At 64.7% G+C, this 55,681-nt stretch carries 51 protein-coding genes (1 of these 51 running past the window's edge); 17 read left to right on the top strand and 34 right to left on the bottom strand.

Annotated elements, in window-relative coordinates:
* From RAD16_RS19985 to RAD16_RS20005, 5 genes are all read left to right on the top strand, one after another.
* Positions 1–1,228 carry the 3' portion of an HlyD family secretion protein gene (locus RAD16_RS19985; RefSeq protein WP_458159610.1) on the top strand. 131 nt of this gene lie to the left of the window's left edge, so 1,228 of the gene's 1,359 nt are visible here — the last part of the coding sequence; its start codon lies off the left edge, out of view; the stop codon is at positions 1,226–1,228.
* Positions 1,225–3,165, top strand: a complete 1,941-nt coding sequence (locus RAD16_RS19990) for a glycosyltransferase (protein WP_458159611.1) — start codon at positions 1,225–1,227, stop codon at positions 3,163–3,165. Before RAD16_RS19985 ends, RAD16_RS19990 begins: the two co-directional genes overlap by 4 nt.
* A gap of 106 nt (positions 3,166–3,271) precedes the next feature.
* Positions 3,272–4,573 (top strand): lytic murein transglycosylase, encoded by a 1,302-nt coding sequence (locus RAD16_RS19995; RefSeq protein WP_458159612.1) that lies wholly within the window; start codon positions 3,272–3,274, stop codon positions 4,571–4,573.
* A 109-nt stretch (positions 4,574–4,682) separates the two neighbouring features.
* Complete coding sequence (locus RAD16_RS20000) at positions 4,683–5,186, top strand: DUF1993 domain-containing protein (RefSeq protein WP_458159613.1); 504 nt, start codon at positions 4,683–4,685, stop codon at positions 5,184–5,186.
* A gap of 193 nt (positions 5,187–5,379) precedes the next feature.
* The gene (locus tag RAD16_RS20005) at positions 5,380–6,480 is read left to right on the top strand and encodes an alkene reductase (RefSeq protein ID WP_458159614.1); all 1,101 of its coding nucleotides are present in this window, start codon (positions 5,380–5,382) and stop codon (positions 6,478–6,480) included.
* Positions 6,481–6,688: 208 nt separating this feature from the next.
* Here RAD16_RS20005 and RAD16_RS20010 read toward each other — a convergent pair whose 3' ends face one another.
* The 7 genes from RAD16_RS20010 to glpD all read right to left on the bottom strand — a co-directional run bounded on the left by RAD16_RS20010 (position 6,689) and on the right by glpD (position 14,460).
* Positions 6,689–8,431: an ABC transporter substrate-binding protein gene (locus RAD16_RS20010; RefSeq protein WP_458159661.1), complete on the bottom strand. Its 1,743-nt coding sequence runs from the start codon at positions 8,429–8,431 to the stop codon at positions 6,689–6,691.
* 129 nt (positions 8,432–8,560) lie between these two features.
* On the bottom strand, positions 8,561–8,890 hold the full coding sequence (locus tag RAD16_RS20015; protein WP_458159615.1) for a DUF2160 domain-containing protein: 330 nt from the start codon (positions 8,888–8,890) through the stop codon (positions 8,561–8,563).
* Positions 8,891–8,957: 67 nt separating this feature from the next.
* Positions 8,958–9,764, bottom strand: a complete 807-nt coding sequence (locus tag RAD16_RS20020; RefSeq protein ID WP_247325747.1) for a carbohydrate ABC transporter permease — start codon at positions 9,762–9,764, stop codon at positions 8,958–8,960.
* A complete protein-coding gene (locus tag RAD16_RS20025) occupies positions 9,764–10,738 on the bottom strand; it encodes a carbohydrate ABC transporter permease (RefSeq protein WP_458159616.1) in 975 nt (324 codons plus the stop codon). The genes RAD16_RS20020 and RAD16_RS20025 overlap by 1 nt, the downstream gene beginning before the upstream one ends.
* Positions 10,738–11,823, bottom strand: a complete 1,086-nt coding sequence (locus RAD16_RS20030; protein ID WP_458159617.1) for an ABC transporter ATP-binding protein — start codon at positions 11,821–11,823, stop codon at positions 10,738–10,740. Before RAD16_RS20030 ends, RAD16_RS20025 begins: the two co-directional genes overlap by 1 nt.
* Before the next feature lie 13 nt (positions 11,824–11,836).
* Positions 11,837–12,913 (bottom strand): ABC transporter ATP-binding protein, encoded by a 1,077-nt coding sequence (locus RAD16_RS20035; protein WP_458159618.1) that lies wholly within the window; start codon positions 12,911–12,913, stop codon positions 11,837–11,839.
* On the bottom strand, positions 12,910–14,460 hold the full coding sequence (gene glpD, locus RAD16_RS20040; RefSeq protein WP_458159619.1) for a glycerol-3-phosphate dehydrogenase: 1,551 nt from the start codon (positions 14,458–14,460) through the stop codon (positions 12,910–12,912). The genes RAD16_RS20035 and glpD overlap by 4 nt, the downstream gene beginning before the upstream one ends.
* 280 nt (positions 14,461–14,740) lie before the next feature.
* On the opposite strand from glpD, the gene RAD16_RS20045 reads away from it, so the two are divergent.
* Both RAD16_RS20045 and RAD16_RS20050 read left to right on the top strand, forming a co-directional pair.
* The gene (locus tag RAD16_RS20045; RefSeq protein ID WP_458159620.1) at positions 14,741–14,992 is read left to right on the top strand and encodes a type II toxin-antitoxin system Phd/YefM family antitoxin; all 252 of its coding nucleotides are present in this window, start codon (positions 14,741–14,743) and stop codon (positions 14,990–14,992) included.
* Positions 14,992–15,408: a PIN domain-containing protein gene (locus tag RAD16_RS20050; RefSeq protein ID WP_458159621.1), complete on the top strand. Its 417-nt coding sequence runs from the start codon at positions 14,992–14,994 to the stop codon at positions 15,406–15,408. Before RAD16_RS20045 ends, RAD16_RS20050 begins: the two co-directional genes overlap by 1 nt.
* Positions 15,409–15,413: 5 nt before the next feature.
* On the opposite strand, the gene RAD16_RS20055 is transcribed toward RAD16_RS20050, so the two are convergent.
* Together RAD16_RS20055 and RAD16_RS20060 are read right to left on the bottom strand one after the other, a co-directional pair.
* Positions 15,414–16,262: a DeoR/GlpR family DNA-binding transcription regulator gene (locus RAD16_RS20055; RefSeq protein WP_458159622.1), complete on the bottom strand. Its 849-nt coding sequence runs from the start codon at positions 16,260–16,262 to the stop codon at positions 15,414–15,416.
* 91 nt (positions 16,263–16,353) lie between these two features.
* Entirely contained in the window at positions 16,354–17,028 is a 675-nt protein-coding gene (locus RAD16_RS20060) for an HAD family hydrolase (RefSeq protein WP_458159623.1), read from the bottom strand.
* 154 nt (positions 17,029–17,182) lie between these two features.
* Here RAD16_RS20060 and RAD16_RS20065 point away from each other — a divergent pair, with 154 nt between their 5' ends.
* Complete coding sequence (locus RAD16_RS20065; RefSeq protein WP_458159624.1) at positions 17,183–17,635, top strand: nuclear transport factor 2 family protein; 453 nt, start codon at positions 17,183–17,185, stop codon at positions 17,633–17,635.
* A gap of 129 nt (positions 17,636–17,764) precedes the next feature.
* On the opposite strand, the gene RAD16_RS20070 is transcribed toward RAD16_RS20065, so the two are convergent.
* From RAD16_RS20070 to RAD16_RS20115, 10 genes are all read right to left on the bottom strand, one after another.
* Complete coding sequence (locus tag RAD16_RS20070; RefSeq protein ID WP_458159662.1) at positions 17,765–17,956, bottom strand: hypothetical protein; 192 nt, start codon at positions 17,954–17,956, stop codon at positions 17,765–17,767.
* A gap of 219 nt (positions 17,957–18,175) precedes the next feature.
* Positions 18,176–18,586 carry an acyl-CoA thioesterase gene (locus RAD16_RS20075; RefSeq protein WP_326899210.1) on the bottom strand — a complete coding sequence of 137 codons (411 nt, stop codon included), beginning with the start codon at positions 18,584–18,586 and terminating at the stop codon, positions 18,176–18,178.
* 7 nt (positions 18,587–18,593) lie between these two features.
* Positions 18,594–20,690, bottom strand: a complete 2,097-nt coding sequence (locus RAD16_RS20080) for a 3-hydroxyacyl-CoA dehydrogenase NAD-binding domain-containing protein (RefSeq protein WP_458159625.1) — start codon at positions 20,688–20,690, stop codon at positions 18,594–18,596.
* A gap of 2 nt (positions 20,691–20,692) precedes the next feature.
* Positions 20,693–21,976 carry an acetyl-CoA C-acetyltransferase gene (locus RAD16_RS20085; RefSeq protein WP_458159626.1) on the bottom strand — a complete coding sequence of 428 codons (1,284 nt, stop codon included), beginning with the start codon at positions 21,974–21,976 and terminating at the stop codon, positions 20,693–20,695.
* A complete protein-coding gene (locus tag RAD16_RS20090; RefSeq protein WP_458159627.1) occupies positions 21,976–24,243 on the bottom strand; it encodes an acyl-CoA dehydrogenase in 2,268 nt (755 codons plus the stop codon). The genes RAD16_RS20085 and RAD16_RS20090 overlap by 1 nt, the downstream gene beginning before the upstream one ends.
* A gap of 293 nt (positions 24,244–24,536) precedes the next feature.
* On the bottom strand, positions 24,537–25,160 hold the full coding sequence (locus RAD16_RS20095; RefSeq protein WP_458159628.1) for a flavin reductase family protein: 624 nt from the start codon (positions 25,158–25,160) through the stop codon (positions 24,537–24,539).
* Between the two features lie 70 nt (positions 25,161–25,230).
* Positions 25,231–25,830 (bottom strand): TetR/AcrR family transcriptional regulator, encoded by a 600-nt coding sequence (locus RAD16_RS20100; protein ID WP_458159629.1) that lies wholly within the window; start codon positions 25,828–25,830, stop codon positions 25,231–25,233.
* Positions 25,831–25,863: 33 nt separating this feature from the next.
* On the bottom strand, positions 25,864–29,001 hold the full coding sequence (locus RAD16_RS20105) for an efflux RND transporter permease subunit (protein ID WP_458159630.1): 3,138 nt from the start codon (positions 28,999–29,001) through the stop codon (positions 25,864–25,866).
* Between the two features lie 176 nt (positions 29,002–29,177).
* Complete coding sequence (locus RAD16_RS20110; protein ID WP_458159631.1) at positions 29,178–30,284, bottom strand: efflux RND transporter periplasmic adaptor subunit; 1,107 nt, start codon at positions 30,282–30,284, stop codon at positions 29,178–29,180.
* Positions 30,285–30,589: 305 nt separating this feature from the next.
* Complete coding sequence (locus RAD16_RS20115; RefSeq protein WP_458159632.1) at positions 30,590–31,921, bottom strand: MFS transporter; 1,332 nt, start codon at positions 31,919–31,921, stop codon at positions 30,590–30,592.
* A gap of 179 nt (positions 31,922–32,100) precedes the next feature.
* Here RAD16_RS20115 and RAD16_RS20120 point away from each other — a divergent pair, with 179 nt between their 5' ends.
* On the top strand, positions 32,101–32,541 hold the full coding sequence (locus RAD16_RS20120) for a ribosomal maturation YjgA family protein (RefSeq protein ID WP_458159663.1): 441 nt from the start codon (positions 32,101–32,103) through the stop codon (positions 32,539–32,541).
* Position 32,542: 1 nt separating this feature from the next.
* On the opposite strand, the gene RAD16_RS20125 is transcribed toward RAD16_RS20120, so the two are convergent.
* Positions 32,543–33,577 carry a LacI family DNA-binding transcriptional regulator gene (locus RAD16_RS20125; RefSeq protein WP_458159633.1) on the bottom strand — a complete coding sequence of 345 codons (1,035 nt, stop codon included), beginning with the start codon at positions 33,575–33,577 and terminating at the stop codon, positions 32,543–32,545.
* 211 nt (positions 33,578–33,788) lie between these two features.
* Here RAD16_RS20125 and RAD16_RS20130 point away from each other — a divergent pair, with 211 nt between their 5' ends.
* Positions 33,789–34,685: a DUF1932 domain-containing protein gene (locus RAD16_RS20130; protein WP_458159634.1), complete on the top strand. Its 897-nt coding sequence runs from the start codon at positions 33,789–33,791 to the stop codon at positions 34,683–34,685.
* Positions 34,686–34,742: 57 nt separating this feature from the next.
* Here the strand turns inward: RAD16_RS20130 and RAD16_RS20135 are convergent, their stop codons facing one another.
* The 3 genes from RAD16_RS20135 to RAD16_RS20145 all read right to left on the bottom strand — a co-directional run bounded on the left by RAD16_RS20135 (position 34,743) and on the right by RAD16_RS20145 (position 37,946).
* Positions 34,743–35,906: a winged helix-turn-helix domain-containing protein gene (locus tag RAD16_RS20135; RefSeq protein WP_458159635.1), complete on the bottom strand. Its 1,164-nt coding sequence runs from the start codon at positions 35,904–35,906 to the stop codon at positions 34,743–34,745.
* A gap of 167 nt (positions 35,907–36,073) precedes the next feature.
* Entirely contained in the window at positions 36,074–36,319 is a 246-nt protein-coding gene (locus RAD16_RS20140) for a hypothetical protein (protein ID WP_458159664.1), read from the bottom strand.
* 241 nt (positions 36,320–36,560) lie between these two features.
* A complete protein-coding gene (locus RAD16_RS20145; protein ID WP_458159636.1) occupies positions 36,561–37,946 on the bottom strand; it encodes a caspase family protein in 1,386 nt (461 codons plus the stop codon).
* A gap of 321 nt (positions 37,947–38,267) precedes the next feature.
* On the opposite strand from RAD16_RS20145, the gene RAD16_RS20150 reads away from it, so the two are divergent.
* Positions 38,268–38,912 (top strand): OmpA family protein, encoded by a 645-nt coding sequence (locus RAD16_RS20150; RefSeq protein WP_458159637.1) that lies wholly within the window; start codon positions 38,268–38,270, stop codon positions 38,910–38,912.
* Positions 38,913–38,973: 61 nt separating this feature from the next.
* Here the strand turns inward: RAD16_RS20150 and RAD16_RS20155 are convergent, their stop codons facing one another.
* Positions 38,974–40,254: a phospholipid carrier-dependent glycosyltransferase gene (locus tag RAD16_RS20155; protein ID WP_458159665.1), complete on the bottom strand. Its 1,281-nt coding sequence runs from the start codon at positions 40,252–40,254 to the stop codon at positions 38,974–38,976.
* A gap of 200 nt (positions 40,255–40,454) precedes the next feature.
* On the opposite strand from RAD16_RS20155, the gene RAD16_RS20160 reads away from it, so the two are divergent.
* Together RAD16_RS20160 and RAD16_RS20165 are read left to right on the top strand one after the other, a co-directional pair.
* Positions 40,455–41,156, top strand: a complete 702-nt coding sequence (locus RAD16_RS20160) for a FecR family protein (protein ID WP_458159638.1) — start codon at positions 40,455–40,457, stop codon at positions 41,154–41,156.
* 2 nt (positions 41,157–41,158) lie between these two features.
* Positions 41,159–42,349 (top strand): hypothetical protein, encoded by a 1,191-nt coding sequence (locus RAD16_RS20165; RefSeq protein ID WP_458159639.1) that lies wholly within the window; start codon positions 41,159–41,161, stop codon positions 42,347–42,349.
* 172 nt (positions 42,350–42,521) lie between these two features.
* On the opposite strand, the gene RAD16_RS20170 is transcribed toward RAD16_RS20165, so the two are convergent.
* The 3 genes from RAD16_RS20170 to RAD16_RS20180 all read right to left on the bottom strand — a co-directional run bounded on the left by RAD16_RS20170 (position 42,522) and on the right by RAD16_RS20180 (position 44,143).
* Positions 42,522–43,010, bottom strand: coding sequence for a VOC family protein (locus tag RAD16_RS20170; protein ID WP_458159640.1), 489 nt, complete (start codon positions 43,008–43,010; stop codon positions 42,522–42,524).
* A gap of 42 nt (positions 43,011–43,052) precedes the next feature.
* Complete coding sequence (locus RAD16_RS20175; RefSeq protein WP_458159641.1) at positions 43,053–43,481, bottom strand: VOC family protein; 429 nt, start codon at positions 43,479–43,481, stop codon at positions 43,053–43,055.
* Positions 43,482–43,624: 143 nt separating this feature from the next.
* Positions 43,625–44,143 carry a cupin domain-containing protein gene (locus RAD16_RS20180; RefSeq protein ID WP_458159642.1) on the bottom strand — a complete coding sequence of 173 codons (519 nt, stop codon included), beginning with the start codon at positions 44,141–44,143 and terminating at the stop codon, positions 43,625–43,627.
* Between the two features lie 127 nt (positions 44,144–44,270).
* On the opposite strand from RAD16_RS20180, the gene RAD16_RS20185 reads away from it, so the two are divergent.
* A complete protein-coding gene (locus RAD16_RS20185; protein WP_458159643.1) occupies positions 44,271–44,489 on the top strand; it encodes a CsbD family protein in 219 nt (72 codons plus the stop codon).
* Positions 44,490–44,548: 59 nt separating this feature from the next.
* Here the strand turns inward: RAD16_RS20185 and RAD16_RS20190 are convergent, their stop codons facing one another.
* The 5 genes from RAD16_RS20190 to ggt all read right to left on the bottom strand — a co-directional run bounded on the left by RAD16_RS20190 (position 44,549) and on the right by ggt (position 50,751).
* Positions 44,549–45,013 (bottom strand): FKBP-type peptidyl-prolyl cis-trans isomerase, encoded by a 465-nt coding sequence (locus RAD16_RS20190; protein ID WP_458159644.1) that lies wholly within the window; start codon positions 45,011–45,013, stop codon positions 44,549–44,551.
* Between the two features lie 60 nt (positions 45,014–45,073).
* Positions 45,074–47,365: a xanthine dehydrogenase family protein molybdopterin-binding subunit gene (locus tag RAD16_RS20195; RefSeq protein WP_458159645.1), complete on the bottom strand. Its 2,292-nt coding sequence runs from the start codon at positions 47,363–47,365 to the stop codon at positions 45,074–45,076.
* A 2-nt stretch (positions 47,366–47,367) separates the two neighbouring features.
* Entirely contained in the window at positions 47,368–48,378 is a 1,011-nt protein-coding gene (locus RAD16_RS20200; RefSeq protein WP_458159646.1) for an FAD binding domain-containing protein, read from the bottom strand.
* Positions 48,379–48,381: 3 nt separating this feature from the next.
* The gene (locus RAD16_RS20205) at positions 48,382–48,996 is read right to left on the bottom strand and encodes a (2Fe-2S)-binding protein (RefSeq protein ID WP_458159647.1); all 615 of its coding nucleotides are present in this window, start codon (positions 48,994–48,996) and stop codon (positions 48,382–48,384) included.
* A gap of 168 nt (positions 48,997–49,164) precedes the next feature.
* On the bottom strand, positions 49,165–50,751 hold the full coding sequence (ggt, locus tag RAD16_RS20210) for a gamma-glutamyltransferase (RefSeq protein ID WP_458159648.1): 1,587 nt from the start codon (positions 50,749–50,751) through the stop codon (positions 49,165–49,167).
* A 219-nt stretch (positions 50,752–50,970) separates the two neighbouring features.
* Between ggt and trhO the strand changes: the two genes are divergently transcribed.
* The gene (trhO, locus tag RAD16_RS20215; protein ID WP_458159649.1) at positions 50,971–51,717 is read left to right on the top strand and encodes an oxygen-dependent tRNA uridine(34) hydroxylase TrhO; all 747 of its coding nucleotides are present in this window, start codon (positions 50,971–50,973) and stop codon (positions 51,715–51,717) included.
* A complete protein-coding gene (locus RAD16_RS20220) occupies positions 51,707–51,937 on the top strand; it encodes a SlyX family protein (RefSeq protein WP_458159650.1) in 231 nt (76 codons plus the stop codon). The genes trhO and RAD16_RS20220 overlap by 11 nt, the downstream gene beginning before the upstream one ends.
* A gap of 6 nt (positions 51,938–51,943) precedes the next feature.
* Here the strand turns inward: RAD16_RS20220 and RAD16_RS20225 are convergent, their stop codons facing one another.
* Both RAD16_RS20225 and RAD16_RS20230 read right to left on the bottom strand, forming a co-directional pair.
* Positions 51,944–53,848 carry a sensor domain-containing diguanylate cyclase gene (locus RAD16_RS20225; RefSeq protein ID WP_458159651.1) on the bottom strand — a complete coding sequence of 635 codons (1,905 nt, stop codon included), beginning with the start codon at positions 53,846–53,848 and terminating at the stop codon, positions 51,944–51,946.
* Between the two features lie 175 nt (positions 53,849–54,023).
* Positions 54,024–54,239, bottom strand: coding sequence for a hypothetical protein (locus tag RAD16_RS20230; protein ID WP_458159652.1), 216 nt, complete (start codon positions 54,237–54,239; stop codon positions 54,024–54,026).
* Between the two features lie 112 nt (positions 54,240–54,351).
* On the opposite strand from RAD16_RS20230, the gene hemE reads away from it, so the two are divergent.
* Positions 54,352–55,386 carry a uroporphyrinogen decarboxylase gene (gene hemE, locus RAD16_RS20235; RefSeq protein WP_458159653.1) on the top strand — a complete coding sequence of 345 codons (1,035 nt, stop codon included), beginning with the start codon at positions 54,352–54,354 and terminating at the stop codon, positions 55,384–55,386.
* The last annotated feature ends 295 nt before the right edge of the window (positions 55,387–55,681 follow it).

Raw genomic sequence — 55,681 nt, forward strand, 5'->3', positions numbered from 1 at the left:
CGAATCCGGTCACGCACCCGAAGCGCAGACGGCGCCGGACTCGCCGCACCGCTGGCCGCATCTGCGGCGCGGCGCCAAGATCGCGATCGGGCTTGCGATCATCGCCGTGTTCGGCTGGCTGCCGCTGCGTGCGGTCTGGGAGAATTCGAGCGTCGAGGCCGTGCAGAATTCGCGCCTCGTCACGCTGCGCTCGCCGATCGGCGGACGCGTCTCGGCCGCGCAGCACGTCACCGATGACGCCAGGCTGGAAGCCGGAACCGTGGTCTTGCGCGTCGTCAACTCGCGCGGCGATCGTACCCGGCTCGACGATCTTCGCCGGCAGAAGTCGCGGCTCGAGAACGAGCGGCCGAGCCTTGCCGCAAAACTTGCCCTGGCTCAGGCGGCGCAAAAGGATTTGGCGCGGCAGGCCGCGCAATTCCGCGACGGCCGCGTGCTCCAGCTCGAAGCCCGCATCGCCGAGATCCAGACCTCGATCGAGGCGGCCGCCGCTCGGCGCGACGAGGCCAGCGCCGCCGTCGAGCGCGCCTCCTCGCTGGCGAAGTCAGGCAACGTCTCGACGGTTGAGCTGGCGCGGCTGACGCGCGAGCTTTCGGTGTCGCAGCAGAGCGAGCTCGGCGCGCGCAAGCGGCTCGACGCCGCCAAGGTCGAGCTTGCCGCGGCACAGAACGGCTCGTTCCTCGGCGACAGCTATAACGACCGGCCAAGCTCGGTGCAGCGCGAGGAGGAGATGCGCCAGCGCGCCGGCGACCTCGAGGCTGATCTCGCCCGCATCGACACCGAGATCGTCTGGCTCGCCAACGAGATCATCGTCGAGGAGGTGCGCTTTTCCGATCTCTCCGAAGCCAACATCACGACGCCCGTCTCGGGCCGTGTCTGGGAGATGATGACCTCGCCCGGCGAGGACGTGCAGGCCGGCCAGCCCCTGCTCAAGGTGCTCGATTGCAGCGGCGCCGTCATCACCGCCAACGTCACCGAGAGCGTCTACAACCGCCTGCAGCTCGGTGATCGCGCCACCTTCGAACCGAACGATGGCGGCGCGCCGATCTCCGGCACCGTGGTCAATCTGACTGGTGCTGCCGGTGCGCCCGCCAATCTCGCCATCAATCCGGATGCGCTGAGCAAGGAGCCCTATCGCGTGACCGTGGCATCGCGCGATCCCGCCGCCCGCGACTGCACCGTGGGACGCACCGGCCGCGTCGTGTTTACCCGGCACGAGACTGCATCGTGATCACGGCGCTGACGCCTGGCCTGATTACGCTTGGCGCCTTCATGGCGATCGTGCCGCTGCTCCAGCGCGAGAGCACGATCGCGCGCTCGTTTCTCGCCGCGGTCTCGCTGGTTCTCCTGCTCCGCTATCTCCACTGGCGCCTCACTTCGACCCTGCCGCCGCCGCATCTGACCGCGGATGCCGTGATCGGCTATCCCTTCATGCTGCTGGAGGCGGCCTCGCTCATTGCGGTCGCATTGTCACTGCTATTCCTCAGCCGCACGCGCGACCGCACCAAGGCGGCAAGGATCGACGGCCGCGCTACCGATCCCCGGGCGCCGATGATCGACGTCTTCATCTGCACCTATAACGAAGAACGATCGATCCTCGAGCGCACCATCATCGGCGCAACCGGCATGGAGTACGGCAATTACCGCGTCTGGGTGCTCGACGACGGCCGCCGGCCCTGGCTGCGACGGCTCGCGGGCGAACTCGACTGCCAATATCTGACGCGGCCCGACAACCGCCACGCCAAGGCCGGCAACATCAATCACGCCCTCAGGCATGTCGGCGCGCTGCCGGAGCCGCCGGTCTTCATCGCCATTCTCGACGCCGACTTCGTGCCGCGGCCCGATTTCCTCGCACGCACCTTCTCGCTGATGGACGATGCCTCGGTCGGCGTGGTGCAGACGCCGCAGCACTTCATCAATTCCGATCCGATCCAGACCAACCTCGCCGCGACCGACGTCTGGCCCGATGAGCAGCGCTTCTTCTTCGACATCCTGATGCCGGCCAAGGATGCCTGGGGCGTCGCTTTCTGCTGCGGCACCTCATCCCTCATTCGCTATCAAGGGCTGGTGCAGATCGGCGGCTTTCCGACCGACTCGGTGACGGAGGACTATCTCGTCACGCTGCGCCTGAAGGAGTACGGCCTCACCACGATCTATCTCAACGAGCGCTTGACCATCGGGCTCGCGCCGGAGGGGCTGAAGGAATACATCACCCAGCGCGCCCGCTGGTGCCTCGGCTTCATGCAGATCATCCGCGGCCGCAGCGGACCGCTGTCGCAAACCTCAAAGCTCTCCTTCATCGACCGGCTCTCGCTGGTCGACGCCTTCATGAGCTGGGCCGCGGTCTATACGTCGAAGGTCGCGGGCCTCATCGTGCCCTGGCTGTTCCTGCTGTTCGGCATCAAGGCGGTGCAGGCTGACCTCACCGAGCTGTTGCGCTTCTTCCTGCCGTTCTACGTCTGGCATGGCCTCACCATGGCCTGGCTGTCACGCGGCCGCTCGCTCGCCATGATGACTGACGTCTCGCAGCTCATCGCTGCGCCCGCCGTGCTCAAGGCAGTGGCAGCCGGCTTGGCGAAGCCGAAGGGGCATAAATTCAAGGTCACGGCAAAAGGCGGCGACCGTAACAAGCGATTTGTCGAATGGGGGCTGCTGCGGCTCTACGGCAGCACGCTTGTCATCACGCTCGCCGCGATCGCCTATGCCTTCATCCTGCATCTGCGCGGCGAGAACATCGCCTATGGCGGACTGGCGCTGGCGTGGAGCCTCTACAACGCGTTCATCCTCGCCGTGGTCTGCTTCGTCTGCATCGAGCAGCCGCGCAAGCGCAAGGCGGAACGCTTCGATCGCAACGAAGCCGTGCTGCTGCGCCAGGACCGCAAGTCGCATCTGGCGCGGCTCGCCGACATCTCCATCACCGGCGCGCGGGTGATCGATCCCGATCCGCCGCTCCCCGGCAGCACGATCGAATGCCGCATCTACGGCCGCGCGATCGCGGCCATCGTGGTGCGACGAACCGCGGATGGATTCGCGGTGCGGTTCGAGGAAGGCATGGACACGCGCGTGCACGCGATCAGGGCGTTCTATGCCGGCGAATACATACGGGCCTATCGGGGCGTCAGGGCGCTGCCGGTCGGAAAAGCGCTGCTGATGCGACTGTTTGGCTAGCTCGCATTCCGCACGCCAGCATGGCATGGAAAGGATGGCCTGAGGTCGTCACTTCACCTAGACTTCGGCCGAATCCTCGCCCGTTCCTTCCCCTGCCGGAACCCTTATGGTCCAGACCCGATTTCTGATCGCGGCCGTCGCGCTCCTCGCCTGCTCCGCCACCGCCTCCGCCCAGTTCGCACCGCCGCCCGCAAGGCCTGCGGCGCCCAAGGCCACCGCGCCGTCGCCGCGCGCGGCCTCGTGCCACAACGGCGCGAGCTTCGATCGCTTCCTCGCCGACGTGAAGCAACAGGCGGTCGCGGCCGGCGTGTCGCAGCGGACGATCTCGGAAGCCTCGCCCTACCTCGTCTACGACCAGGGCATCGTCAACCGCGACCGCGGCCAGCGCGTGTTCGGCCAGCTCTTTACGGAGTTTGCCGGCCGCATGGCCGCGCCCTATCGGATGCAGAACGGCCAGCAGCACATCAAGAACCACGCGACGGCATTTGCACGCGCGGAAAAGGAATATGGCGTGCCGCCGGCGGTGATCGCCGCGTTCTGGGGGCTGGAGAGCGACTTCGGCGCCAACATGGGCACTCTGCCGACGCTGAAATCGCTGGTCTCGCTTGCCTATGACTGCCGGCGCTCGGAGATGTTCGTCAACGAGACCATCGCCGCGCTGAAGATCATCGACCGTGGCGATCTCACCCCCGACGAGATGATCGGCTCCTGGGCCGGCGAGCTCGGCCAGACCCAGTTCCTGCCGGTGCATTACGTCAACTACGCCGTCGACTATGACGGCGACGGACGGCGCGATCTGCTGCGCAGCGAGGACGACGTGATCGGCTCGACCGCGAACTACATCGCCAACGGCTTGAAGTGGCGGCGCGGCGAGCCGTGGCTGGAAGAGATCAAGGTCCCGCAGAACCTGCCATGGGATCAGACCGATCTCACCGTGCAACTGCCGCGCTCGAAATGGGCACAGTACGGCGTCACCTATCCCGATGGCCGTCCGCTGCCGAACGATAATCTCGCGGCCTCGGTCTTGCTGCCGATGGGACGGTTTGGGCCGGCCTTCATGGCCTATCAGAATTTCGCGGCCTACACCGAGTGGAATAACTCGCTGATCTATTCGACCACCGCAGGCTATCTCGCCACCCGCATCGCCGGCGCGCCGCCGCTGCGCAAGCCGGCCCAGCCGGTCGCGCAGCTGCCGTTCAACGAGCTCAAGCAATTGCAGCAGCTTCTGGTCCAGGCCGGCTTCAATGTCGGCAAGGTCGACGGCGTGCTGGGCCAGCAGAGCCGCGCCGCGGTGAAGGCGATGCAGATCAAGTATGGTCTGCCGGCGGATTCCTGGCCGACGGCGGAATTGCTGGCCCGGATGCGCGGTGGCACGGCACAGGCGCAGCCGGCGGCGGTGGTGCGGTAGAATTTTCGCACCGCACAAGCCATTTCCGCGATTGTATTATTCCATGAGGCTCCCATGTGAGTGGCTCAGGTTTTCTCCTGAGATTTCCCATCATTGAAGCGAGCATCACATGTCCTTCTACGACGCCGTCGTCCCCGCCTATTTGCAAATGCTGAACAGCCTGTCCGGCCTGCTCACCAAAGCCGAGGCGCATTGCGTGGCCAAGAAGATCGACCCGAGCGTGCTGCTCGGCTCCCGCCTGTTTCCGGACATGCTGCCGCTGTCGAAGCAGATCCAGCTCGTCAGCGATTTCGCCACCAAGGGCTGCGCGCGGCTGACCCACAGCGAAGTGCCCTCCAACCCCGATACCGAAAAGACCTTCGAGGAATTGAAGCAGCGGCTGGCCAAGACCATCGACTACGTGAAGTCGTTCAAGCCCGCGCAGTTCGAGGGCGCCGAGAGCAAGGACGTCACCTTCCCGACCGGGCCCGACAAGACCACGACCCTGAAGGGCCAGCAGTTCCTGAGCGCGTTCTCGCTGCCGAACTTCTATTTCCACTGCGCGACCGCGCACGGCATCCTGCGCCACAACGGCGTCGAGATCGGCAAGCGCGATTTCATGGGCCTGAACTGATGGGCCTCAAGTGATTTGCGCAATCGCACGGCTGCGATAGCGGTATCCTGCTGTCGCAGCCGAAATTGCACATGAATTATGCTACGCGGGCCCTGCCGCGTAGCTCGCCTGCACTTTCCGTATGGCTCCTCCCTTGCGTTGATTGCCGCGATGCACAAGTGTTCCGGACCTCTCACCGCCTGGAAGCATTCCCATGAGCCGTTCAACCAAATTGTTTGAGACCTACAAGCTCGGCCCGATCACGCTGGCCAATCGCCTCGTGATGGCGCCGCTGACGCGCAACCGCGCCGTCCCCGGCACTTTCGTACCCGGCACGCTCGCGGCGGACTATTATGGCCAGCGCGCGTCCGCAGGGCTTCTGATCACCGAAGCAAGCCAGGTCTCGCAGCAGGGCCAGGGCTACCAGGACACCCCCGGCATCTATTCCAAGGACCAAGTTGCCGGCTGGCGCAAGGTCACCGACAAGGTGCATGAGCGCGGCGGCAAGATTTTCATCCAGCTCTGGCACGTCGGCCGCATCTCGCATGTCGATCTGCAGGCGAATGGCGGAGCCCCGGTGGCGCCGAGCGCGATCCGCGCCAAGGGCAAGACGTTCGTGAATGGCGGCTTCGCCGACGTCTCCGAGCCGCGTGCGCTCGAACTCTCCGAAATTCCCGGGATTATCGACGATTTCAAGCGCGCCACAAAGAATGCGCTGGAGGCCGGCTTCGACGGCGTCGAGATCCACGGCGCCAACGGTTATCTGCTCGAGCAGTTCGCCAAGGACGGCGCCAACAAGCGCACCGATGCCTATGGCGGCTCGATCGAGAACCGCGCGCGGCTGATGCTGGAGGTCTCCAAGGCCGTCGTGGCCGAGGCCGGCGCCGATCGGACCGGCATCCGCATCTCGCCGGTGACGCCCGCCAACGATATCTCGGATTCCAACCCGCAGGCGCTGTACGACCATATCGTCGACGGCCTCAGCGCGCTCAAGCTCGTCTATCTCCATGTTGTCGAGGGCGCCACCGGCGGCCCGCGCGACGTCGCCCCGTTCGACTATGCGTCGTTGCGCAAGCGCTTCGCCGGCGCCTACGTCGCCAATAACGGCTATGATTTCGACCTCGCCAGCAAGGTGCTGGACGCAAACGCAGCCGACCTCATCGCCTTCGGCAAGCCGTTCATCTCCAACCCCGACCTGGTCGAGCGGCTGAAGCAGGGCGCGGCGCTGAACGACTGGGACAAGAACACGTTCTACGGCGGCGGCGCCAAGGGCTACACGGATTACCCGACGCTGGCGGCCGAACCGGCGGAGTAACTTTCTTCTCCCTCTCCCCGCTTGCGGGGAGAGGGTTGGGGTGAGGGGGAGTCTCCACGGGGACGGTGACATTTGGACTCGCGGAGAGTCCCCCTCACCCGTATCGCATCTCCGATGCGATACGGCCTCTCCCCGCAAACGGGGAGAGGCGAAGAAAAAAGGCCGGGATTGCTCCCGGCCTTTCGCATTTGATGACGCTACGCGTAGCTTACTTCGCTTCCGCACGCTTCGGGGGCTGCGCCGGCCACGACTTGATCAGCGTGTCGTAGTCGACCGTCTCACCCTTCGGCTTCTCGTTGGCGAGCTTGCGCTGCGGCGCAATCGTGCCGTCCTTCTGGGCCTTGGCGAACCAGTACTCGGCCGTCTCCTTCTTGTGCAGCTTCGGGCCGCAGGCGCCCTGCACGCCCGACTTCTCGAGGCGCTCCATCACGGAGTCCTGAGCGGCCGCGAGTGCGTCCATCGCCTGCTGCGGCGTCTTCGTACCGGACGACGCATCGCCGATATTCTGCCACCAGAGCTGCGCGAGCTTCGGATAGTCGGGCACGTTGTTGCCGGTCGGGGTCCACTGCACGCGCGCGGGCGAGCGGTAGAACTCGATCAGGCCGCCGAGCTTCGGCGCACGCTCGGTGAACGACTTGTCCCAGATGTCGGATTCACGGATGAAGGTGAGACCGACATGGCTCTTCTTCAGCGACACCGTCTTGGAGACGATGAACTGCAGATACAGCCAGGCCGCCTTGCGGCGGTCAGCCGGGGTCGACTTCAGAAGCGTGAGCGAGCCGGCGTCCTGGTAGCCGAGCTTCATGCCTTCCTTCCAGTACGAACCGTGCGGCGACGGGGCCATACGCCACTTCGGCGTACCGTCCGCGTTCATCACGGCGATGCCCGGCTTCACCATGTCGGCGGTGAAGGCGGTGTACCAGAACATCTGCTGGGCGATGTTGCCCTGCGCCGGCACCGGACCCGACTCGGAGAAGGTCATGCCCTGAGCCTGCGGCGGAGCATACTTCTTCATCCACTCGAGGTACTTGGTGATCGAGTAGACCGCGGCGGGACCGTTGGTGTCGCCGCCACGCTCGACCGACGAGCCGACCGGACGGCAGCCTTCCATGCGGATGCCCCACTCGTCGACCGGCAGACCGTTCGGAATGCCCTTGTCGCCGTTGCCGGCCATCGACAGCCAGGCGTCGGTGAAACGCCAGCCGAGCGACGGGTCCTTCTTGCCATAGTCCATATGGCCGTAGACCTTGACGCCGTTGATCTCCTTGATGTCGTTCGTGAAGAACTCGGCGATGTCCTCGTAGGCCGACCAGTTCACGGGAACGCCGAGCTCGTAGCCATACTTGGCCTTGAACTTGGCCTTGTAGTCAGGGTTGGTGAACCAGTCGTAGCGGAACCAATAGAGGTTGGCGAACTGCTGGTCGGGCAGCTGGTAGAGCTTGCCGTCCGGCGCGGTGCCGAACGACTTGCCGATGAAGTCGTTGACGTCGAGCATCGGGTCGGTGACTTCCTTGCCCTCGCCGGTCATGTAGTCCGACAGCGCGATGGTCTGGCCGTAGCGGAAGTGCGTGCCGATCAGGTCGGAGTCGTTGATCCAACCGTCATAGACGTTCTTGCCGGACTGCATCTGGGTCTGCAGCTTCTCGACGACGTCACCTTCCTGGATGATGTCGTGCTTGAGCTTGATGCCGGTGAGCTCGGAGAACGCCTTGGCCAGCGTCTGCGATTCATATTCGTGGGTGGTGATGGTCTCGGAGACGACGTTGGTCTCCATGCCCTTGAACGGTTCGGCGGCCTTCGCGAACCACTCCAGCTCCTTCTTCTGGTCGTCCTTCGACAGCGTCGAGGGCTGGAATTCCGCAATCCACTTCTGGATCGCGGCGTCGTCGGCGGCGCGCACCGGCGCCGAGACGGCGAACGACACCGCAACGATGGCGGCGGCGCTGGACATGGTCAGAAAGCTATTCTTGGTCAATGGACCTTTCCTTCTCCTAAACTGTCGCATGTTGTTCCTCCGTTGCAGCGACAAAATTTTATACAGACCCGGTTGTCCCCGGATCTGGCCGTCCCTTCGCGAGCGTCAGACCGTGCGAAAAATGAGCACGGCCGTGGCCAGCGAAATTCCACTTGCGAGCCAGAGGCTCGAAATCTCGAAACCCTCCTCGCCGATCGGCAGCGTGGCGATCGCATCGGTGCCGACGAGGCCGATCCACAGCAGGTGGATGACCGCCGCCGTGATCAGCGAGATGAACAGGCGGTCGCCGCGCGTGGTCGGAATACTGAGCACGCCGACGCGCTCGGCCTCGGGATAGACCGCGGCAAGGTAGGTCATGACCGCGAGCGTGCAGGCCAGCGCGGCGAAGAAGATCGCCGTCGGCAGCGTCCAGGCCATCCATGCGATGGATTCCATAAGCTCTACTCCTTGCTCATGATCTGGTCCGAAAACCGGTTTCCACTTTTCGGGATCATGAGCGCTCCTACACGCGCCCGAGCGCGAAACCGCTCGCGATGTAATTGCGGACGAACCAGATCACGAGCGCGCCCGGAATGATGGTGAGCACGCCGGCGGCTGCCAGCAGGCCCCAGTCCATACCGGCCGCCGACACCGTACGCGTCATGATCGCGGCGATGGGTTTGGCCTGCACCGAGGTCAGCGTGCGCGCGAGCAGCAGTTCGACCCATGAGAACATGAAGCAGAAGAAGGCGGCAACGCCGATGCCGCTCGCGATCAAGGGCACCAGGATCTTGATGAAGAAGCGCGGGAAGGAATAGCCGTCGAGGAAGGCGGTCTCGTCGATCTCGCGCGGCACGCCGGAGACGAAACCTTCGAGGATCCACACCGCCAGCGGGACGTTGAAGATGCAATGCGCGAGCGCAACCGCCCAGGGCGTATCGAACAGGCCGATTGCCGAATAGAGGTTGAAGAACGGCAGCGCGTAGACCGCGGCCGGCGCCATGCGGTTCGACAGCAGCCAGAAGAACAGGTGCTTGTCGCCGAGGAAGCGGTAGCGCGAGAACGCATAGGCCGCCGGCAGCGCCACCGAAATCGAGATGATGGTGTTGAGGACGACGTATTCCAGCGAGTTGATGTAGCCGGAATACCAGCTCTCGTCGGTGAAGATGCGCCTGTAGTGCTGCAGCGTCGGCGTATGCGGCCACAAGGTCATCGTCGAGACGATCTCGGCGTTGGTCTTGAAGCTCATGTTGACGAGCCAGTAGATCGGCAACAGCAGGAAGATCAGGAACAGCGCCATGATGACGCGGCGGCCCGGGATCGAGTGCATCACGCGGCTCCTTCCTGCGGCTTGAGCGCGGGCGCGGGCTGGAGCGCGCCTGCGGGCTTGGGCTCCGCCGCCGGCTCCTTCTCCGTCTGCGCCTTACGCTCGACGCCTGCATTGGTCATGACGGTGTAGAAGATCCAGCAGACGATCAGGATGATGAGGTTGTAGACCAGCGACAGGGCCGCGGCCTTGCCGAGGTCGAACTGGCCGAGCGCGATCTTGACCAGCTCGATCGACACGAAGGTGGTGGAGTTGCCGGGTCCGCCGCCGGTGACGACGAACGGCTCGGTGTAGATCATGAACGAGTCCATGAAGCGCAGCAGCACCGCGATCAGCAGCACGCGGTTCATCTTCGGCAGCTGGATCGCCTTGAACACGGCCCAGCGCGAGGCGCCGTCGATCTGCGCGGCCTGGTAATAGGCCTCGGGGATCGACTTCAGGCCGGCATAGCAGAGCAGCGCCACGAGGCTGGTCCAGTGCCAGACGTCCATCACGATGACGGTGACCCAGGCGTCGAGGGCATTGGAGACGTAGTTGTACTCGATGCCGATGCTGTTCAGCGTGTAGCCGAGCAGGCCGATGTCGGGCCGGCCAAAGATCTGCCAGATTGTGCCGACCACGTTCCAGGGAATAAGCAGCGGTAAAGCGAGGATGACGAGGCAGGCCGCGACCGTCCAGCCCTGGCGCGGCATCGACAGCGCGACGACGATGCCGAGCGGCACCTCGATCGCGAGGATGATCGCGGAGAACAGCAGGTTGCGGCCGAGCGAGGCGAGGAAGCGGCCGCCGAGATCGGTCGAGGGATCGAGCAACTCCTTGAACCAGCCGACGCCGTTCCAGAAGAACTGGTTGTTGCCGAACGTGTCCTGCATCGAATAGTTCACCACCGTCATCAGCGGCAGCACCGCGGAGAAGGCGACGACCAGGAACACCGGCAGCACCAGGAACCAGGCTTTTTGGTTGACGGTCTTGTCCATCAGGCGGCCCCCTCCACCAGAAGGCTGTCGGCATAGACGTGGACGTGCGACGGATCGAATTTCAGTCCGGCGTTGCCGTCCGAGCTCGTGAATCCCACCGGTGCGCGCGCCGCGAGCTTGGCCTCGCCGACGCGCACGCGCGCGAAGCGGATGCGGCCGAGATCGTCGATGCGCTCGATCTTCGCGGTAAGCAGGCCGGGCGCGGGCGCAACGGCCTCGACGAATTCCGGACGCACGCCGATCTCGATCTTGGCGCCGGCGGGCAGATTGTCGTAAGCGCGGTTGAGCGCGATGACGTGGCCGTCGACCCTGGCCTCGCGTCCCCTCACCTCCGCCGGCAGGATGTTCATGCCGGGCGAGCCGATGAAGTAGCCCACAAAAGTGTGCGCCGGCTTGTCGAACAGCTCGGCGGGTGTGCCGCTCTGCACCACGCGGCCGTCATGCATGACGACGACGGTGTCGGCGAAGGTCAGCGCCTCGGTCTGGTCGTGGGTGACGTAGATCATCGTGAGGTCGAGCTCGCGATGCAACGCCTTCAGCTTGGAGCGGAGCTGCCACTTCAGCTCGGGATCGATCACCGTCAGCGGCTCGTCGAACAGCACAGCGGCGACATCGGAGCGGACGAGGCCGCGGCCAAGCGAGATCTTCTGCTTGGCATCCGCCGTGAGGCGCGTTGCCTTGCGATTGAGATAGGGTTCGAGGTCAAGCAGGCGGCCGATCTCGGCGACCCGCTTGTCGATCTCGGCCTTCGGTACGCCGCGGTTCTTTAGCGGAAACGCCAGGTTCTGCCCCACCGTCATGGTGTCGTAGATCACCGGAAACTGGAACACCTGGGCGATGTTGCGCTTCTGGGTTGACAGCGGTGTGATGTCCACGTCGTCGAACAGGATCTTTCCACGGGACGGCGTGATGATGCCGGAGATGACGTTGAGCAGCGTGGTCTTGCCGCAACCGGACGGGCCGAGCAGCGCATAGGCGCCGCCCTGCCGCCAGGTCATCGTCACCGGCTTCAGCGCAAAGCTCTCCTGCGGCGCATCATTGCCGCCGTAGGAATGGGCGAGATCGACGAGGTCAATGCGAGCCATGGCGCATCTCCCCCTAAGAGATCGGCGCAGCGACCAGACGGTCGGCTGCATCAAAGACAAAAACGTCGTTTGGATCGAGCACGGCATCGATGGTTTGGCCGGGCTCGAACTCGTGCACGCCGTGCAGCACCGCAACCCAGTTCGATCCGTCGCGGGTCAAATGCACAAAACTCTCCGAACCGGTGATCTCGGTCACCGTGACAGTGGCATGAAAGGCATGGCGGTCGGCCTCGCCATTGGCAAGCGCAAGCTGGTGCGCGCGGAAGCCGACGCGATAGGCGCCATCCGCCAGTGAGGAATAGAGACCCGAGGCGGGCGAAGCCGTGCCGCCGGCATATGCGACGTGCCCGTTCTTCTTCTCGATGCCGACGAGGTTGAGCGGCGGATCGGAAAACACCTGCGCGACGCGCAGGGTCTGCGGACGGCGGTAGACGTTGGCGGTCTCGCCCATCTGCAGCGCCCGGCCTTCCCACATGCACACCGTGTTGCCGCCGAGCAGCAGCGCCTCGGTCGGTTCCGTGGTGGCGTAGACGAAGATCGCACCCGACGCCTCGAAGATGCGCGGCAGCTCGGCGCGCAGCTCCTCGCGGAGCTTGTAGTCGAGATTGGCGAGCGGCTCGTCGAGCAGCACGAGATCGGCGCCTTTGACCAGCGCGCGCGCGATCGCGGTGCGCTGCTGCTGGCCGCCGGAAAGCTGGAGCGGCGTGCGCTTCAGGAACGGCTCGAGCCGCAGCAATCTTGCGGCCTCCGCCACGCGCGTCTCGATCTCCTCGCGCGGCTTGCCCTGCACGCGCAAGGGCGAGGCGATGTTCTCGTAGACGCTCAGCGAGGGATAGTTGATGAACTGCTGATAGACCATCGCGACCGAACGCTGGCGCACGTCGGCGCCGGTGACGTCCTTGCCGTTGACCAGCACCTTGCCTGACGTCGGCTTGTCGAGGCCGGCGAGCAGCCGCATGATCGAGGTCTTGCCCGACAGCGTCGGCCCGAGCAGCACGTTGAGCGTGCCGCTTTCGAGCGTCAGCACGACGTCGCGGATGTGCTCGACACCGTCGACGGTCCGGGTGACGTGATCGAGTGTCACGCTCATGAGCGGCCTCCTGCTTCCAGCAGGGGACTTTGCGACACACCGTGGGTTGCAATCCAGTCGTTGAGCGCCGCGATCTCATCGGCAGATAGTCGCAGACCGAGTTTTGAGCGGCGCCAGACGATATCCTCGGCGGTGACGGCCCATTCATTGGCCATGAGGTAGCGGACCTCGCGTTCGGTCAGTGTGGCGCCGAAAGACTGGCCCATATCAGCGGCTGATTTCGCATCGCCGAGCAGCTTGATGGCGCGGGTGCCATAGGCGCGGGCGAGACGGCGGGCATGCTCATGGCTGAGGAAAGGATAGCCGCGCTGGAGTTCGGCAATGAGGCCTTCGACGTCGGACACACCCATGTCACCGCCGGGCAGCGGCCATTTGCCGGTCCAGCCTTCCCGTGCTTTCGCACTGCGAAGATAGGGCGCGAGCCGTTCCAGCGCCTCTTCGGCGAGCCGGCGGTAGGTGGTGATCTTGCCGCCATAGATTGACAGCAGTGGCACGCCGCCGGGCGTGTCCAGCTCGAACACGTAATCGCGGGTCGCGGCCTTGGCCTCGCTGGCGCCGTCGTCATAAAGCGGACGCACGCCGGAATAGGTCCAGACCACGTCCTCGGGCGCCACAGCCTTGGCCAGATATTCGCTGGCAGCGGCGCAGAGATACTGGATCTCCTCGGGCGTCGCCTTCACCTTGGCGGGGTCGCCGTCATAGTCGCGGTCCGTCGTGCCGATCAGCGTAAAATCGTCCTGGTACGGGATCACGAAGATGATGCGGCCGTCGGCGTTCTGGAACATGTAGGCGCGGTCGTGGTCGTAGAGCTTCTTGACCACGATGTGCGAGCCCTGCACCAGGCGCACCTTGGCTTTTGCATTCACCCCGGCGCCGCGGCCGAGCACGTCCTCGACCCAGGGACCGCCGGCATTGACCAGAGCCTTCGCCTGGATCGACGAACGCTCGCCGGTCAGCGTGTTGACCATGCTGACGGTCCAGATGCCGCCGGACTGCTTGATATCCGTCGCGCGGGTGCGGGTGCGGATCTCGGCGCCCTTGTCGGCGGCATCGCGCGCGTTGAGCACGACGAGACGAGCGTCATCGACGAAACAGTCGGAATATTCGAACGCGCGGCTGTAACGGTTCGGGATCAGCGGCTTGCCGACCTCGTCGCGCCTGAGATCGACCGAGCGGGTCGCCGGCAGCAGATGGCGACCGCCGATATGGTCATAGAGAAAGAGGCCGAGGCGCAGCAGCCAGGCCGGGCGCAGGCCGGCGTGATGCGGCAAAACAAAACGCAGGGGGCGGATGATGTGGGGTGCGATGCCCCAGAGAATCTCGCGCTCGATCAGCGCCTCGCGGACCAGCCGAAACTCGTAATATTCGAGATAGCGCAGGCCGCCATGCACCAGCTTGGTCGACCAGGACGAGGTCCCGCTCGCCAAATCGTTCATTTCGCACAGGAAAACCGTGTTGCCGCGGCCCACCGCATCGCGCGCGATGCCGCAGCCGTTAACACCGCCTCCAATGATGGCGAGATCGAAAATACGCTCCAACAGACGCATCCCCCGGCGACCGCTCGTTCCTTCGAGCGGCTACTTTCGTTTTTGATTAGATCACACCGAAAAACGAAAGCAAGATGAAAGAGAGACGGAGGGAAGTGAAACAGGAACTTCTTCAACGCCAATTCGGCGGGAAAATCGGCAGGAGAACGAGCCAGTTTGAAAGCAGACAGCCTTATTGATTGGCAGGACTCGCGCCCATCGTGGAACATCTTGAATGTAGCAACATATCTACATATTGTACTTGTCAGTACGAGATTGTTGCGGCGAGGACGCGCTGACGATGGTGACCACCCTGACCAGCCGAGAGTTCAACCAGAATACGAGCGGCGCCAAGAAGGCGGCCTCGCAGGGTCCAGTCTTCATTACGGATCGTGGCCGCCCGGCCCACGTCCTGCTGACGATCGAGGATTATCTGCGCCTGAGCGGTGGGCACATGAGCCTTGCCGAAGCTCTGGCGCAGGCCAACGCGGACTTTGATTTCGATCCGCCCCGAATTGCCGGCGGCATCTCCAGGCCCGCCGATCTCGACTGATGTTTCTGCTGGACACCAATGTCATTTCCGAACTGCGGCGGCCGGACAAGGCTGATCGCAATGTGCGCGCCTGGGCCAATGCCGTGCCTGCGGCGAGCTTTTTCATGTCCGCCATCTCGATTCTTGAAATTGAGCTTGGCGCACGCCTGATCGAGCGCAAAGACGCCGCGCAAGGTGCCGTGCTGCGTGCCTGGATCAACGATCACATTCTGGCCCGCTTCGGAGGGCGGATCCTGGCGATCGACACGGCCGTAGCGCAGCGCTGTGCCCAACTCCACGTACCCAATCCGCGGGCTGAACGCGACGCGCTCATTGCAGCAACCGCGCTTGTTCACGGCTTGACTGTTGTCACGCGCAATGTGGGCGATTTCGAACCAACAGGCGTTCCGCTGCTCAACCCGTGGGACGCCGCTTAAAGCCGCTATCGCAGCCGCACCACCGGCGCCGCCTCGGGCGCGGCGTCCTGCGGCTCGGCTTGCGCGTCGTCGATATCGGCCGCGTCCTTCGGCATCGCCGCCATCACCTCGATGCCTTTGCTGTGGCAGATGGTGGCGAGGCGCTCGGGAAGTTCCTGGTCGGTCACGAACGTCTGGATCTGGGTGATATGGGCGATGCGCACCGGCGCGCTGCGGCGGAGCTTTGTGGAATCGGCGACCAGCATGACGCTGCGGGCATTGGCGATGATGGCCTGCGCCACCTGCACCTCGCGATAGTCGAAGTCGAGCAGCGCGCCCTCCTCGTCGATCGCGGACGCGCCGATGATGGCGTAGTCGACCTTGAACTGGCCGATCAGCTGCGTCGCCGTCGAGCCGACCACGGCACCGTCGGCGCGCCGCACCGTGCCGCCGGCGACCACCACCTCGATGCGGGGATGGCGATAGAGCAGCATCGCGACATTGAGGTTGTTGGTGATGACGAGGAGGTCCTCGTGCGAGGTCAGCGCGCTCGCGACCTCCTCGGTCGTGGTGCCGATATTGATGAAGAGCGAGCAGCCGTTCGGGATCAGCGACGCCGCGGCGGCGCCAATCGCCTTCTTCTCGTCGGCGGCGACGAAGCGGCGCGCCTCGTAGGCGAGATTCTCGACACCGGACGCGATGATCGCGCCGCCATGGATGCGGGTCAGCGAACGGCGCTCGCAGAGATCGTTGAGATCCTTGCGGATGGTCTGCGCCGAGACCTCGAACCTGCGCGCGAGCTCTTCGACCATGACGCGGCCGGAGGCGCGCGCGATGTTGAGGATTTCGGCTTGGCGATGGGTCAGTCCGGTCACGGCGATGGCCTCAAATCAGGAAACCGCATGGTGCGGCGGTTCGCGCTCTCGGTCAATGCGGACGCCGATCACGGTTAATGGACCAAGCCGCTCACCATGCCATCGCGGTGGCAAGACGCTTAAGCAGCTCGGGATCGTCGAAGGCCCCAGCGGAGGCGACTGCGCCGGCGCCGACAAGGTCAGCGTGGCTGAGGCTGGTGCGGATCCCGATGGTCGGAATGCCGGCCGCGGTGGCCGATTGCACGCCGGTGCGGGAATCCTCGAATGCAATCGAGGCCGCCGCGCTGGCGCCGACAAAGCGAAGTCCTTCCTGATAGGGCAGCGGATGCGGCTTGCCGTGCGGCAGCTCGTCGCCGATCACGAGTGCCTTGAAGCGGTGCGTGATGCCGAGGCCGGAGAGCAGCAGCTCGGCATTGAGGCGCGGCGCGTTGGTCACGGCGACCATGGGAATGCCGGCGCCATCTGCCCGGTCGAGCAGCGCCATCAGGCCCGGCAGTGGCTCGATCTGGCCGGCGACGAGCTCGCGGAAGATTTCTTCCTTTTCGCTGAGGATCACCGCGCGCCGCTCCACCGTTTCGCCGGGCAGAAAGCGTTCGCCGATCGACACATTGGCGAAGCCTTGCAGCTCCCTAGAGAAGCGCGCGTGATCGAAAACGTGGCCGCGCGGCCCAAGCACCTGATTGAAGGCCTTGAGGTGCAGCGGGTCGGTGTTGGCGAGCGTGCCGTCGATGTCGAACAGCAGCGACTTGCCGAGAGCTTCGATCATTTCCGTACTTTCCCAAATGCGCGGCGCATCAATGCGGAAGGCGTATCAATACAGCTCCAATCGCGCAATGACGCACTTGCATAACCACCACGCGACACTCGACAAAGCCGCGCGCGGCTGCAACACTCCGTGCAAGTTCAAAAAGGAGGAAACGATGACGATCAACCGACGCGATCTGGCTCTCTCAACTCTCGCCGTCTCCGCGCTTGCGCTCACATCACCGGCGCTCGCCGCTTCGGCGGACGAGGAAGCCGTGGCGAAGAAGGTCGAGGCCTTCCGTCTCGCCCAGATCGCGGCCGACCCGAAGGCCCTCGGCGCGCTGTGCTGGGATGATCTCAGCTACAGCCATTCCAGCGGCAAGGTCGAGGACAAGGCAACCTTCATCACCAACGCCACCGACGGCAAATCGAAATTCCTGTCGATCGCGTATCAGGACCCGACCATCAAGGTCGTCGGCCCCGCCGCGATCGTGCGCTTCCACTGGGTCGCGGAACAGGAGATGGCGGCCGATGGGAAGAAAGTGCCGACCAACCTTCACATCCTGATGAACTGGCAGAAGCAGGGCGACGAGTGGAAACTCCTGTCGCGCGCCGCGACGAAGTTGTGATGCTCCCGCTTCCCCTCTCCCCTTGTGGAGAGGGTGGCTCGCCGCGCAGCGGCGAGACGGCAGCAGCATCAAGGGCTGCAAAAAATTCCGGCCACGCTTCGCGCGTCAGAATTCGCCAGCGGAAGGCGCTTACGCCGCTTCCTCCACATCGCCGTTAACCAGCTTGCGCGCGGCGCGTTCCGCTTCGCGGGCGTTGCGGAAGAGTTGGCCTTCGAGGCGATTGAATTGGTGAGACGAGGCGAAGAAGCAGTAGCCGCCTTGGCCGCGAACGACGATGCCCGCGGCTTCCGAGTTCACTTCGATGATGTAGCTATCCGACATGCCCGTAGATTCCTCAATGCGGGCAGATAACGGCATCTCTGCCCTTTGGTTCCTAGGGCAAATCAACCGGTTTCCACCCCGAATCGACGCGTAATGGGTACGCGGGGACCGCATCCGTTTTGTGACTGGTTGTTGGCGAAGGCGCGACGCGTTGACTCAGTCGCGCCGCGTTTGGCGCCCTGCAACTCTTTGTGAGACGGGACAGGGCGCCGCGCGCGATTACGTCGCGATCGGTGTTTCGGTCGAACGAACTTCCTGCGGACGGCCGTGCTCGTCGATCGAGACGTAGGTGAAATTGCCGTCAGTGACGAGGAACGGATGCTCCTCACCGCGCCGCAACGCCCAGGCTTCCAGATGCACGGTCATCGAGGTGCGGCCGACGCGGACAAGATTGGCATACACCGAGACGAGATCGCCGACATAGACTGCTTTACGAAAATTCATCGCCTCGATCGCGACGGTCACGGTGCGCGACTTCGCGACCTTCGATGCGAACACGCCGCCGCCGACGTCCATCTGGCTGAGCAGCCAGCCGCCGAAGATGTCGCCATTGGCGTTGGTGTCGGCCGGCATCGCCAGCGTGCGGATGCAGAGATCGCCGCGCGGCGCGGTGTCGGACTTCTCGGTCATGTGGTTCTCATTTGAAATTGTCCCAGCCCGGGTCGGGCGCGAAGCGTCCGCCGAATCGTTCGGTCAGCGCCCGCAAGGTGGATACGACATTCTCCACGCCGCGTGTGCGCGCATAGTTCAGCGGACCACCGCGGAACGGTGCATAACCCGTGCCGAAGATCATGGCGCCGTCGACCGCATCGGGATCCTCCACGATGCCTTCGCGAAGCGCGGCGACGCAGACATTGGACATCGGCAGCACCAGGCGGTCGATCATCTGGTCAGTGACGCGCGGGCCGGTCTCCGGCAGCGGCGCCTTCTCGGCCTTACCGTCCTTCCAGGTATAAAAGCCCTTGCCGGTCTTGCGGCCGAGTTCGCCCTTGACGACCTTCTCGCGAAGCCAGGCCGGCGTCGGCGGCAGCAGGTCGCCGAACTTGGTGCGCAGCATGTCGCCGACGTCGAGACAGATATCGAGCCCGACCTGATCGGCGAGCTCGATCGGCCCCATCGGCATGCCGAACTGCTCGGCGGCCGCATCGATCAGGCGCTGGTCGATCTTCTCGTCCAGCATCACCATCGCTTCCAGCATGTAGGGCGTCAGCGCGCGGTTGACGAGGAAGCCGGGCGAGCTCTTCACCGGCAGCGGCAGGCGATCGATCGCGCCGACGAAGGCGAGCGCCTGTTTCAGCACCTGCGCGTCGTTGCCGTCGTGGCTGACCACCTCGACAAGCTGCAGCCGCGACACCGGATTGAAGAAATGCAGGCCGACCAGCTGCTCCGGCCGCGCCAGCGTGGTGCGGAGGTCCTGCAGCGGAATGCTCGACGTGTTGGTCGCAAGGATCGCGCCCTGCTTCATCCGCGGCTCGAGACCGGCATAGACCTTCTGTTTCAACTCGAGCTTTTCCGGCACCGCCTCGATGATGAGATCGGCGTTGCGGACGCCCTCGCCGTCCATATCCGGGATCAGGCGGTCCAGTGCATCGCGCACGTCGGTCGGCTTGCGGATGATCTTGCCGTAGAGCTCGGCGGCGCGCTTCACCGCGCCCGCGATCGGCTCGGCCTTCATGTCGGCGAGCGAGACGCGCAGCCCCTGCCCGGCTACCCAAGCCGCGATGTCGCCGCCCATGGCGCCGGCACCGATGACGTGGACATGCTTGATCGTGTTGCCGGGGCCTGCCGCCTTCTTCATCTGCTCGCGCAGGAAGAACACGCGGATCAGGTTCTGCGCGGTCGGCGTCACCATCAATCTGGCAAAGGACGCCTGCTCCGACTTCAGCATCGCCGCCTTGCTGCCGCCATGGGTCTCCCAGAGATCGATCAGCGCGTAAGGCGCGGGATAGTGCTCGCGCGAAGCAGCCTTCGCCGCCTCCGAACGCATGCGCTTCGCAAGCAGCCCGCGCACGAAGCCGAAATTGGCCGCGTGAGTCAGGAGCCCCGCGCGCGCCCGCTTCAGGCGGCCGAACAGCGCATCCTTCACGGCGCCCCTGATGTGACGCTCCTGCGTCACGGTGTCGACGAGGCCGAGCGATCTGGCGCGGCGCGCATCGATGGTGCGGCCGGTCAGCATCAGCGCCATCGACTGGGTCGGGTTGACCAGCGCGGTGAAGCGCGCGGTGCCGCCAAGGCCGGGATGCAGGCCCAGCATCACCTCCGGGAAGCCGAAGCGCGCGCCGTCGATCGCGATGCGCGACTGGCAGGCGAGCGCGACCTCGAGTCCGCCGCCGAGGCAGAAGCCGTGAATGACCGCGACCGTCGGCAGTTTCAGCGCTTCCAGATGATCGACCACCGCATGCGCGGCGCGGATCCGAGTCTCGACCATCTCGGGATCGCTGGCGCCGCGGAATTCGTTGACGTCGGCACCGGCAATGAAACCGGACGGTTTTGCCGAGCGAATGACGAGACCGGCCGGGCGCTCGGTCTCGATCGCCGCGAGCACGGCATCGAACTCCTCCATCACGTCGGAGGAGAGCGTATTGGCGCTGGTATCGGCGCGGTCGAACAGCAGCCAGGCGACGCCGTCGGCATCGCGCGTTAGCTTGAAGTGCTTGTAGGGACCATCGGCTGCAGTCTGGGGTCCGAGCTCCAGAACACGGTCGGCGAGCGCGGTCATGATTTTGGAATCCATGATCACACCGCCTCGATCAGCATGGCACCGCCGAGTCCGCCGCCGATGCATTCGGTGGCAACGCCGCGCCGTGTGCCGAGCCGTTTCATGGCGTTGACGAGATGCAGCACGATGCGGTTGCCGGAGGTGCCGACGGGATGGCCGAGCGAGATCGCGCCGCCGTCGACGTTCAGTTTCTCACGATCGATCTCGCCGGCCGCGCCGTCGAGGCCAAGAATCTCGCGGCAGAATTGGTCATCGTTCCAGGCGGCGAGGCAGCCGAGCACCTGCGTGGCAAAGGCCTCGTTGAGCTCCCAGGTGTCGACGTCCTTGATGGTGAGGTCGTTGCGCTGAAGCAGAGGCGTCGCCGACATCACGGGGCCAAGCCCCATGATGCTGGGATCGAGCGCGGCCCAGTGGCTGTCGACGATCGCGGCCTTCGGCGTCAGCCCGTGCTTTGCGACGGCCGCGTCAGAGGCAAGGATCACCCAGGATGCGCCGTCGGTGATCTGCGAGGAATTGCCGGCGGTGACCTGGCCCCAGGGACGCTCGAACACCGGCCGGAGTTTTGCCAGTGTCTCGGCCGTCGAGTCCGGACGCACGCCGTCATCGTGATCGAAGAACTTTCCGTCGCGGGAGAACGCGGTCTCGACCTCGCCCTTCAGATAGCCTTCGGCCTGCGCATGCGCGAGCCGGCGATGGCTCTCTGCGGCATAGGCGTCGGATTGCGCCCGGGTAATGCCGAAGAGATGGCCGACGACCTCGGCGGTCTGGCCCATGTTCAATTCGGTGATGGGATCGGTCAGCCCGCGCTCGAGGCCGATGATCGGCTTGAGATAGCGAGGCCGCAGCTTGAACGCCGCGGCGAGCTTTGCCGCCATGCCCTTGGCGGTGGCGAGACCTGCGAACCAGCGCACGCCGGAATTGGGCCAGACCAGCGGCGCGTGGCTCAGCGCCTCGGTGCCGCCGGCCAGGATCATGTCGGCATGACCTTCGCGGATGTAGCGATAGGCGGTGTCGATCGACTGCATGCCGGAGCCGCAATTGATCTGCACGGTAAAGGCGACCATGTCCTCGCCCATGCCGAGCCGGAGCGCGGCGACGCGGGCTGGGTTCATCTCGTCGGCGACGACGTTGACGCAGCCGAGGATGATCTGGTCGAAATCATCAGGCGCAAACGGCTGGCGCGCCAGCAGTGGCCGGCCGCACTGCACGGCAAGATCGACCGGCGTGAACGGCCCCGGCCCGGATCGAGCTTTCAGAAACGGCGTCCGGCTGCCGTCGACAATGAATACCGGTCGTGCCATCAGCTCGCCGCCCTCTGCTCACCGAGTTCCTGGAAGAACTGATGCACGTCGCCGGTTTTCTTGTAAATCGGCGACAGCGTCTCCGGCGCAAAATCGTCGACCTCGATGACTTCAGTGACGGCTGCATGAGCGGCTGCAAGCTGCTCACCCTCGGCCTGCGTGATCACGCCCTTGGCGACGGCGTCCTTCCAGTCGCGGATGTGCGCGGCGCGCATGCGCTTGGCGATCGCGTCAGTGGCCGCCACCAGCTTGAACGCGCGCTCAAGCCGGGCGAAGCCGCTGTCGTCGTCGACATGGGCCAGATCCGGCGTCAGCCGTTCACGCGCGGCCGACGGCTCCAGCACCAGGCTTGCGCATTGGTGCACAACGCGGTCGGACGGGCCGAGCACGCGCGCGCCAAAGGGCTGGACCACGAGCTTGAGGATGATAGCGACGAAGCGGTTCGGCAGGTTGGCGAGGATTTCAGCCAAGCGGTTCTCGATCGTCTTGAAGCCGGTCGCCATGCACCATTCGAGCGCGGCAAAATCCTCCTTCTGCCTTCCCTCGTCCTGCCAACGCTTCAGCGCGGCCGAGAGCAGGTAGAGCTCGGAGAGGATGTCGCCGAACCGCGCCGATAACATCTCCTTGCGCTTGAGCGCACCGCCGAGCGTCAAGAGCGCCATGTCCGCGCAGAGCGCAAACGCCGCGGAGTAGCGCGAGAGCTGGCGATAGAAGGGCGTCGCATCGCCCGCATCGGGTGCCAGCGCAAAGGCGCCAAACGTCCAGCTCCGGCCGAAGGCACGGAGCAGCGTCTCGAAACTATGGCCGACGTGTTTCCAGAATGCCTTGTCGAACGCGGTGAGGCCGCGCTCACGATCGGTGTCGGCGAGCGCATTCATCTCGTCGAGCAGATAGGGATGCGCGCGGATCGCGCCCTGCCCGAACACGATGAGATTGCGGGTAAGGATATTGGCGCCCTCGACCGTGATGCCGACAGGCACCGCGCGATGGAGATTGCCGATGTAGTTTTGCGGGCCGTCGATTACAGCCTTGCCGCCATGGATGTCCATGGCGTCGTCGACCGCGGTGCGCATCCGCTCGGTCGCGTGCAGCTTCATGATGCCGGAGATGACGGCGGGATGAACGCCGGCATTCAAAGCAGCACAAGTCAGACGGCGTGCCGCGTCGAGCTGATAGGCGGTCGCGACGATGCGCGCGAGCGGCTCTTCGACACCCTCGAATTTGGAGATGGAGATGCCGAACTGCTCGCGGATGCGGGCATAGGCGCCGGTGGTGCGCGCGGCATAGGCGGCACCGGCCGCAGAGAGCGACGGCAGCGAGATGCCACGGCCGGCGGCGAGCGCCGTCATCAGCATCTTCCAGCCCTGCCCGAGGCGCGCCTCGCCGCCGATCACATAGTCGAGCGGAATGAAGACGTCGCGGCCCCAATTCGGACCGTTCTGGAACACCTGCATCGACGGGAGATGGCGATGGCCGATCTCGACGCCGGGGAGACTGGTCGGGATCAGCGCGACGGTGATGCCGAGCTCGTCCTGGCTGCCTACGAGATGATCGGGATCGTAGGCCTTGAAGGCGAGACCCAGCAGCGTCGCGACCGGGCCGAGCGTGATATAGCGCTTGTGCCAGTTGAGGCGGAGGCCGACGACCTCGCGCCCCTCGAAATTGCCCTTGCAGATGATGCCGGTGTCGACCATCGAGGCGGCATCGGAGCCGGCTTCCGGGCTGGTGAGGCCGAAGCAGGGAATGTCGTGGCCGTCCGCAAGCCGCGGGAGCCAGCGCTCCTGCTGCTCCCTGGTGCCGAAGCGCATCAGGAGCTCGCCGGGCCCGAGCGAGTTCGGCACCATCACCGTGACGGCGGCCGCGATCGAGCGGGTCGAGATTTTCCGCACCACTTCCGAATGCGCATAGGGCGAAAAGCCGAGGCCGCCAAATTCCTTCGGAATGATCATGCCGAAGAATCTTTCGCGCTTGATGAAGGCCCACGCGTCCTGTGGCAGGTCGCGCCACTCCCAAAAGATCTTCCACTCGTCGAGCATGGCGCAGAGCTCGTCGACGGGGCCGTTGAGGAAGGCCTGCTCCTCGGCGGTCAACGTCGCCTGCGGCACCTTCAGCAGCTTCGACCAGTCGGGATTGCCGGTGAAGAGGTCGGCGTCCCACCAGACGTCACCGGCCTCCAGCGCCTCGCGCTCGGTGTCGGACATCGCCGGCAGCACGCCGCGCGCCCAGGAGAAAATCGGCTTTGTGATTTTGTCGCGGCGGAAGCTCATGGCGGACCTCATGCATCGGCGCGGGTGTCGGGCATTTTAGCGGAAAGTGGCCGGCGGAAGTGAACACTTCGGCGGCAAAAAGACGCGAATTGACGCGGCCGGGCGGCCGCCCCGGGGACCATAACGGCCGGGGCGTGGGGGCAGTTCCGGGAGGGGGATGATGTGAAGATCGTAGCCCGGATGGAGCGAAGCGTAATCCGGGACATCTGTCGCCGCAGATACTATACGCGCGGGGAGAGACCCCGGATTTCGCTTCGCTCCATCCGGGCTGCAGGGCTACGGCTTGGCCGGACCTAATCCGGCCGGACCATCTCGAACATGTTTTCCGGCTTGATCTCAAAGTAGTCGCCGCGGCGGCCGGCGCGGACGATCGGGCGGGCGGCCGCGGTCTGGTAGACGCCGTCCTTGATCATGGCCTTGTCGATATGGACGGCGACGACCTCGCCCAAGGTCAGCCAAGCGTCGGCCTCCTTGCCGTCGGCGCCCTTGAGGCGGACGATGTCGGACACCTTGCACTCGAAGGCGACCGGGCTCTCGCCGACGCGCGGCACGTTGACGAGCTTGCCGGGCACGGCGGTCAGCCCTGCGATCTCGAACTCGTCGACCTCAGGGGCGACATGCGCGGCGGTCGCATTCATGTGCTTGGCGAGGTCCATGGTGGCGAGATTCCAGACGAACTCGCCGGTCTGCTTGATGTTCGCGACCGAGTCCTTCCAGTTGGTGGAGGAGAAGCCGATGATCGGCGGCACGTAGCAGAAGGCGTTGAAGAAGCTGTAGGGCGCGAGGTTGACGTGGCCCTTGGTATCTCGGGAGGAGATCCAGCCGATCGGCCGCGGCGCGATGATGGCGTTGAAGGGGTCGTGCTTGAGGCCGTGGCCCTTGGAGGGCTCGTAGAAGTAGAGGTCTTTCTCGGTCACGCGCTGCTTCTCCGCTATCCGCCATTCCGGGCAATGCGAAGCAGCTTATAGGGGGAAACGTCCCGCCCCGTCAGTGGCGCGGGGACAGACCCGCGATGACGAAATCGATCATCTGGTCGATGGTCGGGCCCGGCTTGGTGGCGCACTGGGCGATCATCTGGGGGTGGAAGAAGCGCATCATCGCGGTGCAGGCGCACAGCGAAGCCAGCTGCAGGTCAGGCGCTTCGAATTCACCGGAAGCAACGCCCTGCGCGATCATCTGGCCCATGAAGCCGGCAATGCATTCCATATGGGCGACGCAGACGTCCCAGTCTTCCTGCATCGCGATCTCGACCATCTCGTGCAGCTTGTTGTCGCCGACGTAGCGCTCGGTGTTCATGCGATGGATGGTGGTGAGCAGCTCGCGGAAACGCTCCAGCACCGGACCCGGCCGGGCCACGATCCGCTGCGCCTCGAGCTCGACCTCGCCCATCAGCGAACGGGCCACCGACTGGTGGATCGCCTTCTTCGATTCGAAGAAGCGATACACGTTGGCGGGGCTCATCCTGAGCTCCTTGGCGATGTCCCCGACCGTGGTCTTCTGGTAGCCGATCTGGCGGAACAGCCGCTCGGCCACCTCGAGGATACGATCCCGGGTGTCGCCTTCGATATGTTCCGCAACCAGTGTCATGTGTCAGGACTCGTCCGTCGGTAGTTTTCTCATTTATTCAGCCGCTTCAGCAAGCGGAATTGCGTGCTGATCATCGCTCCCATGCTGCGGCGCGGCAGGCTGCTCGGGCGTGCCGGCCTCGTCCAGGCTCTTCCTGAACCACAGGGCATAGAGGCCCGGCAGGTACAGCAGCGTCAGGAAGGTCGCGACGAACAGGCCTCCCATGATCGTGATCGCCATCGGGCCCCAGAAGGCCGAGCGCGACAGCGGGATCATGGCGAGGATGGCGGCGAGCGCCGTCAGCACCACCGGACGGGCGCGGCGGACGGTCGCCTCCACGATCGCCTCGCGGCGGGTCAGGCCATGCGAGACGTCGGTCTCGATCTGGTCGACCAGGATGACCGTGTTGCGCATGATCATGCCGGCGAGCGCGATCAGGCCGAGCAGCGCCACGAAGCCGAACGGGGCGTTGGCGACGTTGAGGCCCAAGGAGGCACCGACGATGCCGAGCGGCGCGGTCAGGAACACCAGGGTCAGGCGCGAGAAGCTCTGCAGCTGGATCATCAGCAGCGTCAGCATCACCATCACCATCAGCGGGAAGAGGATGAAGATCGAGGCATTGCCCTTGGCGGATTCCTCGAACGCGCCGCCCGCCTCGATGCGGTAGGCCGGCTCGAGATGATCCTTGATCGCCTTCAGCTTCGGCGTGATCTGGTTGGTGATGTCGGGCGCCTGCACGCCGTCGACGACGTCGGAGCGCACGGTGATCGCCATGTCGCGGTTGCGCCGCCACATGATCGGCTCCTCGTGGGAATATTCGATCTTGGCGATCTGCTGCAGCGGCACGGCAACGCCGTTGCGCGAGGTGATGGTGAGATCGCCGACACCGCCGAGGTCGAGGCGCTCGGACGGGATCGCACGGGCGACCACGCCGACCTTCTCGATGCCGTCACGCACGGTCGTGACCTGCGAGCCGGAGATCAGCATCGCGAGCGCCTGCGAGACCTCCTGCGGGGTCAGGCCCATGGCGCGGGCGCGATCCTGGTCGACGACCAGCTTCAGGTAAGGCGACTGCTCGTTCCAGTCGAGCTGGACGTCCTTGACGCTCTTGTTCTGGCGCATGACGTCGCGGACCTGGTAGGCGATCTCGCGCACCTTGTTGGCGTCGGGGCCGATCACGCGGAACTGGACGGGGAAGCCGACCGGCGGACCGAAGTTGAAGCGGTCGACGCGGACGCGCGCCTCGGACAGGAAGCCATCGGCAGCCGCGCCCTCGATCTTGGCCTTGATGCGCTCGCGCGCCTCGACGCCCTTGGCGACGATGACGATCTCGGCAAAGGCTTCGTTCGGGAGCTGCGGATTGAGGCCGAGCCAGAAGCGCGGCGAGCCCTGACCGACATAGGACGTGTAGGTCTCGATGTCCTTGTCGTCCTTGAGCAGCGTCTCGGCCTTCTTCACCGACGTCTCGGTGACGCTGAAGGCGGTGCCCTCGGGCAGGCGCAACTGGAGGAACAGCTCGGGCCGCTCCGACAGCGGGAAGAACTGCTGCTGGACATGGCCGAAGCCGACGATCGAGGCGATGAAGATACCGACGGTCGCGACCACCACGGTGATGCGGTGATTGACGCACCACTGCACGATGGCGCGCAGCCCGCGGTACATGCGGGTCTCATAGACCGCGTGCGGGTCGTGGTTGTGATGCGCCTTCATCTCCGGCAGCAGCTTGACGCCGATATAGGGCGTGAAGATCACCGCCACGAACCAGGAGGCGACGAGCGCGATCGCCACGATCCAGAAGATGCTGCCGGCATATTCGCCGACCGCCGAATTGGCAAAGCCGATGGGGAGGAAGCCAGCGGCCGTGACCAGCGTTCCCGTGAGCATCGGAAACGCAGTAGATTCCCAGGCAAAGGATGCCGCGCGCATGCGATCCCAGCCCTGTTCCATCTTCACCACCATCATCTCGACCGCGATGATGGCGTCGTCGACGAGCAGGCCGAGCGCGATGATCAGCGCGCCGAGCGTGATGCGATGCAGGTCGAGCGACATCGTGTTCATGACGATGAAGACGATGCCGAGCACCAGCGGCACCGACAGCGCAACCACGATGCCGGTGCGCCAGCCGAGCGCCAGGAACGAGACGAACAGCACGATGACGAGCGCTTCCATGAAGGAGTGCACGAACTCGCCGACGGCGTGCTCGACCACCTTGGGCTGGTCGGCGATCAGCTTGACGTCGATGCCCTGCGGCACGGCCTTCATGAACTCGGCCGTCGCCTTCTCGACCTCCTTGCCGAGGTCGAGGATGTTGGCGCCCTTGGCGGTGACGACACCGATGCCGATCGCGGCCTTGCCTTCCTGACGAACGACGAAGCTCGGCGGATCGACATAGCCATGGGTGACGGTGGCGATATCGCCCAGGCGGAACACGCGGCCGTTGCTCTCGACGGGAGTTTCAGCGACGGCCTTGGCGCCATCGAGCGCGCCGGTGACGCGCAGCGGCACGCGCTGCGACGAGGTCTCGACCGTGCCGGCCGGCGTCACGTTGTTCTGCTTGGCGAGCGAATCGAACAGCGCCTGCGGCGTGATGCCGAGGGTGGCGAGCTTGGCGTGGCTGAATTCGACGAAGATGCGCTCATCCTGGTTGCCGTAGACGTCGACCTTGGTGACGCCGGGCACCTTCAAGAGGCGCTGGCGGAAACCTTCGGAAACCTTCTTGAGCTGGGCGTAGTCGGCGCCGTCGCCGGTCATCATGTAGAGGATGGAATCGACGTCGGAGAATTCGTCGTTGACGACGGGTCCCAGGATGCCTGAGGGCAGCTGGCCCTGCACGTCGGCCAGCTTCTTGCGCAGCAGGTAGAAGAGATAAGGCACGTCCTTCGGCGGCGTGGAATCGCGAAAGGTCACCTGCAACGCGGTGAAGGCGGGCTTGGAATAGGTCTGCACCTTCTCGAAATAGGGCAGCTCCTGGATCTTCTTCTCGATGGGGTCTGCGACCTGGGTCTGCATCTCCTGCGCAGTCGCGCCGGGCCAGATCACGGAGACGTTGACCACCTTCACCGTGAAGAACGGATCTTCGGCGCGGCCGAGCTTCTCATAGGAGAAGAAGCCGGCGACGCCGAGGATGATCATCAGGAAGAGCACCAGCGTCGGATGGCTGACGGCCCAGGCCGAAAGGTTGAAGCGCTTCATCGCACTCTCCGAAAGACGATCCAGTTGCAAAAAACCACAGCCGCTCTGTTCAAACCGTCGTCGCGAGGCAGCGAAGCAATCCAGGGGGCTGGGCAGGTTCTGGATCGCTTCGCCGCTTCAGCCTTTGCTTAGGGACAAAGGCCGAAACTCACCTCACACGACGGAACTCGTAAGCTTTAGAAAGACAATGAAGACACGACCCGCACCTTCTGGCCGGGATCGAGCTTCTGCACGCCGAGGGCCACGATCTTGGCGCCCTCTTCCACGCCGCTGGTGATGACGACGTCGCTGCTCTCGTAGGACTTCACCGCGACAGGCTTCAGCGTGACCCCGCCATTATCGTCGACGACGTAGAAGGATGGCTTGCCGCCCTCGTTGAACAGCGCCGACAGCGGCAGCCGCGCGACGCGCTCGGTGGCGGCATCCGACAGCGTCAGCGTCGCGGTCATGCCGAGCGCGACCTTGTCGTCGGCCTCGGGCAGCGAGAACTTGGCGAGATAGGTGCGCGTGGCGGGGTCCGCCGCCGGCGCGATCTCGCGCAGCTTCGCCGCGTACTTCTTGTCCGGTTCCGACCAAAGAGTGACGCTGGCGACGCCCGATTTGGCGCGTCCAACCAGCGTCTCAGGGATCGCGACGACCGCTTCCTTTTCGGCAAAGCGGGCGACACGGATCGAGGCCTGGCCCGCGGCGACCACCTGGCCGGGCTCGATCAGCGTTGCGGTGACGACGCCACGGGCGTCGGCGTTGAGCGTCGCGTAGGAAAGAGAATTCTTGGTCAGCTCGACCGAGCGGACGGCGCGGTCGAGACGCGCGCGCGCCTCATCGGCGGAGGCTCGGCTCGAATCCAGTTGCGCATCGGTGGTCCAGCCCTTGGCCTTCAAATCCTTGGCGCGCTGCTCGGCGGCGGCGGCCTGGGCCAGCACACCGGTCGCCGCCGTCTGCTCGGCTACGGCCTGCTCGGCCTGGAGCTTCAGATCGACCTCATCGAGGGTGGCGAGCGGCTGGCCGATTTCGACGGTCTGGCCGACCTCCACAAGGCGCTTGGCGACCTTGCCGGCCACGCGGAAACCAAGATCGCTCTCGATCCGGGGCCTGACGGTGCCGACGAAGCTGCGCTCCGGCGTCTCGGCATCATAATGGGCGGTTGCGACCAGAACCGGCCGCGGCGGCTCGGCCTTCTCAGCGACGGTGTCATTGCACCCGGCCAGGGTCGCTGCCATCAGGGCCAGCGAGACACCCGCCAAGAGCTTGGAATAGCTCGATAAAACTGACCGGACGAACATCGAAGGACACTCCTGCCGCTGCAATGAGAGGAATGTCGACTAATCACTGATAAAAGTCAATAATCGTCAGTTATCAGGAAAGCGTGATCGTTAAGAGGTGGTAAGGATTGGGAGAGCGCGGTTAGGGAGGTGCGATTGTAGGGTCGGCAGAGGCCCTAGCCAGATGGAGCGCGGCGCAATCCGCGGCTGCAGACGCCGTAGGGTGGGCAAAGGCGCGCTAGCGCCGTGCCCACGATCTATCTCGATTGGAGAGAGGTGGTGGGCACGCTGCGCTTTGCCTACCCTACGGGACCGTTTGCCCGGCTCTATCGCTTCTGCTCGACAAACTCGTGCTTGGTGTCGTGGCCACCAACGAAGACCAGAATGCCGGCGAGCAGCGGCAGGACGGCGAGCACGAGCAGGCCGGTCGAGGTCTGGCCCGTCGCCTCCTTGACCCAGCCGATCAGATACGGCCCGCCGAAGCCGGCGAGGTTGCCGATCGAGTTGATCAGGGCGATCGCGCCGGCCGCCGCCGTGCCGGAGAGCCAGGCGGTCGGCAGCGTCCAGAACACGCCGAAGCAGCAGAACACGCCGATCGCCGCGACCGTCAGCACCACCATCGTCATGGTGGGATCGGTGAGATAGGAGGAGACGGCGAGCGCGACGGCGGTCAGCAGCAGCGGCGCGCCGACATGGAACACACGCTCGCGCGTCGCATCCGAATGCCGCGCCCACAGGATCATGGCGATGGTGCCGAACAAATAGGGGATCGCGGTGACGAAGCCGGTCTGGGCATTGGTGAGGCCGAACGCCTTGACGATCTGCGGCAGCCAGAACTGCATGCCGTAGAGCGCGCCGACGAAGCCGAAATAGATCAGGCTGAGCGCGATCACCTTCGGCGAGGACAGTGCTTCGCCCAGCGACAGATGCTTCACCGCCTGCTTGGCCGCGACTTCCGAATCAAGCCTGGCCTTGAGCCAGGCCTTCTGCTCGGCCGAGAGCCAGTCCGCCTTCTCCGGCTTGTCGGTGAGGTAGAACCAGGTGACGATGCCGAGCAGCACCGAGGGGATGCCCTCGATGATGAACAGCCACTGCCAGCCCTTCAGGCCCATGACGCCATCGAGCCCGAGCAGCAGGCCCGAGATCGGCGCGCCGATCACGGTCGAGACCGGCACGGCGATGGCGAAGGCCGCGAGGAAGCGGGCGCGATACTCGGCCGGGTACCAATAGGTGAGATAGAGGATGATGCCGGGGAAGAAGCCGGCCTCGGCAACGCCGAGCAGGAAGCGCAGGACGTAGAAACTGGTCACGCCGCTCACCATCGCCATCAGCGCCGAGATGATGCCCCAGGTCACCATGATGCGGGCGATCCAGCGGCTGGCGCCGAACTTCTCCAGCGCCAGATTGCTCGGCACCTCAAAGATGAAATAACCAATGAAGAAGATGCCGGCGCCCCAGGAGAAGATCAGCGGCGTGAACTTCAGCTCGGCGTTCATGGTCAGCGCGGCGAAGCCGAGATTGACGCGATCGAGATAGGAAAAGAAGTAGGCCAGCACCAGGAACGGGATCAGGCGCCAGGAGATGGCACGGATCGTCGAGGTCTCGACTTCGCTCTTGGCTGTGCCGGTGGAACCGGCATAGATCGTGGTCTGGCTCATGGCTTCCCCCCGGGGTTGTTGCTTTTATGGGCTAGAGCCATTTCCGTTCCGATGGCATCGGAACGGGGCTCTAGATTCTAGTTTTGACGCGTTTTCTTCACGCGAACCGGTGTCCACTTCGCTCGAAAACGCTCTAGGAAGCGGTTTTCAGCATCGTGGGCAAAGAGTCAATGGAAGCCATGCAAGGAGCGCAGCCGGTCAACACCATTGCACTGCGGCAGCGGTCACTGGCCCGCGCTGCCCTGGCGCTGGCCGTGATCGCCTGCGGGCTGTCCTTACGCTGGTACGGCTTTCCGCTCGGCCTCCCCGCCTTCGTGGTGAAGTATGGCGGCTCCCTGCTCTGGGCGACGATGGTGTTTCTGCTGGTCGGGGTGTTGCTGCCGCGGCTGACGCGGACGCAGATCGCAGCCATCGCGTTGGTGATCGCAATCGTCGTCGAGTTTTCGCGGCTGGTGCATACGCCCTGGCTCGATGCGTTCCGGCTCACCACCGCCGGCGCGCTGCTACTGGGGCGCATGTTCTCGCTGTGGAATTTGATCGCCTACTTCATCGGTATCGTGACCGGCATCTGGCTCGACAGCATCGTCATCCGAAACCGGATTCCACCTCGGCGGAGCTAGCTCAACTCGCAGCAAGCCGGCTCGACCCGCGAATGATCAGCTCCGTCGGCACGGTGAGACCACGGGCACGTTCGATCTCGTCACCGCGCATCCGCTCCAGCAGCAGGGTCGCGGCATGCCGGCCCATCGCCGCCAGATCCCACGCGATCGCCGTGACGGGCGGCGTATGCAATTCGGCCAGGTCGGAATCGCTCCCCGCCACCACCGAAATCCCGTCGCCGACGGCGATGTTCATCGTCCGTAACGCTCTCAGGCAGCCGCCGAGCATGTCCATCGCCGCGACGAAGAGCGCCGTCGGGGGATCGGCGAGGCTCATGAGCGATGCAGTCGCCCGATAGGCGTCCTCGTTCGAGAGCACATTGCCTCGCAGCAGTCTCGAATCCGGCATGACATTCGCCACCGTATGCGCCTCACGAAATCCTTCCAGGCGGCTTCGCGACGGAAAGGCCTTGAGATCGCCGACGAGCATGGCGATCCGCCGATGCCCGAGACCAAGCAGATGGCTGGTCGCGACACGCGCACCCTGGCGATGATCGGCGGTAACGCGATCGAGGGCCTCGATGCTGTCTCTGTCGATCAGCAGGATCGGCATCGGAGCCTCCGACAGCGCTTGCCGCACCTCCCCGTGCGCCTCGTCGCTCAGCGTCATCATCACGCCGTCCACGCGGCGCCTGCGAAAGGCGCGCAGCAAGGCGATCTCGATCTCGGGGCGGTTGGTCGTGCTCGCCAGAAGCAGGGTATATCCGGCCTCGCGCAGCACCGCCTCGGCCTCCTTGATGAACAGTGCGAAGCGCGGAATGTCGAAATCGCGAATGGCGCAGGCCACGAGGTGCGACCGGCCCGCACGCATGCTCTGCGCCGTAACGTCGACCTCGTAGCCGAGATCGGCCATGGCCCTCTCGACGCGCTCGCGCAGCTCTCTGCTCACCGCTGGATGGTCGTTGAGCACACGGGATACCGTGCCGACCGCGACGCCGGCCTCTCGGGCCACGTCCCTGACTTTTACGGTTTGTTGGCGACCCAGCTGTAGCGACATGCCGCTATATGAACCGGTTCATCTCCTAGAGCAAGGTAGCGGACGCAAAGATTGCCTAAAAGTTGGGGATCCCGGTGGATTTGGTTGAAAAGCTCATCGTATTCGGTGAACCGGTTCATTGACTCCCGCTCTGAACTCGGCACACAATGGCCCGCGGGTGAAAGCCGCATGTGGCGCGCTCATCCGCGGAACGGGTTAGGAGACACCAACCATGCCGCAGCCCCGAGTTGCCTTTGTGGGATTTGGCGAGGCCGCACAGTGCTTTGCGTCGCACCTCGCGGCTCAGACCGGCGCACCGGTCGTCGCATTCTGCCATGGCAAGACGAATGCACCGCCCTACTCGCAAGCCTTTCGTGCACTGGCGGCCAGATGCGGGGTCACACTTGTCGACAGGCTCGAGGAGCTGTCGAAGGCGAACGTGATCTTTTCCGCCGTCGTCGTCGCAGTCGCGGCCGAAATGGGCGAGGCTATATCCAGGATCATCCGTCCCGGCTGCCTCGTGGTGGACATCAACGCTGCGACCCCGCGAAGGAAAAAGCGTGTTGCCGAAGCCGTGGAGGCGCGCGGCGGCGTGTTCGCGGACGCGAACCTGATGGGGTCGGTCGACCTCTATGGTGCCGCGGTCACGCTCTACACCTCCGGCAGCGGTGCCGAGCGCTTCGCGGAGATCTTCGGACCGCTCGGCTTCCGCATCGAGGTGGCCGGCCCCGAAGCCGGAACGGCAGCGGCCGTGAAGATGCTGCGGAGCGTGGTGACGAAAGGCATGGAGGCACTGCTGGTCGAAGCTCTGACCGCCGCAACGCTTGCCGGCGTGCGCGATGAAACCATGCGCGGGCTCTGCACGTCGATGGATGGCACCACGTTCAGCAAGTTCCTGGATATGTGCGTCCGCTCCGACGTGCTGCATGCCGAGCGCCGCGCCGTGGAGATGGAGGGGGTGGCGGCGGGCCTGCGGGAATTGGGCTTCGATCCCCTGATGACGGCCGCCACGGCGGAGCGATTAAAAGTCTCCGCGCAACTGGGGTTACGGCAAGAGTTTGCGCAACGCGCCGGCTATTCGGCCGACGAGGTGCTGGACCGATATGCTCATGCGCTATCCGGTCCTTGAGGCGAGCTACGAGGCTCACGCGAGAAGGAAAGGCCGTTGAAAGGGCGGCAATGACGTTCACTCCGCCAATTGAAACCGCTCGAACCGATCGAGCTCGTCCTCGATCACGCGCTTGAGCTCCTTGCGTCCCGCGGTCTTCTTCCCCTGCCCGATCCAGGTCCATTTCTGCATCAGGAGCTTCTTGGCCTGCCGGTCGGTCTTGAGATCGAGGGCGGCGACGATCTCGTCGCCGACCAGCACCGGCAGTGCGAAATAGCCGAGCTTGCGCTTGGCCTTCGGCACATAGGCCTCGAACAGATGGTTGTAGCCGAAGAACAGATTCGTGCGCTTGCGCTGGATGATCAGCGGATCGAACGGCGAGAGGATGTGGACGAGATCGGGCGCCACCTCGCCGCTCGCTTCGAGCGCCGCGGGCTTTGCCCAATGCTCCTGCTTGCCGGCGCCCTCGATCGCGACGGGCACGAGCTCGCCGCGGCGGACGCGGGAGCCGATCAGGTTTGCCACCGCCTTCTTGCTGGGCGCATCCAAATGGCAGATCGAATCCAGGCTCACCACACCCTGCGAGCGCAGCGCGCGGTCGAGCAGATAGGTCGTGATGTCCCTGGCCGATGCCGGCTTCGGCAGCTTCTCCCAGCCGAAGTGCCGCGTCATCAGCTCATAGGTCTTGAGCATGCCCTGGCGCTCGCTGATGGTCGCAACGCCGGTGTAGAAGGCAAGCTGCAAGGCCCGCTTCGAGGGCTTGCGGCTCTGCCACAGATGCTCCTTCTCGGTGAGCACGTCGTCCTCGATGTCGCGGATCGTCAGCGGGCCGGCGCGCAAGAGCCGCATCACCTTGCGCGTGTCGGCCGGCTTCACCGAGGCGTACCATTTGTGGCCCTCGCGCTTGTGCTCGCGCATCGCCGGCAGGAAGAAGCGGAAGTCCCCGGCCGGCACGTAAGAGAGCGCGTGGGTCCAGTACTCGAACACGCTCCTGTCGACGCTCTGGGCCTGGCGCAGATCGGCTCGCCGATAGGACGGGATGCGGCTGAACAGGATGTGGTGGTGGCAGCGTTCGATCACGTTGATGGTGTCGATCTGCACATAGCCGAGATGGGAGACGACGTCCGCCACCGCCTGCGCGCCCTCCCCGAAGGGTGTGCGGTCGTCCAGCCGCTGGGCATGCAGCCAGATCTGCCGGGCCTGTGTCGTCGTGAGGGAGAGCGGTTTGGGCGCGCGTGACATTGCACCACGCAATGTAGCGGGATTCGCGCCAAGAAAAAGAACGGGGCAAAGCGGCGGCCAAAGAAAAAGCCGCGCTGCCATCTGCTGACAACGCGGCGGATCGATGCGGCCGATGCCTACTTCGTCGACATGGCCTTCTGCGACTTCATGTGATGCAGGTGGAGCGATCAGCGCCCGTCCTTGGGAGCCCTGGACCGATCACCGACGCTTCCCGTGGCGATGTCAGGCTCGCATGAGGCCTTGCCGCGCCCCTCCGCCTGGCAGCGATAGACGCTGCCGGTGAGGCGATCCACCAGCCACATGTTCTCGTCGGTCGGCCCGTCGAGGCCGACATAGCGGGAGGTCAGCCCCGTGATCAGCGTCGACAGCAGGATCGCCACCGCGATCATCGCCGCGCCGATGTAGATGGGCATGGAGTTGAGAAAGACGGTCCGATCCGGCGGGCCACTGCGATAGAACTGATAGTCACTCGGCCTTGGCACTGGACGGAACCCGGCTCCCCTCGTTGAAGATTGGTGGACGAATTTTGCTAGGAGCGCATCTGGCCGATTTCTTGTTCGCAGGCAGGCGATGCCGCGACGGCTTTGCGACGTTCGGTGTTTCCAAAGCAGAAGCGGCCCGGATCGGGCCGCTTGCCGCATCGTGGTTCCCGAGTTAGTGCCGAAACAGCCCGCCCATCATGTGGCCGAACAGACCGCCCGGCCCGCCCATGCCACCGCCACCACCACCGCCGTGAGAGCGGCGAGCACCGCCGGAGGAGCGACGGCGCGTGGGTTCGTCCTCGGACTCATCGGAGGCAACGCGACTGGAGACGATTTCGGACTGCATCGCCTTGTGCTGGAGCTTGTTGAGATAGCCGGTGGTGGGATAGCCGCGCGCCGCCTGCCAGCGCTTCATCACCGACCGGGTTTCCTCGTCGAACTTGCCGGTCGCCTTGACGTCGAAGCCGAGCCCGGTGAGACGGCGCTGCACGTCGCGGCGCTGGTTCTTATCGAGGCCAATCTGGTCCTCCGAGACCTGGTCGGCCGTATCAGTGAAGGTGGCGGGATCGACGCCGGCGGTGAGGTTGCGCGTCGTCGTCGACGGACCGTCCTGGAGCGCAGCGATGCGGGCGAGCGCCAGCGGCCTGAAGGTGCCGTTCGGATAGTTGGTCAGGTAGGCATTGAGCTCCTCGACCTTGTTGGTGTCCTTGATCGAACGCCAGAACTCGAGCTCGACTTCGCCGGCCTGGGCGACGCTCGCGGGCGCCGCGGCATCCTTCGCAGGCGCGGCGGCCGGATTGAGATAGACCGTGCCGGTGAGATTGGTGTGGCCCCAAGGCAGCTGCGCCTTGTTGGTCTCGTCATTGACCTGCGCACGCACCTTGGTCATCGCCTGCTGGATCTCGAGGCCGGGAGCCACGATGTTGGCGAGAAGCGCGCGGGTGAACGGGCTGTTGGTGCCGGCTTCGCCGTCGAGCGCGGTCTGGCCGGGACCGGTGGCGAACGCGATCAGCGTGCCCTCGCCCGACTTCATCTCGGCAAGACCATTTGCAACGTTGACGGACCGCGTCGCCTTGGCGGCGCGGATTTTTGCAGCGAACGGATTGTCGCCGCAGGCATCGAGGAACACGAGCTTCACCTTGGCATCCGCCATGGTCTGCTCCAGCGTCAGATCGACATTGATCGCCGCGCCGAGCTTGACGTCCATCTCGGACTTGAGGTCGGCATCGACGGGCAACAGATAGTTGGTGCCGTTCACCGCGATGCCGTGGCCGGCATAGAAGAACAGCGCCACATCGGCGCCTTCGCTCTTCTTGCCGAACTCGAGCAGCTTCGCCGTCATGGCATCGCGGGTGAGATTGGCACCCTCGACCACGTCGAAGCCGACATTGCGCAGCACCCGCGCCATCGACTTCGCGTCGATCGCGGGGTTCGGGAGCTGCGGCACATTCTTGTAGGCGGCGTTGCCGACCACGAAGGCGACGCGCTTGTCGGCGAGCGCCGCACTGCTGCTGAAGACGAAGGCTGCGAGAGACAATGCCGCGAGCAGAGAACGCATGGTCTTTCTCCCCGAGATCAAGAACCACCGATACGTCCAGTGTGATCTTCGCCACGAAGGCCGAATGTGATCTAGATCACGTTTGGGCGCCATAGATTGAACCAGCCATAAAAAAGACGCGACGATACCTATTCGCCCGCTCAGGATACCTCCCCGGCAGAAGCGCAACCGCCCGATCGCGTCGCAAAACGCGGGGAAATCCGCTGGATTGTGCCCGGACGCATCCTGACCAACGTGACCAAGATCACATCAGGTGCCTTTGAACCTGCCCTATGCTCGCAGCATCAAATCGCCATCAGGCGTAACAGCGAGGATACGATAATGAGCCGTTTTGATAAGTTCTTTGCACTGAAGGCGATTACCCTCACGGCCGCGCTGTCGATGACGGCGGGCCTGGCGCTCGCCGGTGACAACAACGTCTCGTCCGACAAGATTCTGGATGCGCTGAAGCCGAAGCCGGCGACCCGCGGCCTGTCCGTTGGACCGCAGGCCGACCCGACCGCGCAGGCCAAGGAAGCGACCTTCCTGAACACGGTGCGCAACCGCTCGACCCGATCGCTCTCGACCGGCGAGCGCGAGCAGATCGCCGAGCTCGCCGCGACCAAGCCGAAGATCGATCTGGAGATCCAGTTCGACTACAACTCGGCCGACATCGCCAAGACTTCGGTGCCGTCGGTGCAGGCGCTCGGCAAGGCGCTGTCCGATCCCGCACTCAAGGGCTCGACCTTCGTGGTCGCCGGCCACACCGATGCGGTCGGCGGTGAGGAGTACAATCAGGGCCTCTCCGAACGGCGTGCCGACACCATCAAGAAGTACCTGGTGCAGAACTACGGCCTCAACGGCACCGATCTGGTCACCGTCGGCTATGGCAAGACCAAGCTGAAGGACACCGCCAACGGTGCCGATCCGATCAACCGCCGCGTCCAGGTCGTGAACATGGAAGCCAAGACGACGGCGTCGAAGTAATCTTCGCGCCGTCGCCAGACGACGAAACACGCCGCCTGCCGCTCCCCGGCAGGCGGCGATGTCATATCCAGCTCTGGAACAGCATCAGCCGGTTGAAATTCTGCATCGACGTGCCGATGAAGGCCGCGGAGATCGGCAGCATCGCCGCAAAGCCGATCGCGGCGAGGCCGACATAGGCCCACAGCAGCCAGCGCGGCAGTCGCTCCCGACGCAGCACATAGGCCAACGCCAGCGATGCAATCGTCGCGGCCGGAAGATAATAGTAGATGAAGCCGAGCGTGCGCGGCAGCAGCGCCCAGGCGAGCCAGCTGCCGAAATAGAACGCAGCGATCAGGAACGCATCCCAGCGGCGCGCGACGACGACATCGCGCAGCACGACGACGAGCGCGAGCAGCGCAGGCCAGGCGACCAGCGGGTTGCCGAGGAAGACGATCGCGGAGATCCTGTCCTCAGCAATCTTGTCGAACAGGAACCACACCGGGCGCGCCAGCAGCGGCCATGACGGCCACGAGCTCATATAGGTATGGCCGGCGATCGCCGTCGTGGTGTTGTCGGCAAAGATCCGGCGCTGCGCCTCGAGCAAGTCCGACAGCGAGAAGCCGTAGAGCGGAACGAACGCGGCGAGATATGTCAGCGCCGGCAACACGGCAAAGCACAACGCGACGTGCACTGCTTTGAAGTCGGGCCAGAGATCCGGCCGATACCAATCGTCTGGCCTCGCGTCCGCGAACAGCGTGCGCCATCCCTGAAGCAGACGGATCAGCGCGAACACGACGATGCAGGCACCGAGCGGAAACAGGCCGCTCCATTTGCAGGCCGCCGCAAGACCGAACAGGCTGCCCGCGAGCGCGAACAGCGCATGCGGCCGCTCGCGGCGAAAACCATGCATGAAGCCGGCAATCGCGAGCAGACCGAAGCCGAGCGCAAAGATGTCGAGCATCGCGATGCGTGCCTGCACGTAGATCATCTGGTTGAAGCCGGCGATCAGTGCGGCTGCGATTGCGGGCCCTTGCGCAGCGAACAGCGCGAGGCCGCACAGATAGATCGCGACGATCGCGAGCGCGCCGAACAATGTCCCCGGATAGCGCCAGCCCAGCGAATTGTCGCCGAATGCCGCGATCGATGTCGCGATCAGCTCCTTGCCCAGTGGCGGATGCATCGGATTGAGCATTGGTTGCGACATCACGGGCGCCAGCATCTGCCGCGCCGCCGGCACGTAATGCACCTCGTCGAAGACGAACTTGTCCGGCGTGGTCAGGCCGATCAGCAGCGCCAGATGCGCGATCAGGAAAATCGCGACAGCAATCACTGCACTCTGCGACACCTTCGGAACCGCAGCCAGATTGATCGGCACTTCTGGGGAGATTTTGCGTGGCAAATTTGCGTCACCGCGTGCAAAAACGAAAACCACTCTTCTCATTGAACGCAATCTACCGCAAGTGTCACTAAGCATAACGCACGTCCACGCCGCTTGTGATAATTTCGCTACATCAGAAGCGCGCGCGGTCCGGTACGATCAGGGACACGTCGATCGGTTGCGAAATGAATTTGCGTTTCTGGCTTTTCCCCACACTGCTATCGGTCGCCATGTGCGCTGCATCCGGCACACAGGCGCAGACCCGCGTCGGCGAAGCCGTCGTGATTCAGAACGAGGTCGTGCGCGTCGCAGCGACCACGACGCCGATCAGTGTCGGCGACAGCATGCTGCGCGACGAGACCGTGCGCACCGGCGCCGACGGCGCAGCACGCTTCGTCATGGCCGACAGCACCAATCTCTCGCTCGGGCCGAACGCGACGCTCAAGCTCGACCGCACCGTCTTCAACGACGAACACAGCTATCGCGACGTCGCGATCCACATGACCACAGGCGCGTTCCGCTTCGTCACCGGACATTCGGAAAAGACCGCCTACAAGATCACGACGCCGTTGGCGACCATCGGCGTGCGCGGCACCACGCTCGACATCCTGTCCCAGCGCGGCCGCTCGGTCGTCGTGCTGCAGGAGGGCGCCGCCGGCGTCTGCACGACGAACCTCCAATGCGTCCAGCTCACCCAGCCCGGCGACACCGCGATCATCATATCGAGCGGCGGCAAGGTCTCGATCAGCAAGACCAACACGCCGCCCTGGACCTTCGCCGCCAACTGCGCCGCAAGCGCCGGGCTCTGCTCGGTCAACCAATATGCCGACGCCTCGCCGACCATCGCACCCGCCGTCCATGATGACGGCATGCTGTGCGGGCGGTGACGATGGTGAGGTTCAACGTCAGGCGCCTCATCCTCGCCGCTGCACTGACCGCCACCGCTGCGTTCTCGCTCGTTGCGTTCAATGCACATCCGGCGGCGGCGGCCCGAGTGACGGAGTGCGAGTCCGAATGCGGCGAGCCGAATCCCTACCCGTCGCCGACCTACTCGCCATCTCCGACACCGACGCCCACACCCACGCCTACGCCGACACCGACGCCCACACCGACGCCTTCTCCCTCGCCTTCACCGAACCCCTATCCGTCGGCCTCGCCTAGCCCGGCTCTACCGCCCAACCCGACCGGTGCGGATTCCAGCGGCAATTCGATCGGCGGCCTCGCCAACCAACGCTTCAACCAGATGATCACCAACCGGGTGCTCGGCACGGTGCTGCTCGGCGTCAACGAGCAGGTCAATTGCAGCGACTGCATCAGCGCGTTCGGCTCGGCCGGCTCGTTCTCGGCCGGCATCCACGGCCGCAAGGAGCTGACCAATAGTCTGTCGCTGCTCGCCGGCATCGCCTACACGCAATACAACGAGGGCGGCTACCACATCACCAGCGCGCCGATCGGCGCCTTCGCGCTGCGCTACGACTTCACCGACTGGGGCTCGTCGCGTCCGTTCTTCGATATCGGCACGATCCTGACGCCGTGGGAGAAAGCGCGCTACACGCGCAGCTACAACACCAGTCTCGGCCCGGTCACGGTCACTGGCTCGACGAATGCCTCGAACTACGCCGTCTACGGCCGTGCCGGCTGGATGAGCCGCGTCTCGCCGCGGGACGAGGTCGCAGCTTCCATCGAGGTCTGGCAGCTCTGGCAGCGCGTCTCGGGCTATTCCGACAGCGCGGTGGCGTTCAATCCGTTCGACGCCACCGTTGCGACCGGCACCGACCGCACCAGCCTCGTCAAGATCGGCGGCCAGTGGACGCATCTGTTCGGCAGCAACATCGAGACCAACATCAATGGCGGATGGGTGCAGTCGTTCGCCAGCCACAGCGGCATCGTCGCCACCGTTACCGGTGACGGCACGGTGGTGCCGACCATGGGCAACCAGGGCTGGTTCGAATATGGCGGCCGCCTCGGCTTCCGCGTGGAGAAGGGCTGGATCGTGGACCTGTTCGCCAACGGCACGCTGGGCCCGCAGCCGGTGGGGAACACGATCCACGGCGGCGTGGGCCTGAGGATTAATTATTAGCGTGGTGTTCGCGCGTAGCCGCAAATTCCGCTGTCATGCCCCGCGAAGGCGGCGCATCCAGTACGCCGCAGCGGTCGTTGTGAGAGCGAGCTTTCTAACAAGGGCCTCTGGAATACTGGATCGCCCGCCTTCGCGGGCAATGACACCTGTCGTGTAGCGACCGTACTGCCCCTCACGCCGCCGACTTGCCCTCGAACGCCCGCCGCAAAGCCGCAACGTCCAGCTTCACCATCTTCATCATGGCCTGCATCGCGCGCGCGGCGGCGGCCTTGTCGGGGCTCGTGAGGAACTCGAACATCACCTTCGGCACGACCTGCCAGGCCACGCCCCAGCGATCCCTGAGCCAGCCGCACTGCTCTGCCTTGCCGCCATGGGCGAGGAACGCATTCCAGACGCTGTCGACCTGGGCCTGGTCGTCGCAATGGATCATCAGCGAGATCGCGTGGGTGTATTCCATCGTCATGCCGCCGTTGAGGGCGACCAGGGGCTGGCCGGCCACCGTGAACTCGACGACGAGCACGGAGCCGGTCTTGCCGGAGGGGCCGTCCGAAACGTTCTGTTGAACATGCGTGATCTCCGAATTCGGCACCAGCGAGGTGTAGAATTTCGCGGCTTCCTCGGCATCGCCGTTGAACCACATGCAGGGCACCAGCTTGGTCATCGAGAACGCTCCTCTTCAGGTTTTTAATGCGGGCGGATTTGATCAGGCATGCGCCTTTTCGGACTGCTCGGCGAAGGCCGCGAGATCCATCCAGTTGATGCCCCACATATGTCCATCCGGATCCTCGAAGCTGCGGCCATACATGAAGCTGTATTCGTCCTTGGGGCCGGGATCGGCTACGCCGCCCGCGGCCTCGGCTCTGCCGACGATGTCGTCGACCTCGTTGCGGCTGTCGGCAGACAGGCAGAACAACGCCTGGTTCGAGGTTTTGGCATCCGAGATCGGCTTCGGCGTAAACTGGCGGAATTTGTCGTGGGTCAGGAGCATGGCGAAAATGGTCTCGGAGAAGACCATGCAGCTCGCCGTTTCGTCGGAAAATTGTGGGTTCCTGACCGCGCCGACCGCCTCGTAAAAGGCGGTGGCACGCTTGAGGTCGGTCACCGGCAGATTGACGAAAATCATCCTGGGCATCGGAAGCTCCTTGGGCATGGTTCTGCTCCAAGGACGGACGGGCCGACGGCCATCCGACACCGCTTCCGGATATTTTTAAGGTCTCATTTTCAGGACTTGGCCTGCGTTGTTCTGTCGCACAGAACCAGCAGGCGTTCAGGCCCTTACTTCTTTTCGCTGGGATCCCGATGGATCGGATCGACCCACAGCACGGTCTCGGGCTTCTCGACCGGCTCGATGTCGAGGTTGATTGCCACCGCCTCGCCGTCGCTGCGCACCAGCACGCATTCCAGCACCTCGTCCGGGCTGGCGTTGATCTCCTGATGCGGCACGTAGGGCGGCACGAAAATGAAATCGCCGGGGCCGGCCTCCGCGGTGAACTGCAGGCTCTCGCCCCAGCGCATCCGCGCCTTGCCCTTCACCACGTAGATGACGCTTTCGAGATGGCCGTGGTGATGCGCGCCGGTCTTCGCGTCCGGCTTGATGCTGACGGTGCCCGCCCACAATTTCTGCGCGCCGACGCGCGCGAAATTGATCGCGGCCGCGCGGTCCATGCCCGCCGTCGACGGCACGTTGGTATCAAGCTGGTTGCCGGGAATGACGCGCACGCCGTCATGTTTCCAGCGATCATCATGATGATGATCGTGGTCATGGTGGGAATGCGAATGGTCATGGCCGGTCATGGGTCTTGCTTTCTGTTGCTTCCGTGCCGGCGAAACTAACCAAAGCTGCGGCGGCAAGCCATACCAAAATCGGAACTCTCATAGCCGCCAAACGTTGCCTTTGTAAGCAATCTGGAAGGAGAGTTTCATGGGTAGCACGACCGACAAGATCAAAGGCAACGCCAATGAGGCGATCGGCAAGGCCAAGCAGGGCATCGGTGAAGCCACCGGTTCCGACCGCATGAAGGGCGAAGGCGCGGTTCAGGAGGTGAAGGGCAAGGGCCAGAAGGCCATGGGCGATGCCAAGGACGCCGCTAAGGAAGCGGTGGATCGCGCCGCTGCGGCCGCACGTCGCGCCGCCGAGTGACGCGCATCCATCCGAAAGCGAAAAGACCGGCCTTTCGGCCGGTCTTTTTGTTTGGGCGGTTATTTCACCGCGAGCAATTCCACGTCGAACATCAGCGTCGCGTTCGGCGGGATCACGCCGCCGGCGCCGCGGGCGCCGTAGCCGAGCTGCGGCGGAATGATCAGCGTGCGCTTGCCGCCGACCTTCATGGTCGCAACGCCCTCGTCCCAGCCGGCGATGACGCGACCCTTGCCGATCGGAAATTCGAACGGCTCGTTGCGATCGACCGACGAGTCGAATTTCTTGCCCTTCTGGCCGTTCTCATAGAGCCAGCCGGTGTAGTGCATCACGCAGATCTGGCCGGGCTTCGGCGAAGCGCCGGTGCCGACGACACTGTCGATAGTCTGCAAGCCTGAAGCTGTGGTCATGGTCTTTCCTGCGGTCTGGGCCGAGGCCGTGGTGGAAACGAAATGCGACACGCTGGCGATCACGGTGATCGCGAGGGCCGACATCAGGGCGAGAAGCGCGCGCTGGAAACGCTGCATAAGACACCTTCCGTTCGAAGCGGGAGGTGTCTAGCGCAACGCCGTCGCCGTTACCACCCCTCAGACCTCGATATTTTCCAGCCGCACCGGCAGCTTGCGGATGCGCTGGCCGGTGGCGTGATAGATCGCATTGCAGATCGCAGCATTGGTGCCGACATTGGCGAGCTCGCCGAGCCCCTTTGCGCCGGCAGGATTGATGTGATCGTCCTGCTCGGAGAGCAGGATCACCTCGACGCCTGGGACGTCCGCATTCACGGGCACGAGATAGTCGGCAAGATTGTCGTTGACGTAGCGTGCCGTCCGCTCGTCGATCTCGGTGGCCTCGAGCAACGCCGAGGACATGCCCCAGATCAGGCCACCCATCAGCTGACTGCGCGCCGTGCACGGATTCATGATGCGACCGGCCGCAAAGGCGCCGACGAGGCGCGGCGCACGGATCTCGTGGGTAAAGCGGTTGACCCTGACCTCGACGAACTCGGCGCCGAAGGCGTACGCGATCTTGTCCTTCATTTGATGGCCGCCGACGAGGCGAGCATGGCCACTGTGCATGGCCTTGAAGGAATCCGGCGGCGCGCCCTCGGGCTTCCACTCGCCATATTCCTCGACCACGCCGACGCCAAGCGCGTCGAACGCTTTCTCGACGTCGAGTGGGCGATCACTCCTGGCTGCCTGTGCTGTCGGTGTCTGCCCCATGCCGACCGTTTCCTTGGCTCTGTCCGTAAGGCTGTCATTCGGCATCACGGCCTTGAACAACCGCTGCCGGATCTGGTCGCATACCATCATCACGGCCGAACAGGTGCTGGCCGTCGAATTCGAACCGCCGGCGACCGGAGCCGGCGGCAATTCGCTGTCGCCCATGAATACCGAGACCTTCTCCAGTGGCACGCCGAGCCGTTCGGAGGCGGTCTGGGCAATGATGGTGTAAGCGCCGGTGCCGATTTCGTGGCCGGCGATCTCGACGCGGGTGCGGCCGTCGCGTTGGAGACGCACGCGCGCCGCCGACGGGGCCATCTGCGTCGGGTAGCAGGTGGCCGCACAGCCATAGCCGATCAGCCAGTCGCCTTCCGCCATCGATTTCGGCTCGGGCGAGCGCTGCGCCCAGCCGAACGCCTTGGCGGCTTCGTCGAAGCACGCCATCAGTGATCGCGACGTATAGGGCTTGCCGTCGATCGGCTCGTTGGTGGTGTCGTTGATGCGGCGGAGCTCGACCGGGTCCATGTTGAGCTTCACCGCGAGTTCGTCCATCGCGCTTTCCAGCGCGAACAGATATGGCACCTCCGGCGGCGAGCGCATGAAGCCCGGCGTGTTGCGGTCGGCGCGCACGATCGACACGAGGCTGTCGACATTCGGGCAGGCATAGAGCCGCGCCGTGGTCTTGGTCCCACCGACACAATAGGCGTCCGGGCGCGAGGAGACCTCGGCGCCCTCGTGCCGGAGCGCAGTGAGCTTGCCATCTCGGCCGACCCCGAGCTTGATCTCATGCCGCGTCTCGGCGCGATAGGTTGCGATGGTAAAGCCCTGGTCGCGGGGCGGGACCAGCTTGACCGGCCGGTTCAGACGTCTTGCGATACCGGCGATGATGGCGGTGCGCGGCGTCATCGAGCCGCGCGAGCCAAAGCCGCCGCCGACATAGGGATTGACCACGCGGACCTTGTCCGCGTCGATGCCGAGCTGCTCGGCGACGCCGTTCTTCAGCCCATAGACGTACTGGCTGGGCTCGTAGATGACGAGTTCGTCGCCCATCCAGGCGCAGCTCGTCGTGAACAGCTCCATCGGATTGTGGTGCTGCGTCGGCGTGTCGTAGGAGGCGGTGAGCTTGACTTCGGCCGCGTCGAACGCCTTGGCGAAGTCGCCGACCTTCGGGTCCTCCTTGAACTGGGAGTTTTGCCCCTTCGCGGCAGCCGTGGTCGTTCCCGGCGAGTCGAAGGTAGCACTCGGTGCAGTGGCCGTGTAGCTGACCTTGACCCGGTTGGCGGCCTCGCGCGCCGCCTCGTAACTCTCGGCGATGACCACGGCGATGATCTGGCCGTCATGCGCGATCTCGGCCGATTTCAGCGGCTGGATCGTGGTGCCGGCATAGCCGCCATTGCTGAACAGTTTTGACTCCATCAGCTTCGGCGCATTCTCGTGCGTGACGATGTCGATCACGCCTCGGACGCGCCTGGCGTCGTCGAGATCAAAGCCGTCGACGCGGCCCTTGGCGATGGCGCTGGTGACGAGGAATGCATAGGCCGGATTGACCAGCGGCATGTCGGATGCATAGGTCGCCTTCCCCGTGACCTTCGAGACAGCATCATAGCGCGGCACGGGCTTGCCCATATTGGCCTTCGGCTCGGGAGCAGCAGCGGTCATGGTCATATCTCCATCGTTACGGCCTGCTGGAGCGCGCGCGTCACCACGCGCTTGCCGAGCGCAATCTTGAAGCTGTTGTGCTGGCGGCCTCGGGCATCAGCGAAGGCCGCATCAGCGACACGCTCCGCCAGGCCGTCGTCGAACTTTTGCCCCTTCAGCAATGCCTCCGCCTCACGGGCCCGCCAGGGCACGGTGGCGACGCCGCCGAGCGCAACGCGCGCGTCCTTGATCGTGCCGCCCTGCACGTCGAGTGCAACCGCGGCAGACGACAGCGCGAACTCATAGGATTGCCGGTCGCGAGCCTTGAGATAGACCGAGCGCGGCCAGCGACCGGAGACAGCAAAAGCAGAGATCAACTCGCCCGGCTGAAGCGTGGTCTCGATGTCGGGCGTGTTGCCCGGAGCCTTGTGCAGCTCTGCGAACGGCATGTTGCGCGTGCCGGACCTGCCGGTGATTTCGACGATAGCATCCAGCGCGATCAGGGCCTGCGCGAAATCGCCGGGATAGGTCGCGATGCAGTGGTCGGAGGTGCCGAGCACCGCGTGCATGCGGTTGACGCCGTCCATGGCGGCGCAGCCCGAGCCGGGATTGCGCTTGTTGCAGCTCTCATACGAGACATCGCGAAAATAGCTGCAGCGCGTCCGCTGCATCACGTTGCCGCCGAGCGTCGCCATGTTGCGCAGCTGGGCGCTGGCGGCGAGCTTCAGCGAATTGGCGATGACCGGATAATTGCGCTGGATCCCGTCATGCGCGGCGACATCGGACATTCTTGCGAGCGCGCCGAGACGCAGGTTCTCGCCATCTGGCTCGATCGCCGACCAGCCCAGCGGATTGATGTCGACGATCGCGGCGGGCCGCATCACGTCGAGCTTCATCAGATCGATCAGCGTGGTGCCGCCGGCAAGCGGCTGAGCCGTCGCCTGGGTCAGCGGATCGTTGGCGGCTGCGGCGGCGCTGAGCGCCTGCACGGCCATATCAGGGTCGGTCGCCCTCTGATACGAAAAGGGTCGCATGGCCTAGCCTTTCATGATCTCGGGCGCAGCCTGCTTCACGGCCGCAACGATGTTGGGATAGGCGGCGCAGCGGCAGATGTTGCCGCTCATATATTCGCGGATGTCGGCATCAGTGCCGGCATGCCCCTCCTTCACGCAGGCGATCGCCGACATGATCTGGCCGGGCGTGCAATAGCCGCACTGGAAGGCATCGTTGTCGACGAAGGCCTGCTGCATCGGATGCAGGCGTTCATTCGTGGCGAGCCCTTCGATGGTCGTGATCTCCTCGCCTTCGGCGGCGAGTGCGAGGGTCAGGCAGGAGACGACACGGCGGTCGCCGATCAGAACCGTGCAGGCGCCGCATTGGCCGTGGTCGCAACCCTTCTTGCTGCCGGTGAGGCCCATATGCTCGCGCAGCGCATCGAGCACCGTGGTGCGCGCGTCGAGTTGCAGGCGCTTATCCTTCCCGTTCACGCGCAGCGTGACGTCGACGGGAAGCGCGGGATCCTGTGCGACCGGGGCTCGCGCATCCAGCGCAGCCGCGCGCGCGGTCAACGGAACAAGCGTGCTGCCGGCGGCGCCCGCGATGAAGGCGCGTCGATCGAATCCGGATGGTCGGGAACTTGAATTGTCGGACATGGACGGCCTCCGCCGCTTCAAAACAAGGCGGCGCACGCCTGCACCGCTCACGGCCCACCAACTTGGGGCCATGAGCTCCGTTCCGAACGAGAAAGGGCAGCGCAGCCAATGCCGCGCCGCCCTTCGTCAAATTTTCCTGATCTTGCTGCGAGGAACCTCGCGCGGCGATCAATAGCCGAGCGCGCAGCCGTCCTTGCGCGGATCGGAACCGCCGGTGAGCGTGCCCTTGTCCCAGTCGATCCAGATCGCCTGGGCGCCGCCAAGCGGGCCGACCACGCTGGTGGTCTTGTGGCCGAGCTTCTTGAGGCCCTCGACGATATCAGCGGGCACGCCGTCCTCGAGCTGGTACTGGCCCTCGTAGTGCAGGCCGCGCGGCATATCGATGGCTTCCTGCACATCGCAGCCATAATCGAGGATGTTGGTCAGGAGACGGGTCTGGCCGGTCGGCTGGTACTGGCCGCCCATCACCGCGAACGACATCGTGGAACGGCCGCCCTTGGTGAGCAGTCCCGGCATGATCGTGTGCAGCGGACGCTTGCCGCCTTCGATGCAGTTAGGGTGACCGGGCTGGATGCGGAAGCCGCCGGCGCGGTTCTGGAACAGCACGCCGGTCTTGTTGGAGACGATGGCCGAGCCGAAGGAATGCGCGACCGAGTTGATGAACGAGCAGACGTTGCGATCCTTGTCCACCACGGTGATGTAGATGGTCGAGGGATTCATCGGCGGCGCCACGTTCGGCAGGTCGAGCATGCCGTCCAGGCGGATCTTGCTGATATACTCGTCGGCAAAGCCCTTCTCGAGCATCTCGGCGACATTGATCTTCATGTGCTCGGGCGAGGCGACGTGCATCTCGCGGTTCATGTAGGCGATGCGCGCGGCTTCCGCCTCGAGATGGAAGCGCTCAACGCTGACGGGCGCATACTTCGTCAGGTCGAAGCGCGACAGGATGTTGAGCATCAAGAGCGCGGTGACGCCCGGGCCGTTCGGCGGGCACTGCCAGACGTCATAGGCCTTGTACGCGGTGCCGATCGGCGTCGTCGTCTCGGTGGTGTGCGCGGCGAAATCGTCGAGCGTGTGCAGGCCGCCGATCGAGCGCAGGGTCTCGACCATGTCTTCGGCGATCGGGCCCTTGTAGAAGGCATCGCGGCCGTCCTTGGCGATCGCGCGCAGCGTCTTGCCGAGCTCGGCCTGGTGGATCACGTCGCCGGCCACCGGCGGCTTGCCGCCCGGCAACAGGTAACGCACGGTGTTGGTGCCGTTCTTGAGTTTCTCGAACTGGTTCTTCCAGTCGAAGGCGATACGGGGCGCGACGACGTAGCCCTCCTCTGCCGCCTTGATCGCGGGCTGCAGCAGGCGGTCGAAGCCGAACTTGCCGTGGTTACGCAGCACGGTCGCGAAGGCGTCGATCACGCCGGGGATCGAGACCGCATGGGCCGAGGTCAGCGGCACGGAATTGATCTTGCGCTCGAGATACCAGTCGGCGTTGGCCGCCTTCGGGGCGCGGCCGGAACCGTTATAGGCGAAGATCTTGCCCTCGCCGCGCGGCTGGATCAGCGCGAAGCAGTCGCCGCCGATGCCGGTCGATTGCGGCTCGATCACGCCGAGCACGGCCGAGCCCGCCACGGCCGCGTCCACCGCCGTGCCGCCCTCGCGCAGCACCTCGATCGCGGCGAGCGATGCCTGCGGATGCGAGGTCGCCACCATCGCGTTGGTGGCATGGACGGTGGACCTGCCGGGGAAGTGGAAGCTTCTCATCGAATTCTTGCTCTCGTTAGGCCGCTTGGGCCGCTGGCGCTGGTCGCCGTCTCGGAAAAACCGGGCCTACATGACACATTCCGGCCCGTCCGGGCAATGCTGGCATACCAGGGAAATGGCTGCCATCCGCTGGGCGTATAGACCTTTTGCCGTCCGGGGCGATGCGGGTTTTCTGGGCGGCGGCCGCCTGCTAAACGAGCCGCCAGGATTCAAGAGAACATGATCTTCAAGGTCGCCGCCTTTTACCAATTCGCCGCCCTGCCCGATTACCGCGAGCTGCGCGAGCCGCTGCGCGCGTTCTGCGCTGGCCTCGCGCTGAAGGGCAGCGTGCTTTTGGCCCAGGAGGGCATCAACGGCACCATCGCGGGCGCCTCCGAGGCGATCGACGCCTTCGCCCATGAGCTCGCCCACGGCGCCCTGTTCGGCGGCCGGCTGGACAATCTCGAGTTGAAGTTCTCGACCGCGGAAGCCATGCCGTTCGGCCGGCTCAAGGTGCGGCTGAAGAAGGAGATCGTCACGCTCGGCGACGCCGCCGCCGATCCGACCCGGCAGGTCGGCACCTATGTCGATGCAAGCGAGTGGAACGCGCTGATCGCGGCGCCCGACACGCTGGTGCTCGACACCCGCAACGCCTTCGAAGTCGCGATGGGGACGTTCGAGGGGGCGGTCGATCCCGAGATCAGGAGCTTTGGCCAGTTTAAGGATTTTGCTGCCGAGAAGCTCGATCCAGCGAAGCATCGCAGGATCGCGATGTTCTGCACCGGCGGCATCCGCTGCGAGAAGGCGAGCGCGCATCTGCTCGCGCGCGGCTTTGCCGAAGTCTATCACCTCAAGGGCGGTATCTTGAAATATCTGGAAGAGGTGCCGGAGGCACAGAGTCGCTGGCGTGGCGAATGTTTTGTGTTCGACGAACGCGTCGCGCTCGGCCATGGTCTGCGCGAACGGGGGCACGACAGTGACGAATGAGATCAAGAGGCTTGGCGAGATTCTTGGAGAGCGCATCGACGCGCTGGAGATGCGCATCGCCTATCAGGACGACACCATCGAGACGCTGAACCAGACCATCACCGCGCAGTGGAAGCAGATCGATGTGCTGACGCGGAAGATCGCAGAACTCGGCGAGCGGCTTCAGGAAGCCGAGGCGAATGCGCCGGGCCCCGCCAACGAGCCCCCGCCGCATTACTGAGCGGTATTACTCGCCGACCGCCCTGGGCAGCACGTTCGCGACCTGGACCGACATCATCAGGCGGTCGCGGCCGCCCTCCTTGGCCGCGTAGAGCGCCTGATCGGCAGCCTCGACCAGCGTGCCGACGCCGGCGGTGCGCTCCAGCGCCGGCCGGCAGGCCGCGCCGCCGAGCGAAGCGGTAACGTAGCCTGACGCATGATTGCTGGTGTGGACGAGGCCCGCCTCGCGGATGGCCTTGCGGATCCGCTCGCCGATCCGCGCGCAGCCGGCAGCATCGGTGTTCGGCAGCAGCATGGCGAATTCCTCGCCGCCGTAGCGCGCCGCGAGATCGCCGGGACGCTGCACCTCGGCCGCGATGACCTGAGCCACGACACGCAGGCAGGCGTCGCCCGCGGGATGGCCGTACTCGTCGTTGTAAGCCTTGAAATGGTCGACGTCGATCATGAGCAGAGCGAGGCTGGAACGGTCGCGATAGGCGCGCGCCCATTCCTCGTTCAGGCGCTCGTCGAAGCGACGGCGGTTGGCAAGCCCGGTGAGACCGTCCTCGATCGCAAGCGTCTCGAGCTTGGTTTCGAGCTGCTTCTGCTCGGTGATGTCGCGCGAGATCGCGACAACGCCGTCGACACTGCCGTTGTCCTTGCGCGTCGCCCGCATGGTCGATTCGAGCCAGACCTCGCCATTCTGCCGGTGCGTGTTGCGGTAGGTGACGCGCGCTTCCTCCTTCTCGCCGCGCTTCATGGCATCGACGATGGCCTGGACCTGCGGCCGGTCTTCCTCATGAATGCCGGCGAGCGCGGGCGTTCCGATCAGCTGATTGGCGCGCCAGCCGACGACGCGGACCGACGAGGGCGAGACATAGCGCAGCCGCTCGTCGAGCCCGATCCGGGTCACCATGTCACTGGAGCCTTCGGCGAGCAGGCGGAAATGCGCCTCCTTCTCGACCAGCGCGGCGGCCATACGTTGCCCGCGCTGCAATTGCCGCACCAGCACCGCGCCGATGATCGCGATCAGCAGCACGAGGGCGGCCACGTAGAGCATGCGGGAGATCGCGGCGGCGCGCCAGGGCGCCAGCAGCTCGTCCTTATCCACGGTGGCGAGCAGGACGAGCGGATAGCGGCCAGAGCGCTTGAAGAAGCTGACGCGTTCGGCACCGTCCAGCGGCGACTTGAAATGATAGGCGCCGCTCGGCCGTTGCAGGCTGGCATCGCGGAACAACGCGGTGTCGGCGACGCTGCGGCCGACGAACTTGTCGTTGCTGGGGTTGCGCGCGATGATCAGGCCGTCGCCATACATCAACGTGACCGAGCTGTTGCGGCCGATCTCGAACTGCTCGTAGAAATGCGAAAGATATTTCGAGCTGATGGTCGCGAGCACGACACCGCCAAAGCTGCCGTCCAGCTTGTTGAAGCGGCGCGACAGGGTGACGACCCATTCGCCGTCGAGCAGGCTCTTCACCGGACTGCCGGCATGGGCCTCGCGCTTCGGGGAAAGCTGGTGATAGCGGAAGAAGGCGTCGTCGCTGAGCGTCGAGCTGATTGTGCCGGGCGCGGTCAGCCAGTTGCCGCGGTCGTCGATGATGGCAAAGCTGTGCACGCGCTCCATCGCCTTCTTGCGCACCTCCATGAGGGTCGTGAGCTTGGCGATCGTGACAGGATCGGTGCCGTCCATCTCCAGCCGGCTGACGACGCCGACGACGCCGGAATCGAGCAGGTCGAGGCTGTCTTCGGCATGCTGGGTCAGCGAGCGCGCGACGTTCGCCATCTCGGTCTCGGCACCCTTGAGCACCGCATCGCGCGTGGTCCATTCACGCCAGCCGCTGACGCCAAGGATGGTTGCGCAGGTCAGCACGACGAACGCCGCCGCGCGCAGCGGCAAGCGGCTCCATCCGGCTCTTTGGGCAACGACGTTCATGCAGCAGGGTTCTCCGATCGTCGGGAACCTCTGCCGCTTCTGTTAGTGAACTCTGAAATGATTGGCGGAATACGCCGCGATATCCCCCGTTTCCCGTAGTCGTACGGACGGGGGGATCAGCGCATCGCTAACAAGAGATTAGCGAACCTGTCGGAATCCGGCGACGCCTCCCCCGCTAGCTGAAGATCGCCTTAACCTTGTCCCAGAGCGAGGGATTGTCGGCGTCCGCATCGGCCTTCGTCGGCGTCGGCTGCGCAGCGCTGACGGGATCGGAGGCCGGGAAGGTATCTTCCAACCCTGTATCGAGCTTGGCGTGACGGTCGGCGGCGCGTGCTTCGCGCAGATCGTCGGCGTGCTTGTCATGCGGCGCGGGATTGAATGTCTGAGCCATGGAATTCCTCCTCCATTGGCTGGTCCAACGCGGCGCATTTGCGCTGGTTCCCCTGTTCCGCTTCCGCCCCCGGCGGTGTATCAGGAACCTCAAATCTGCATCAGGATCATTCGTGCCCCAGTCTGCGACAAAGCCCTTCATCGACGTGCTCTCCGGCCAGCGGCAAGCCGTCCCGCCCCTGTGGATGATGCGCCAGGCCGGCCGTTATCTGCCGGAGTATCGCGAGGTGCGCGCCAAAGCCGGCGGCTTCCTCGATCTCTGCTTCAATCCGGAGCTTGCCGCCGAAGTCACGCTGCAGCCGATCCGCCGCTTCGGCTTCGATGCGGCGATCATCTTCTCCGACATCCTGGTGATCCCATACGCGCTCGGCCGCTCGGTGCGCTTCGAGGTCGGCGAGGGTCCGCGGCTGGAGCCGCTGGACGATCCGGCCAAGGTCGCAACGCTCGCCGCGCAGGCCGACTTCGGCAAGCTCAATCCGGTGTTCGAGGCGCTCAAGCTGGTGCGCGGCGCGCTCGATCCGAAGGTCGCACTGATCGGCTTCTGCGGCGCGCCATGGACGGTTGCGACCTACATGGTTGCGGGTCATGGCACGCCCGACCAGGCACCGGCGCGGATGATGGCCTACCGCCATCCGGAAGCGTTCGCAAAAATCATTGACGTGCTGGTTGAGAACTCGATTCAATACCTGCTGGCGCAGTTAGAGGCCGGCGCCAATGCCCTGCAGATCTTCGACACCTGGGCCGGCGTGCTGCCGCCCACTGAGTTCGCGCGCTGGTCAACCGAACCGACGCGCCGCATTGTCGAGGGCGTGCGCGCAAAGGTGCCGGACGCGAAGATCATCGGCTTTCCGCGCGGCGCCGGCGCGCAATTGCCCGGCTATGTCGAGGCGACCAGCGTCAATGCCGTCAGCATCGACTGGACCGCCGAGCCGGCCTTCATCCGCGAGCGCGTGCAGTCACGCGTGGCCGTGCAGGGCAATCTCGATCCGCTGGTGCTGATCACCGGTGGTGCGGCGCTCGACCGCGCGGTGGACAACGTGCTGGCGAATTTCGCGCAGGGGCGCTTCATCTTCAATCTCGGCCACGGCATCCAGCCGGAGACGCCGATCGCCCATGTCGAGCAGATGCTGAGGCGCGTGCGGGGCTGATTTTTTTCGCACCCGAAGGGGCGGAAACAAAAAACGCGAAAACAACCCCATGCACAGTACAAATCATTGAAGAATTTCGCTCGGCATGTCGGTGGTCGCTTCCAACACGAGGCGCCAGTGGACCGGGCCGCGCGAGCCCGGCTAGCAGCGGACCTTTGAAGACAATCACACAAGCAAAAACGCCGCCTCCGTTTCCGGAAGCGGCGTTTTGTATTCGAACATCGTAAGAGGAGGATTTCTTGTCCTTGGCAGGCCTGGCAGCGACCTACTCTCCCAGGGCTTAAGCCATAGTACC

Source organism: Bradyrhizobium sp. 18BD, from assembly GCF_054185225.1.

Excerpts from the sequence above, each read along its gene's own strand:
- RAD16_RS19995 (WP_458159612.1), top strand. The coding sequence starts at position 3,272 with ATGGTCCAGACCCGATTTCTGATCGCGGCCGTCGCGCTCCTCGCCTGC.
- RAD16_RS20000 (WP_458159613.1), top strand. The coding sequence starts at position 4,683 with ATGTCCTTCTACGACGCCGTCGTCCCCGCCTATTTGCAAATGCTGAAC.
- RAD16_RS20005 (WP_458159614.1), top strand. The coding sequence starts at position 5,380 with ATGAGCCGTTCAACCAAATTGTTTGAGACCTACAAGCTCGGCCCGATC.
- RAD16_RS20010 (WP_458159661.1), bottom strand. The coding sequence starts at position 8,431 with ATGTCCAGCGCCGCCGCCATCGTTGCGGTGTCGTTCGCCGTCTCGGCG.
- RAD16_RS20015 (WP_458159615.1), bottom strand. The coding sequence starts at position 8,890 with ATGGAATCCATCGCATGGATGGCCTGGACGCTGCCGACGGCGATCTTC.
- RAD16_RS20020 (WP_247325747.1), bottom strand. The coding sequence starts at position 9,764 with ATGCACTCGATCCCGGGCCGCCGCGTCATCATGGCGCTGTTCCTGATC.
- RAD16_RS20025 (WP_458159616.1), bottom strand. The coding sequence starts at position 10,738 with ATGGACAAGACCGTCAACCAAAAAGCCTGGTTCCTGGTGCTGCCGGTG.
- RAD16_RS20030 (WP_458159617.1), bottom strand. The coding sequence starts at position 11,823 with ATGGCTCGCATTGACCTCGTCGATCTCGCCCATTCCTACGGCGGCAAT.
- RAD16_RS20035 (WP_458159618.1), bottom strand. The coding sequence starts at position 12,913 with ATGAGCGTGACACTCGATCACGTCACCCGGACCGTCGACGGTGTCGAG.
- glpD (WP_458159619.1), bottom strand. The coding sequence starts at position 14,460 with ATGCGTCTGTTGGAGCGTATTTTCGATCTCGCCATCATTGGAGGCGGT.
- RAD16_RS20045 (WP_458159620.1), top strand. The coding sequence starts at position 14,741 with ATGGTGACCACCCTGACCAGCCGAGAGTTCAACCAGAATACGAGCGGC.
- RAD16_RS20050 (WP_458159621.1), top strand. The coding sequence starts at position 14,992 with ATGTTTCTGCTGGACACCAATGTCATTTCCGAACTGCGGCGGCCGGAC.
- RAD16_RS20060 (WP_458159623.1), bottom strand. The coding sequence starts at position 17,028 with ATGATCGAAGCTCTCGGCAAGTCGCTGCTGTTCGACATCGACGGCACG.
- RAD16_RS20065 (WP_458159624.1), top strand. The coding sequence starts at position 17,183 with ATGACGATCAACCGACGCGATCTGGCTCTCTCAACTCTCGCCGTCTCC.
- RAD16_RS20070 (WP_458159662.1), bottom strand. The coding sequence starts at position 17,956 with ATGTCGGATAGCTACATCATCGAAGTGAACTCGGAAGCCGCGGGCATC.
- RAD16_RS20075 (WP_326899210.1), bottom strand. The coding sequence starts at position 18,586 with ATGACCGAGAAGTCCGACACCGCGCCGCGCGGCGATCTCTGCATCCGC.
- RAD16_RS20080 (WP_458159625.1), bottom strand. The coding sequence starts at position 20,690 with ATGGATTCCAAAATCATGACCGCGCTCGCCGACCGTGTTCTGGAGCTC.
- RAD16_RS20085 (WP_458159626.1), bottom strand. The coding sequence starts at position 21,976 with ATGGCACGACCGGTATTCATTGTCGACGGCAGCCGGACGCCGTTTCTG.
- RAD16_RS20090 (WP_458159627.1), bottom strand. The coding sequence starts at position 24,243 with ATGAGCTTCCGCCGCGACAAAATCACAAAGCCGATTTTCTCCTGGGCG.
- RAD16_RS20100 (WP_458159629.1), bottom strand. The coding sequence starts at position 25,830 with ATGACACTGGTTGCGGAACATATCGAAGGCGACACCCGGGATCGTATC.
- RAD16_RS20105 (WP_458159630.1), bottom strand. The coding sequence starts at position 29,001 with ATGAAGCGCTTCAACCTTTCGGCCTGGGCCGTCAGCCATCCGACGCTG.
- RAD16_RS20110 (WP_458159631.1), bottom strand. The coding sequence starts at position 30,284 with ATGTTCGTCCGGTCAGTTTTATCGAGCTATTCCAAGCTCTTGGCGGGT.
- RAD16_RS20115 (WP_458159632.1), bottom strand. The coding sequence starts at position 31,921 with ATGAGCCAGACCACGATCTATGCCGGTTCCACCGGCACAGCCAAGAGC.
- RAD16_RS20120 (WP_458159663.1), top strand. The coding sequence starts at position 32,101 with ATGCAAGGAGCGCAGCCGGTCAACACCATTGCACTGCGGCAGCGGTCA.
- RAD16_RS20125 (WP_458159633.1), bottom strand. The coding sequence starts at position 33,577 with ATGTCGCTACAGCTGGGTCGCCAACAAACCGTAAAAGTCAGGGACGTG.
- RAD16_RS20130 (WP_458159634.1), top strand. The coding sequence starts at position 33,789 with ATGCCGCAGCCCCGAGTTGCCTTTGTGGGATTTGGCGAGGCCGCACAG.
- RAD16_RS20135 (WP_458159635.1), bottom strand. The coding sequence starts at position 35,906 with ATGTCACGCGCGCCCAAACCGCTCTCCCTCACGACGACACAGGCCCGG.
- RAD16_RS20140 (WP_458159664.1), bottom strand. The coding sequence starts at position 36,319 with ATGCCCATCTACATCGGCGCGGCGATGATCGCGGTGGCGATCCTGCTG.
- RAD16_RS20145 (WP_458159636.1), bottom strand. The coding sequence starts at position 37,946 with ATGCGTTCTCTGCTCGCGGCATTGTCTCTCGCAGCCTTCGTCTTCAGC.
- RAD16_RS20150 (WP_458159637.1), top strand. The coding sequence starts at position 38,268 with ATGAGCCGTTTTGATAAGTTCTTTGCACTGAAGGCGATTACCCTCACG.
- RAD16_RS20160 (WP_458159638.1), top strand. The coding sequence starts at position 40,455 with ATGAATTTGCGTTTCTGGCTTTTCCCCACACTGCTATCGGTCGCCATG.
- RAD16_RS20165 (WP_458159639.1), top strand. The coding sequence starts at position 41,159 with ATGGTGAGGTTCAACGTCAGGCGCCTCATCCTCGCCGCTGCACTGACC.
- RAD16_RS20170 (WP_458159640.1), bottom strand. The coding sequence starts at position 43,010 with ATGACCAAGCTGGTGCCCTGCATGTGGTTCAACGGCGATGCCGAGGAA.
- RAD16_RS20175 (WP_458159641.1), bottom strand. The coding sequence starts at position 43,481 with ATGCCCAGGATGATTTTCGTCAATCTGCCGGTGACCGACCTCAAGCGT.
- RAD16_RS20180 (WP_458159642.1), bottom strand. The coding sequence starts at position 44,143 with ATGACCGGCCATGACCATTCGCATTCCCACCATGACCACGATCATCAT.
- RAD16_RS20185 (WP_458159643.1), top strand. The coding sequence starts at position 44,271 with ATGGGTAGCACGACCGACAAGATCAAAGGCAACGCCAATGAGGCGATC.
- RAD16_RS20190 (WP_458159644.1), bottom strand. The coding sequence starts at position 45,013 with ATGCAGCGTTTCCAGCGCGCGCTTCTCGCCCTGATGTCGGCCCTCGCG.
- RAD16_RS20195 (WP_458159645.1), bottom strand. The coding sequence starts at position 47,365 with ATGACCGCTGCTGCTCCCGAGCCGAAGGCCAATATGGGCAAGCCCGTG.
- RAD16_RS20200 (WP_458159646.1), bottom strand. The coding sequence starts at position 48,378 with ATGCGACCCTTTTCGTATCAGAGGGCGACCGACCCTGATATGGCCGTG.
- RAD16_RS20205 (WP_458159647.1), bottom strand. The coding sequence starts at position 48,996 with ATGTCCGACAATTCAAGTTCCCGACCATCCGGATTCGATCGACGCGCC.
- ggt (WP_458159648.1), bottom strand. The coding sequence starts at position 50,751 with ATGAGAAGCTTCCACTTCCCCGGCAGGTCCACCGTCCATGCCACCAAC.
- trhO (WP_458159649.1), top strand. The coding sequence starts at position 50,971 with ATGATCTTCAAGGTCGCCGCCTTTTACCAATTCGCCGCCCTGCCCGAT.
- RAD16_RS20225 (WP_458159651.1), bottom strand. The coding sequence starts at position 53,848 with ATGAACGTCGTTGCCCAAAGAGCCGGATGGAGCCGCTTGCCGCTGCGC.
- RAD16_RS20230 (WP_458159652.1), bottom strand. The coding sequence starts at position 54,239 with ATGGCTCAGACATTCAATCCCGCGCCGCATGACAAGCACGCCGACGAT.